Source organism: Nesterenkonia sandarakina (assembly GCF_014138825.1).
Taxonomy (GTDB): Bacteria; Actinomycetota; Actinomycetes; order Actinomycetales; family Micrococcaceae; genus Nesterenkonia; species Nesterenkonia sandarakina.
On the sequence record NZ_JACJIH010000001.1, the window covers coordinates 2281095 to 2338419 of the forward strand.

Here is a 57325-nt window from a genome sequence, read left to right on the forward strand (position 1 = left end):
CGGGAGGCGTGCGAGGTGGCGGACCCAGGCCGGGCGACTCCACGCAGGGCGCCCCCACCGAGCGTGCCGCCCGGGCGGATGGCTCCGAGCATCAGGTGACGGTCCCGCTCGGGGCCCTGGGTGACCCGGTGCACGGAGGACTCCGCGATGCGCTGGCCGAGACCCGTTACGACGACGGGCGGAGCTTTCCGCAGTTCGGCGACTTCCCGCCGGGACAGGCCGCGCCGTTGCCGGCCCCCGAGCTGCCCAACACCCGGATGAAGCCCCGCGGCTGAGACGCGGACCTGGCCCCTGGAACTCTCATGGGTCCCGGCAGCTCGGCCGCCGAGTGATCCGTGCCCAGCCGAGGAAAGGCCCTTCCGCCCGGAGGAGCCCTGCCCTAGCCTGGCCTTCCGGGAGGGAATCGCCTGTCGGAGACACGTGGAGGCATGGCCATGAAGTGTCCAGGGAAAGTATTCGTCGTGACCGGAGGAGGCGCCGGCATAGGCCGTGCCGTCGTGCTTGAGCTGCTCGCCCGCGGTGCCCGGGTGGCCGCCGTCGACCTCAATCCGGAGTCGCTGCAGGAGACCGTCGAGCTGGCGCAGGCGGGGGAGCGGCTGAGCACCCACACCCTGAACATCATCGACCGCGACGCGGTCGCAGAGCTGCCCGGGCTCATGGCTGCGGCCCACGGCCCGGTGGACGGACTGATCAACGTCGCCGGGATCATCCAGCCCTTCGTCTCCGTGGAAGATCTGGATCTGGAGGTCGTGGAACGGGTCATGGACGTGAACTTCTGGGGCACCCTGCACACGGTCAAGGCCTTCCTGCCGGGACTCAGGGCCCGGCCCGAGGCCTCGGTGGTCAATGTGATCAGCATGGGCGCCCTGCTCCCGGTGCCGGGACAGTCGGCCTATGGTGCCTCCAAGGCTGCGGTGCGGATGCTCACCGAGGGGCTCTACGCCGAGCTGCAGGGCACCGCAGTGCGGGTCACCGAGGTCTTCCCCGGTGCGGTGCGCACTGAGATCAGCGCCCACTCCGGGGTGGATCTCAGCGGCATCTCAGCGGCTGAGGCCAAGGTCACGAGCCCTCAGGAGGCGGCACGGATCCTGGTGGACGCGGTGGAGAAGAAGCGCTTCCGTGTGATGATCGGCAACGACGCCCTGCTCTTCGACCTGCTCGCGCGGATCGCCCCGCGCCGGGGGATCGCGATGATCGCCAAGAAGATGCAGGGCCTGCTCGTCCAGCGCACGGCGGCGGCCGGAGTGTGACGCACTCGAACGAGGCGGCCTCCCCGAAGGCCACCTCGTCTGGCCTCTTCGCCGTTGTGAAAGACTTGAGCGCGCTCTGGCGGCGAGCGCGCCGAGGAGCAGCGAGCAGGAGGCACAGTGAGCGAGAACCCACAGCGGGGACGGTTGAGCGCGCGGCTGCTGGCCCACGGCACCGAGCCTGACCCCCGGTTCACCCTGGCCAATGAACGGACCTTTCTGGCCTGGATCCGCACCGCCCTGGCCTTCCTGGCCGGGGGTGTCGCTGTGGAGGCCTTCGCCGCCGAGGTGTTCGCGGACCCGTACCGCACCGTGGTCTCCGTGCTGACGATCAGCGTGGGGCTGCTGATCAGCGTGGGCGCGGCGCTGCGCTGGCTCAATGTGGAGCGCAGCATGCGCCTGGGTCACCCGCTGCCGATGCCGCTGATCATCCCGCTGCTGAGCTTCGCCTCAGGGGTCGCCATGGCCGTGATCATCGTGCTGGTGGTGCTGGACTGATGTCCCCGGCCGCGCCGCTGCATGCAGATCCAGGTCTGCAGCCAGAACGCACGGTGCTCTCCTGGGGCCGCACCATGATGCTCTTCGCCGTGGTGGGCGCGGTCTTTCTGCGCTGGCTGCCGCACTACGGGTTCTGGACCCTGGGGCTGACGCTGAGCTGCGCCGTCGTCGCCGGCGCCATCTACCTGACCCAGCGGCGCCGGTATTCGCGGCAGTCCCGAGGGATCGCCGCAGAGCAGGTGGAGGCGGACGTGCCCGCGGTGCTGATCACGACCCTGGCCACCGTGGTGCTTGGCCTGCTGGGCATCCTCGCGGTGCTCGCCTGATCCACTGGTGAGCGCGGCCAGTCCGGGTCTGGACCTGAGCTGAACAGCAACTGGTCTCCGCGTTGGGCTCCGCGTGCTACGTTTCGCGCTCGATTACCAATGAGGAGGTCCGTGCCTTGTCGAAGAAAATGATGACCACTGGTTTCGCGCTGGCCGGAGTGCTGGCCCTGGCCGCCTGCAGCGATGCGCCTGCCGCCGACGACGGCGACGCGAACGCCCAAGAACAGAGCGCCGAAGCCGGCGCGGAGTCTCCGGAGGCCGGGGCCGAGCAGCCCGAGATGCCGGAGGCTGACACCTCGGACATCCCTGAGGTCGTGGCCGAGGTCAACGGCGAGGAGCTCAGCGGCGAGGACTTCACCGTGCTCTACGAGTCCCAGTTCCAGCAGATGGCGATGCAGTCGCAGATCTCCGGCGAGGAGCCGGACCAGGATCAGCTCAAGGAGCAGACCCTGGAGTCGATGATCGGCAACGAGCTGCTGCTCCAGGACGCCGAGGATGAGGGCTACGAAGCCTCCTCCGATGAGATCGAGGCGATCATCAGCGACGCCGCGGAGAACGTCGGCATGGAGTCCTCTGAAGAGTTCATCGAGGCCTATGAGGACCAGGGCATGGATGAGGAGCAGCTGAGGCAGGACGCCGAGAGTCAGGTGCTGATCAACCAGGTGCTCGATGACCTGGAGGTCCCCGAGCCCTCCGAGGAGGAGCTCCGGGAGCTCTACGACGAGGCCGTCGCCGCCCAGGAGGATGCACCCAGCCCCGAGGGTGCTGAGGGCGCCGAAGAGGACGAGATGCCCTCCTTCGAGGAGGCCCGCGATGATCTCGAGACGCAGGCCACCGATGAAGCCCGCAATGAGGCCGCAGTGGCCCATGTCGATGACCTGAGGTCCGATGCAGAGGTGACGACCAACCTGTGACCCCGGCGGGTCGGTGAGTCAGGCGGGCCGGTGACCCCGGCAGGTCTGTGGCCCCGGCGGGCCGGTGGCTCACCGCGAACTGCGGATCAGGAGCGGCTGTGCCGCAGCAGCCCGCAGGCCTGGGCGGCGGTGTCCTCGATGAGCTCCGGTGCCCGGTGCAGCAGGTCCTGCAGCGAGGCCGCTCCCGGGGCGATCGAGAACGCTGCGGTCAGCCCGGCGGCTCGGCACTGCTCCGCGCTGAGCTGGACCGCGCCGGCGATCACGAGCACCGCCGCCTCGCGGGGGGCATGCCGGCGCACCGCCTGGACCACCTTGCCGCCCAGGGACTGGGCATCCAGTGAACCCTCCCCGGTGATCACCAGATCCGCCTCGGCGAGGGTCTGCTCCAGGTCCAACGCCTCGGCGACCATCTGGGCGCCGGGCAGGATCTCTGCGCCCAGCAGCACCGCCATGGTCAGCGGCATTCCCCCGGCGGCGCCGAATCCAGGGGTCTCACACAGCTGCTGGGGATCATCACCGGCGTGGGCCCCCAGCGTCTCGGCCAGATGACGCAGACCCTCGTCCAGAAGCTGGACATCCTGCGTCGTCGCGCCCTTCTGCGGTCCGAACACCGCCGCGGCACCGCGCTCGCCGGTGAGCGGATTCTCCACGTCCACCGCGATCCGCCAGCTCACCTGGTGGGCTCTGGGATCCAGGCCGGTGAGATCCACGGCGCTGATCCTCCCCAGACCGGCACCGCCAGGGGGCACCGGTTCACCCGCGGCGTCGAGGAACTCTGCGCCCAGGGCGCGCAGCAGCCCGGTCCCGCCGTCGGTGCTGGCGGAGCCGCCGATGCAGAGCAGGATCTCGGTGCATTCTGGGTCCTTGAGCAGGGCGCGGGCGATCAGCCCCACCCCAAAGCTGTCCGCGCGCAGCGGCGCTGGGGCGACATCGGAGACCTGGGGCAGCCCATTGCCCTGCGCCGCCTCGATCACCCCGCTGCGCCCGTCCGCGGAGCGTCCGTACTGCGCGGTGACCGGCCGGCCCAGCGCGTCGCAGACCTCGACGGTCTCGGCGGGGCGGCCCCATGCGGCCAGCAGCGCCTCGAGCGTGCCTTCCCCGCCGTCGGCGAAGGGCAGCTCGATGATCCCCGCCGACGGATAGACCTGTCGGGCGCCGCGGGCCAGCGCCGCGGCGGCTTCGGCGGCACTGGCAGAGCCCTTGAAGGAGTCGGGGACGCAGACGATGCGCTCCACGGCATCCGCGGTGGTGCTCATCGGTCTGCGATCCGCCATCTTCTCCGGTCCTAGTCGAGGTAGGTGTTCGCGATGTACACGTCACAGCCGGCGTTGTGCGACACGGAGTTCGCGACACTTCCGAGCACCCGACGGGCCCCCCGCATGCGCTGGTTTCCGACGACGAGCATCGAGGCGCCGGTCTTCTCCGCGTAGTCGATGAGTGCCTCGGCGGGCTTGCCCTGGGCCGACCCGGCATGGATCTTCAGTCCTGGGGTGCGCAGCCCGCGGACCACCTGCTCGGCGATGTAGAGCGCGTTGTCCGAACCCGAGACCACCCACTGGTCTGATCCGCTGTTCACGTGTTCGATGCTGGCATCGGTGTGTGCGGAGACGATGTGCAGCGGGACACCGAGCTTCAGCGCCAGATCGCGAGCCTTCTTGGCGGCACGCTCAGCAGTGGGACTTCCGTCCACACCGACGACGATGGGTCCTGTCATGATGATCTCCTTCTATCGGATGTGATGTGAACCGCAGATCACCTTACTGGAGCATCGAGAGCTGGGACACTGCCGCGCAGTGCGGGCAGCACCAGCTGCTCATAGCGCTGCGTCATGGTCTCCAGCGTGGTGGCGGCGTCCTGGTCGTTGATCGCCTGGTTGAAGATCTCCACCTCCACCGGACCGGTGTAGCCGGCCTCCGCCACCCAGCGGCTGATGGTGGGGAAGTCCACGTAGCCGTCGCCCATCATGCCTCGGGACTTCAGCGCGTCGGCGGCCAGCGGCAGGTTGAAATCACAGACCTGGTAGCTGGCGATGCGCTGCTCGGCACCGGCGCGGGCGATCATCTCGCGCAGCTGCGGGTCCCACCAGACATGGAACGTGTCGACGACGACGCCGACCGTCTCGGCCGGGTGCGGGGCCGCCAGATCCAGGGCCTCGCCCAGGGTGGAGAGCACCGCGCGGTCCGCTGCGTACATCGGGTGCAGCGGCTCCAGGACCAGCCGGACCCCATGTTCGGCGGCGTAGGGGACCAGCTCGGCGAGGCCCTCGGCGACGCGTCCCCGGGCTCCAAGGATGTCCTTGTCCGCACTCATCTTCTGTGCGGCGCCGCCGCTGCCAGCGAGGAGGTGCGCGGCCGCCGGCAGTCCGCCGACGACCATGATCAGCTCGGCCGTCCCGATCATCGCCGCCTCGCGGATCGCGGCCCGGTTCGACTCCAGGGCGGCGCGGCGCCCCTGGTGGTCCGCCGGGGTGAGGAACCCGCCGCGGCACAGGGTCGTGGCGGTGAGTCCGGCTCCGGCGATGAGCGCCGCGGCCTTCTCGGCCCCGCCGGCCTGCTCCAGGAGGTGACGCCAGGGGCCGATGTGCTTGAGTCCCGAGGTGGCGACCGCCTCGACCGCCTCTTCCAGCGTGAGGTTCGGGGTCGTGCCGGTGTTCAGCGAGAGTTCGAAGCTCATGTGAGTCCTCCGGTCGTGAGCAGTGCGGTCATCCGCTGCGCCGCCAGCTGCGGGTCGCGCAGCAGCCCGGCCTGATCGGCGAGCACGAAGGTGTGCGCCAGGTGGGTCAGCGAGCGTCCGGAATGCAGCCCGCCCACCAGCTGGAATCCGCTCTGATGGCCGTTGAGCCAGGCCAGGAACGCGATCCCGGTCTTGTAGTACAAGGTGGGGGCGGCGAAGATGTGCTTGCCCAGCGCCCGGGTGGAGTCCATGATCTGACGGCCGCGCTCCGGGTCACCGGCGTCGTAGGCCTGCAGCGCTGCGGAGGCCGCCGGGTAGATCGCCGCGAAGATGCCCAGCAGCGCATCGGAATGGACGCCGTCCTCACCGTGGATCAGCTCCGGATAGTTGAAGTCATCTCCGGTATAGAGGCGCACGCCCTCGGGCAGATCCGCGCGCAGCTGTTTCTCATGCGCGGCGTCGAGCAGCGAGACCTTCACGCCGTCGACCTTCTCGGCGTTCTCCCGGATCAGCGTCAGGAAGGTGGCCGTCGCGGCCGGGACATCGGTGGAGCCCCAGTAGCCGGTGAGCGCGGGGTCGAACATGGTGCCCAGCCAGTGCAGGATCACCGGCTCCTTGGCCTGATCGAGCAGCTGCGAGTAGACCGTGAGGTAGTCCTCGGGGCCGCTGGCCACCTTCGCCAGGGCGCGAGAGGCCATCAGGATCACCTTCGCGCCGGAGTCCTCGACCACCGCGAGCTGTTCCTGATAGGCGGCGAGCACGGACTGCAGACCCGCCGGTCCCGGCTCGACCGAGTCGGGACCGAGCTGATCGGTGCCGGCGCCGCAGGCGATCAGGTCCCGCACCGAACGGCCGACCACCGCCGGATGCCGCTGGGTGCGCACCACCGTGGCGGCCTCGGCGGCCGAACGGCGGATCAGGTCCTTGGTCGAGGCCCAGTCCAGGCCCATGCCGCGCTGGGCGGTGTCCATGGCATCGGCGACGCCGAGCCCGTAGGACCACAGCTCATGCCGGTAGGCCAGAGTGGCCTCCCAGTCCAGCTGCGCGGGGGCGCCGGGGACGTTCTCCGCCGACATCACTGGCACCACGTGGGCCGCGGCGTAGACCTTCCGGGAGGTCAGCGGGGTGCTGGGCGGGGCGAAGTCAGCGGGACCGGACATCGTGTAGTCCAGCAGCTGACCCTCCGGGGAGGGCAGGCGCAGCGTGGGCAGGGCGCCCGTGGAGGCCCGTGCGGGGTCGGTCGTCGCGGGGTCAGAGATTCCAGGGCCGGGGGCTTGAGAGTCGGGGGTTTCAGAGTCGGTGACCGCTGCCGGGCTGTGGGTGCTCATAGGGTGATCTCCGGGATGTCGAGGGTGCGGCGTTCTGCGGCGGACTGCAGCCCGAGCTCGGCCAGCTGGACGCCGCGGGCGGCGGAGAGCAGACCGAAGCGGTGCTCGCGGCCGGCGACGGCGTCGGCCAGGAACTCCTCCCACTGCGCCTTGAAGCCGTTGTCCAGATCGCCGTTGGCCGGGACCTCGCTCCACTGGTCGCGGAAGGACTCGGTGACCGGCAGGTCCGGGTTCCAGACCGGCTTCGGGGTGTGGGCGCGCTGCTGGGCCACGCATTTGTTCAACCCGGCCACCGCGGAGCCGTGGGTGCCGTCGATCTGGAACTCCACCAGCTCGTCGCGGTAGACGCGCACGGCCCAGGAGGAGTTGATCTGGCCGATGACCTGATCACCCTCAGGCGTCTCGAGCTCGAAGATGCCGTAGGCGGCGTCGTCGGCGTCCGCGGTGTAGGCCTCGCCGTACTCGTCCCAGCGCTGCGGGATGTGTGTGGCGGTCTTGGAGGTGACGGTCTTGACTGTGCCGATGATGCCCTCGAGCACGTAGTTCCAGTGGCAGTACATATCGGTGGTCATCGACCCGCCGTCGGCCAGCCGGTAGTTCCAGGAAGGGCGCTGGGCGGGCTGGTGGTCACCCTCGAAGACCCAGTAGCCGAACTCCCCGCGCAGCGAGAGGATGCGGCCGAAGAAGCCCTCCTCCACCAGGCGGCGCAGCTTCACCAGACCCGGGAGGTAGAGCTTGTCGTGGACGACGCCGGCGGTGATGCCCGCGGCTTTGGCCTGGCGGGCCAGGTCCACGGCCTCTTCCAGGGTCTCGGCGGTCGGCTTCTCGGTGAAGACGTGCTTGCCGGCGCCGATGGCCTTGGAGAGCGTGGCATAGCGCAGCGAGGTCATCGAGGCGTCGAAGACGATGTCCACGGAGGGATCATTGATCACGGCGTCGAGGTCGGTGCTGCAGTGCTCCACGTCATGCTTGGCGGCGAGCTCCTTGATCTTCGCCTCGTTGCGTCCGATCAGGATGGGCTCCACGGTGATCTTGGATCCGTCAGCCAGGGTGATTCCACCCTGATCACGGATGGGCAGGATCGAACGCAGCAGGTGCTGACGGTATCCCATTCGGCCGGTGACGCCGTTCATGGCGATGCGCAGGACGCGTGGTTCAGACATGGGGGAACTCCTTGCAGGCGAGTGGGAATGCGCTTTCCAAACTATTCTCACCCAGTTAGTTGTGTCAAACGTCACAATTGATGATCGGTGTCCGCGTGCGGATGTGGCAGGATCATCTCGAGCAGTGGGGAGAGGAGCCGCGGGGTGAGCGGGGCGAAGCGCAGGGGTGCCAGGCGGCCTTCGATGATCGACGTCGCCAAGCACGCCGGTGTCTCCCACCAGAGCGTCTCCCGGGTGCTGAACGCCCCGGAGACCGTCCACCCGGACACTCGGGAGCGGATCGAGCGCTCCATGGCCACCCTGGGCTACCGGCGCAACAGCCAGGCCCGGGCGCTGAAGACCCAGAGCACCGGCCTGATCGGCGTGGTCAGCCAGGGTGACACCGACTTCGGTCCCACCCGGATGACCTGGGCGATCGAGAATGCCGCCCGGCAGCGCGGCTACGCCACCGCGCTCAGCGTGGTCCGGGACCAGCGTGCCGAGACCGTGGAGTCCACACTGGACTTCTTCCTCAGCCACGGCATCGAGGGGATCGTGGTGATCACCCCGGTCCCGGCCCTGGCCGAGGCGGCCAAGCAGCTCTCCGCCCGGGTGCCGCTGGTGCTGGTCACCTCCGGGCTCTGGCCGGCCGGAAACATGAACGTGGCCGGGATCGATCAGGAGCTCGGGGCGCGCCGGGCCACCCAGCACCTGATCGACCGCGGCCACCGAGCCATCGCGCACATCGCCGGACCGATGGACTGGTTCGATGCCCGCGGCCGGGTGGTCGGGTGGCGCCAGGCGCTCGCCGTCGCCGATCTCAGTGCGCCGCGGATGATCCGCGCCTCCGGCTGGACCGCCGAAGCCGGCTACGACGCCGCCCAGCAGCTCTTCACCGGGCAGCCGCTGCCGGACGCCATCTTCGCGTCGAACGATTTCATCGCCCTGGGCCTGATCCGGGCGCTCTCCGAGCGCGGGCTCTCGGTGCCCGGAGACATCTCGGTGGTCGGGTTCGACGATGTGGATGCCGCCGGGTACTTCTCCCCTCCGCTGACCACGGTGCGTCAGCCCTTCGAAGAAGCCGGCCGCGCCGCCCTGGAGCTGCTGCTCGACGTCAGCGATGGGCTGACCCACGTGCCGAACTTCATCTCCCCGGAGCTGGTCGAGCGCGGCTCCACCGACTTCCACGACTGAAAAGAAATTCTCTACAGGTCTTGACGCGGCTGACGATGTTAACGTTAACATTGCTGAGACGCAGATCACGTGACTCAAGTCACGATCTCGATCACGTTCACGGGCAGTTTTCGGTCACCGCCGGCCCGGAGTCAGTTTCAGTTCGAGGAAGAACGGTGTTCAATGTCTACTGCGGATGCAGTCGTCATCGGTGTTGACTACGGCACACTCTCCGGTCGGGCCCTGGTGGTCCGGGTCAGCGACGGAGCGGAGCTGGGCTCTGCCGTCCACGAATACGCCCACGGGGTCATGGACGAGGCGCTCACCGCCCACCGCGGAGAGCCGCTGCCCCCAGAGTGGGCGCTGCAGGTTCCTGGCGACTACGTCGAGGTGCTCAAGATCGCCGTGCCGGCGGCCCTGCGTGACGCCGGCGTCGACCCCGGCCAGGTCATCGGCATCGCCACCGACTTCACCGCCTGCACCATGGTGCCGACCACGACCGAGGGCACTCCGCTCAGCGAGCTGAAGGAGTACGCCGATCGACCCCATGCCTACGTCAAGCTCTGGAAGCACCACGCGGCCCAGGCTCAGGCCGACCGGATCAACGAGCTCGCCCATTCCCGCGCGGAATCCTGGATCGGACGCTACGGCGGGTTCATCTCCTCGGAGTGGGAGTTCGCCAAGGGACTCCAGGTCCTTGAGGAGGACCCGGAGATCTACGCCGTGATGGATCACTGGGTGGAGGCCGCCGACTGGATCGTCTGGCAGCTGACCGGAGAATACGTGCGCAACGCCTGCACTGCGGGCTATAAGGGGATCTACCAGGACGGCAGCTACCCGGCCCCGGACTTCCTGCGTGCGCTGAACCCCGGGTTCTCCGGGTTCGTCGCCGAGAAGCTCGATCATCGGATCGGTCAGCTGGGGGAGCGCGCCGGGGGCCTCAGCGCCGCGGCGGCCGTATGGACCGGGCTGCCCGAGGGCATCGCCGTGGCCGTGGGCAACGTCGACGCCCACGTCACCGCACCCGCCGCCGACGCGGTGGCCCCGGGACAGATGGTCGCGATCATGGGCACCTCCACCTGTCATGTGATGAACGGGGACCGGCTGGCGGAGGTGCCGGGCATGTGCGGCGCCGTCCACGGTGGGATCACTGCCGGGCTGTGGGGCTATGAGGCCGGACAGTCCGGAGTCGGGGACATCTTCGCCTGGTATGTGGAGCACCAGGTTCCGGGACGGGTCAGCACCGAGGCCGAGCGCCGCGGGCTCAGCGTCCATGAGCTGCTCACCGAGAAGGCCGCCGCCCAACCGGTCGGGGCGCACGGGCTGGTGGCCCTGGACTGGCACTCCGGGAACCGATCGGTGCTGGTGGACCACGAGCTCTCCGGCCTGCTGCTCGGGGTGACCCTGGCCACCAGGCCCGAGGACGTGTACCGCGCCCTGCTGGAGTCCACGGCCTTCGGCACGCGAACCATCATCGAGGCCTTCAACAGCTCCGGGGTCCCGGTGACCGAGCTGGTCGTCGCCGGCGGGCTGCTGCGCAATCCGTTCCTGATGCAGCTCTACGCCGATATCACCGGGCTGCCGATCTCCACCATCATCTCCACGCAGGGACCCGCGCTGGGCTCGGCCATCCACGCCGCGGTCGCCGCGGGGGCCTACCCGGACGCCTCCACCGCCGGGTCGGTCATGGGTGGACGCCGGAAGAACGCCTACACCCCGCAGCCTGAGGCGGTGGCGGCCTACGACGAGCTCTACGCGGAGTACCGGGGATTGCACGATCACTTCGGGCGCGGCGGAGACGACGTCATGCGCCGGCTCAAGGCCATCCGGCGTCGCGCCCATCAGCAGGAGGTCAGCGCATGAATGCCCTGCATCTGAACGATTTCTCGGCCTCCGCCCAGGAGGCCATCGCCGCGGCGCGGGAGACCGTGGCCGGGCTGCACGCGGAGCTCCCGCGCAATGACCTGGTGGCCTGGACCGCAGGCAACGTCTCGGCGCGGGTCGAGCTTGCTGATCACGATCAGGTCGGCCCCGACGGGCTCTCCGCGGTGTTCGTGATCAAGCCCTCCGGGGTCAGCTACGACGAGCTGAACGCGTCGAACATGGTGGTCTGCACCCTGGACGGGGTCAAGATCGACGACGACACCTCCATCGGGCTCTCCCCCTCCTCCGACACCGCCGCGCATGCCTACGTCTACCGGCACATGTCCCACGTCGGTGGCGTGGTTCACACCCATTCCTCCTATGCGACCTCCTGGGCGGCCCGGGGCGAATCGATCCCCTGCGTGCTGACCATGATGGCCGACGAGTTCGGCGGAGACATCCCCATCGGGCCCTTCGCGCTGATCGGGGATGACTCCATCGGCCGCAGGATCGTGCAGACCCTGCAGGCATCCCGTTCCAAGGCGGTGCTGATGGACCGGCACGGGCCCTTCACCATCGGGGCCGACGCCAAAGAGGCGGTGAAGGCCGCGGTGCTCTGCGAGGAGGTCGCGCGCACAGTGCACTTCGCCCGCGCCTACGGGAATCCCGAGCGGATCGCGCAGCACCAGATCGACGCGCTCTACGCGCGGTATCAGAACGTCTATGGTCAGAAGGACAACACATGAGCGCCAGCGGCATGAGCCCAGCAGTTGAGACTCCCAGCACCTCCGACTCGGCGCCGTCGGCCTCCTCGTTCGCTGCTCCCTTCGCGGGCAAGACCCTCTGGTTCCTCACCGGATCCCAGGGGCTCTATGGTCCAGAGACCCTGGATCAGGTCGCCGAGCAGTCCCGGCAGGTCAGCGACGCGCTGGACGCCGCCGGTGAGGTCCCGGTGCAGATCCTGTGGAAGCCGGTGCTCACCGAACGTGACGCGATCAAGCAGGCCGCGCTGGCCGCGAACGCCGATGAGAACTGCCTCGGGGTGATCGTGTGGATGCATACCTTCTCTCCGGCGAAGATGTGGATCGCCGGGCTCGAGGCGCTGGCGAAGCCGCTGCTGCACTTCCACACCCAGGCGAACATGGCGCTGCCCTGGGCAGAGATCGACATGGACTTCATGAACCTGAACCAGGCCGCCCACGGGGACCGGGAGTTCGGCTACATCGCCACCCGCACCGGAGTCCGACGGAAGACCGTGGTCGGACACAGCAGCGACCCTCGGGTGCAGGGGGAGGTGGGCGCCTGGGCGCGCGCCGCTGCCGGGTGGAACGCGTTGGCGAACATGCGGGTGTGCCGGTTCGGGGACAATATGCGCAACGTCGCGGTCACCGAGGGGGACAAGACCGAGGCCGAGATCCGGCTGGGCACCTCGATCAACACCTGGGCGGTCAACGACCTGGTGGAACGGGTCGAGGCGGTCACCGAGGATCAGGTCCAGGCGCTGCTGGCCGAATACGACGCGCACTACGAGGTCACCGCCGAACTGAGGGAAGGTGGCGCCCGCAGGGAGTCCCTGGCCTACGCGGCCCGGCAGGAGGCTGGGATGCGCTCCTTCCTTGAAGAGGGCGGGTTCTCCGCCTTCACCACGAACTTCGAGGACCTGGGTGGACTGCGCCAGCTCCCCGGCCTGGCGGTGCAGCGGCTGATGGAATCCGGCTACGGCTTCGGCGCGGAGGGCGACTGGAAGACCGCCCTGTTGGTCCGCGCCGCGAAGGTCATGGGCCACGGTCTGCCCGGTGGTGCCTCGCTGATGGAGGACTACACCTACGAGATGACCCCGGGGAAGGAGAAGATCCTCGGTGCGCACATGTTGGAGATCTGCCCCTCGCTGACCACCTCCACTCCGCGGATCGAGATCCACCCGCTGGGCATCGGGGACCGGGAGGACCCGGTCCGGATGGTCTTCGACACCGATCCCGGCGAGGGCGTCGTCGTCGCCATGTCTGATCTGCGCGAACGCTTCCGGCTCACCGCGAACCTGGTGGACCTGGTGGCCCCGGACGAGCCGCTGCCGAACCTTCCGGTGGCCCGCGCGGTGTGGGAGCCGCGCCCTGACTTCGCGACCTCGGCTGCGTGCTGGCTCACCGCCGGGGCCGCGCACCACACCGTGCTCTCCACCGCTGCGGGCCTGCAGGCATTCGAGGACCTCGCCGAGATCGCCGGCATGGAGCTGGCGGTCATCGATGCGGGCACCACGGCCCGCGGCTTCGCGAAGGAGCTGCGCTTCAACGCGGCCTATCACCGACTTGCGCAGGGCCTCTGAGCCGGCGCGCACAAGACCCACTCATTCGCACCACGTGCCTGCCGCACCGGCAGACATCACTTCTCAGGAGGAAAGCATCATGCACAACCGATCAATGAAGATGTTGGGCGTCTCGGCGGTCCTGGTTCTGGGCCTCACCGCATGCTCCGGCGGAGGCGCTGGCAGCGACGGCGGCGATGACGCCGGCGGCGGCGACGCCGCACCGGAGGACATGACCGTCGGCGTCGCGATGCCGACTCAGACCTACGAGCGCTGGGTCAACGACGGCGCCTCCGTGGAGGAAGGCCTGGAGGAGCTCGGCTACACCGCTGACCTGCAGTTCGCCAATGACGACATCCCCACCCAGCAGCAGCAGATCGACCAGATGATCACCCAGGAGGTCGACGCGCTGATCATCGCCTCGATCGACGGCTCCTCGCTGACCAGTCAGCTCGACGCCGCCGACGCGGCCGACATCCCGGTGATCTCCTACGACCGGCTGCTGACCAACAGTGAGAACGTCGACTTCTACGTCACCTTCGACAACTTCGCGGTGGGCCAGAACCAGGCCAACGCGCTGCTCTACGGTCTGGGCGTGCTCGATGAGGACTTCGAGCCCGCCGAGGACGCCCCGGAGGAGACGCTGAACGTGGAGCTCTTCGCCGGGTCACTCGATGACAACAACGCCCGGTTCTTCTGGGACGGTGCCATGGATGTGCTCGAGCCCTATATCGAGGACGAGACCATCGCGGTGCCCTCGGGTCAGACCACCATCGAGCAGGCCGCCACCCAGCGTTGGGAGCAGGAGACCGCTCAGGAACGCATGGAGAACCTGCTCACCAGCACCTACAGCGGCGGCGAAGAGCTCCACGGCGTCCTGGCACCGGCGGATCCGCTCTCCCGCGGCATCATCCAGGCGCTGCGCAGCGACGGTTTGGGCGACACCATCGAAGACGGACTGCCGATCGTGACCGGTCAGGACGCCGAGATCGCCTCGGTCTCGCTGATCGCCGACGGGGTGCAGCACTCCACCATCTTCAAGGACACCCGACTGCTCGCCGAGCAGGCCGTCAACGCTGCAGACACCTTCCTCAGCGGGGAGGAGCCCGAGGCCAACGACACCGAGAGCTACGACAACGGCTCCGCGGTCATCCCCTCCTACCTGCTGCCGGTGGAGATGATCCTGCAGGACAACTACGAGGAGATCCTGGTGGACTCCGAGTACTACACCGAGGAACAGGTCGAGTCCGGCCAGCTCTGATCTCATCCGATTATCTGAGCTGAGCATCGCTCACCGGCTCCAGGGCGGGCCCGGGTCTGCACCCGGGCCCGCCCTGAGGCAGAGGTCCTAAGGAGGGCCCATGAACGAGAACATCCTCGAGATGCGCTCCATCACCAAGAAGTTTCCTGGGGTGGTGGCGCTGGACGACGTGAACCTTCAGGTGCGTCGGGGGGAGATCCACGCGGTCTGCGGCGAGAACGGGGCCGGGAAGTCCACGCTGATGAAGGTGCTCTCCGGGCTCTACCCGGCGGGCACCTACGAGGGCGAGATCCACTTCGAGGGCGAGCAGGTGAGCTTCTCCTCGATCAACGACTCCGAGGCCCTGGGCATCGTGATCATCCACCAGGAGCTGGCCCTGGTGCCGCACCTCTCGGTGGCGGAGAACATCTTTCTGGGCAACGAGAAGGCCACGGCAGGGATCATCAACTGGCACGAGGTCAACTCCGAGGCGGTGCGGCTGATGGAGAAGGTCGGCCTGGCCGAGAACCCGGTCACCCCGGTGGGTCACCTCGGAGTGGGCAAGCAGCAACTCGTGGAGATCGCCAAGGCGCTGAGCAAGAACGTGAGGCTGCTGATCCTCGACGAGCCCACGGCCGCGCTGAACGACGACGACTCCGCTCACCTGCTCGGGCTGATCCGGGATCTGCGCGATGAGGGCGTCACCTGCATCATCATCTCGCACAAGCTCGGCGAGATCGCGGCCGTGGCCGACTCCACCACGGTGATCCGAGACGGCGGCACGGTGGAGACCATCGACATGGCCGAGGCCACCCGCAACGGGGAGGACCTCACCCGTCGGATCATCCGGGGCATGGTCGGCCGGGACATGGAGAACATGTACCCGGAGCGCGATGTGACCTTAGGCGAGGAGGTGTTCCGGGTTGAGGACTGGCACGTCACCCACCCCACCCAGCGGGATCGCAAGGTCGTCGAAGGGGCTTCGCTGAACGTGCGCGCCGGGGAGGTGGTCGGCATCGCGGGACTCATGGGTGCCGGCAGGACCGAGCTGGCGATGAGCGTGTTCGGGAAGTCCTACGGACGCGACATCAGCGGCACGGTGTACATGCACAAGAAGCCCGTGAAGATCGAGACCGTGGCCGATGCCATCAAGGCGGGCATCGCCTATGTCAGCGAGGATCGCAAGCGCTACGGGCTGAACCTGATCGACGACATCCGGCGCAACGTCACCGCCGCCGCCCTGAAGCGGGTCGGCCCGCGCGGCTGGATCAACGGCAACGAGGAGATCGCGGTGGCTGAGCGCTACCGCAGCTCGATGAACATCAAGGCACCGACGGTCCTCTCCGTCATGGGCAAGCTCTCCGGAGGCAACCAGCAGAAGGTGGTGCTGAGCAAGTGGCTCTACACCGAGCCCGAGCTGCTCATCCTGGATGAGCCCACCCGCGGCATCGACGTCGGCGCGAAGTACGAGATCTATTCAATCATCAACAAGCTGGCTGCCTCGGGGAAGGCGATCATCGTCATCTCCTCCGAGCTGCCCGAGGTGCTCGGCATGTGCGACCGCGTCTACGCGCTCTCCGCCGGGCGGATCACCGGGCAGCTTCCCGTGGAAGAGGCCACCCAGGAGCGCCTCATGGAGCTTATGACTATGGAGAGGGACTGAGGCATGACCGGTACATCAAATCTCTTGGAGCTCATGACGCGGAATCTGCGTCAGAGCGGCATCTATATCGCCTTCGTGTTCATCGTGCTGCTCTTCACGGTGCTCACCGGCGGCACGCTGCTCAGCCCCGGAAACATCACCAACCTGGTGCTGCAGTACTCCTACATCCTGATCCTCGCCATCGGCATGGTGATGATCATCGTCGCCGGTCACATCGACCTCTCGGTGGGCTCCGTGGTGGCACTGACCGGTGCGGTGGCCGCCGTCGTGGTGATCCGGGAAGGGATGCCCTGGTGGGTCGGGATCATCGCCGCGCTCATCACCGGTGTCCTGGTGGGCATCTGGCAGGGCTTCTGGGTGGCGATCGTGGGGATCCCGGCGTTCATCGTCACCCTGGCCGGGATGCTGATCTTCCGCGGACTGGCCATGCAGGTGCTGGACAACGTCTCTCTCTCCCCGTTCCCCAACGAGTACCGGCAGATCGCCGGCGGCTTCCTCAACGGACTGCTCGGCGGCCCCGGCTATGACGTCTTCACCCTGCTGATCTTCGCCCTGGCCGCGGCCGGCTTCGGCGTCCAGCAGTGGCGGGTGCGGATGCGCAAGCTTGAGTACAAGCAGCCGGTGGAGGCGCTGTGGCTCTTCGCGATCCGGGTGCTCGCAGTGGCGGCCGTGATCATGGCCTTCGGCTGGCAGCTGGCCAACGCCCGCGGCATGCCCATCGTGCTGATCCTGCTCGCCGCGCTGGTGCTGATCTACGGATTCGTCACCCAGCGCACCGTCTTCGGGCGGCACATCTACGCCATGGGCGGCAACCTCGACGCCGCGAAGCTCTCCGGGGTGAAGACCAAGCGGGTGAACTTCCTGCTCTTCGTCAACATGGGTGTGCTGGCGGCCATCGCCGGGATCGTCTATTCGGCACGGTCGAACTCCGCCCAGCCGGCGGCGGGCAACATGTTCGAGCTCGACGCCATCGCGGCCGCCTTCATCGGCGGCGCGGCGGTCACCGGCGGTGTGGGCAAGGTCCAGGGCGCGATCATCGGCGGCCTGATCATGGCGGTGATGTCCAACGGCATGCAGATCCTGGGCATCGACCAGTCCACCCAGAACGTGGTGCGCGGCGTGGTCCTGGTGCTCGCCGTGGCCTTCGACGTCTGGAGCAAGAAACGGTCCTCCGTGAGCGCCTGATGCTGCGGGTCAGCTCCACGTGACGACATCGAGTGTGCGAACCGTGCGCGATCTTCAGCCCTTCTGGGCAGGAATTGCGCGCATATCGCACACTCGATGTCGTCTCGATGAAATGCCGCGCAAAGTGACGCCGCCTACTTCTGGAAGTATGAGGGAATGAGCATCGATTCCGAACAGCACACATCGGTCATCCGCAGCGCCTGGGCGCCCGTGGACGAGCGGCGGCTCGTCCTGGGCGAGGGCGCACGCTTCCTGGAGACCGGCGTCAGCCCGGTCCCAGAGAAGGAACGGCCGGGCACCGCCGCGCACCCCTTCGTGCTGGTCGACATCCTGGACGGTCGGATGTACTCCACCTCGGCCGAGCCCGGTTCCGGGCTGACCCTGCAGGGCAGCCTGACCGAGCCGCTCGGCGCGGTGGCCCCGGTGCGTCAGCACAGCTCCGCCCCGGAGGGTCAGTGGGTGGCCGCGCGGGGTGAGGGCCTGGCGCTGCTGGAGCGCTCCGCCAGCGGCGAGCTGCAGGTGCTGGAATCCCTGGGGGAGCCGGCTGCCGGGCGCTCCGCGGTGCCGCTGCGGATGAACGACGCCGTGGCCGACCCGCACGGCCGGTTCTGGGCCGGAGCCATGGCCTATGACGGCGACGCCGGGCAGGGCTTCCTGCTGCGCCTGGACCCCGACGGGTCTATCCACGTCGTGCTCGAGGACCTGGCCATCCCCAACGGCCCGGCGTTCAGCGCCGATGGCGCCACCATGTACCTCTCCGACACCCCCACCGGATGGATCCGGCGCTACCGGGTGGACATCGCCACCGGTGCGCTCGACGCCGGGGAGGACTTCATCCACATCAGCGAGGGCGGCCCCGACGGGATGACCGTCGACGCCGAGGACTGCCTGTGGTCCGCGGTCTGGGGAGCCTCCTGCCTGCACCGCTACTCACCCGCCGGGGAGCTCCTCGAGCGCATCGAGGTGCCGGTGCGCCAGCCCACCTCCATCGCGCTCAGCGCCGCACCGCCCTACCGGGTGATGGTCACCTCCGCCACCCAGCACCTCGATGAGCCCACCGACCACGACGGTCGGGTGATCACCGCCGAGGTCAGCGTCGCGGGGCGCCCCGCGGTGAGCTACCGTCCCGGACCCGAGCAGGAGCCTCAGTCCAACTGGGCCGGGAACCTCACCTACTCCAGCACCCGGCTGGAGCGCCCGCGCTCGATCGATGAGCTGGCCCAGCTGGTCGCCGAGTCAGACCAGGTCAAGGCGTTGGGCAGCCGACACAGCTTCAGCTCCGTGGCCGACACCACCGGCACCCTGATCACGCTGACCGAGATGCCGCGGGTCTTCGTCCTCGACACCGAGGCGCGCACCGTCACCTTCGACGCGGCCACCCGCTACGGGGACCTTGCGGCGTCGCTGCAGGCCGAGGGCTGGGCGCTGCCGAACATGGCCTCGCTGCCGCACATCACCGTGGCAGGGTCAGTGGCCACCGGCACCCATGGCTCCGGCGACCGCAACCCGCCGCTGGCCTCCTCGGTGCGCAGCCTGGAGATGGTCCTCGCCGACGGCAGCCTGCGCACCTTCCGTCGCGGCGAGGCAGACTTCGACGGCGCGGTGGTCAGCCTGGGTGCCCTCGGGATCGTCACCACGCTGACCCTCGAGGTGATACCCAGCTTCCAGGTCCGCCAGGACATCTACGAAGGCGTCAGCTGGGAGGGCGTGCTGGAGAACTTCGAGGAGCTCACCGGTGCGGCCTACAGCGTCAGTCTCTTCACCCGCTGGGCTGATGAGCACTTCGGGCTGGTCTGGATGAAGTCCACCGAGGAGCCCCCAGCCGAGGTGCTCGGTGTGAGCGCTCGCCGGAAGGACATCGGCCTCGCCGGAGGCCCGCCCGAGTTCGCCACCGAACAAGGCGGACGGTGGGGCAGCTGGGACCAGCGCCTGCCGCACTTCCGGCTGGACTTCACCCCCAGCAATGGCGACGAGCTGCAGAGCGAGTATCTGCTTCCCCGCGAGAACGCGGTGGAGGGTCTGCGCCGGATGCGTGCGCTCGCCGCGGAGATCGAGCCGCTGCTGCTGATCAGCGAGATCCGCACCATGGCCGCCGACGAGCAGTGGCTCAGCGGGGCCTCCGGGCGGGAGACCGTCGGGTTCCACTTCACCTGGCTCCAGCGAGAGGTGGAGGTCGCCGCGCTGCTGCCCCGGCTCGAGGAGCAGCTGCTCCCGCTCGGGGCCCGGCCGCACTGGGGCAAGCGGTTCGCCACCACCGAGATCGCCAGCCACTACCCCCGGCTGGGTGACTTCACCCGCTTGGCGAAGGAGCTGGATCCGAAGGGCACGTTCCGCAACGCGTTCTTAGAAGAGATGCTCTTCGGATCGGAGCCGCGCGACTAGCGGTGGCTCGCCGCTGAACAGGGGCGACCAATTTAGTTGCGCGGTGATGTGTTTTGCGCCACAGGGCGTAAGGTTGACGCGGATCACATTCCTGCTGCTGCCGAGGAGTCCGATTGACCGAGTCCACCGAAGTTCACCAGCCCGCCCCGAGGTCCGCCGAACGCCCGCTGCGGGTGGCCATCATCGGCCACGCGTTCATGGGTGTCGCCCACACCCACGCCTGGCGGACCGCGCCGCGGTTCTTCCCCATGGCGGGTCCACCTGAGCTCGCCCTGCTCGTGGGTCGGGACGAGGCCCGCACCCGGGCCGCCGCGGACCGCCTGGAGATCGCAGAGATCGAGACCGACTGGCGACGCGCCGTGGAGCGCGAGGACATCGACGTCGTCGACATCTGCACTCCGGGCAACACCCACGCCGAGATCGCCCTGGCGGCCCTGGCCGCAGGCAAGCACGTGCTGTGTGAGAAGCCGCTGGCGAACTCTGTGGCCGAGGCCGAGGCGATGACTGCGGCCGCAGAACGGGCCGCGGCCCACGGAGTCCGGACCTTCTGCGGCTTCAGCTACCGCCGCACCCCCGCGCTGGCGCTGGCGAAGCGCTTCGTGGAGGAGGGCCGGCTCGGTGAGATCCGGCACGTGCGCGCCCAGTACCTGCAGGACTGGCTCAGCGACGCCGACACCCCGTTGAACTGGCGGCTGGAGAAGGACAAGGCCGGAAGCGGGGCGCTCGGAGACATCGGCGCGCATTCCGTGGACGCCGCCCAGTGGGTCTCCGGACAGCTCATCGAGGGTGTCTCGGCGATGCTGCACACCTTCGTGGAGACCCGACCGCTGGCCGGCACCGCGGAGGGCCTCGGTGGCAGTGCCGAAGCCGGCGCCCGTCGCGGTCCGGTGACGGTCGACGACGCCGCGGCCTTCACCGCCCGGTTCGACGGCGGCGCGATCGGCGTCTTCGAGGCCACCCGGTTCGCCCAGGGTCGACGTAACGCCAACCGGCTGGAGATCAACGGCAGCTCAGGCTCGATCGCCTTCGACTTCGAGTCGATGAACACCCTTGAGTACTTCGACGCCCGCGACGACCAGGCAGCCCAGGGCTTCCGCACCATCCAGGTCACCGACGCGGTGCATCCATATACCGATCGTTGGTGGCCGGTGGGCCACGGCCTGGGCTACGGGGACCTCTTCGTGCACCAGGTGGCCGACGTCGTCGCCGCACTTCAGGCGGACACCGCTGCGCGCCCCGATTTCGCCGAGGCGCTGAAGGTCCAGCGCGTGCTCCACGCCGTGGAAACCAGCGCGCGCAACGCCAGCCGATACACCTCGGTAGACCGACCCGACTCACAAGACTGAGAGAGACCATGACCAAGAGCGCCCTCATCGTCCGCGGCGGCTGGGACGGGCACCAGCCCGTGGAGGCCACCGAGTTCTTCCTGCCGTTCCTGGAGGCCAACGGCTACCAGGTGGCGATCCACGAATCCCCGGAGATCTACGCCGACGCCGCCACCATGGGCTCGGCCGACCTGATCGTGCAGTGCATGACCATGTCCACCATCGAGAAGGACCAGCTCGAGGGCCTGCGCGCCGCCGTCGCCGCCGGCACCGGACTGGCCGGATGGCACGGCGGCATCGCCGACTCCTACCGGGCCAGCGACGGATACCTGCAGCTGATCGGCGGCCAGTTCGCCCACCACCCGGCGGTGCACCCGGATGAGCGCACCGGCGAGCAGTCCGACTACTACACCCCGCATCGGATCGACATCGCCCCTGAGGCCGCCGATCACCCGATCACCGCCGGCATCGAGAGCTTCGACCTGGTCACCGAGCAGTACTGGGTGCTCCACGACCAGCTCATCGACATCCTCGCCACCACCACGCTGCCCAAGCGCGACTTCGACGACTGGGAGCGCCCGCATGTGAACCCGGCGATCTGGACCCGGCGCTGGGGCCAGGGCCGGGTCTTCGTGTCCACACCGGGGCACCGGGTCGAGGTGCTTCAGAACCCGAACGTGCGCACCATGATCGAGCGCGGCATGCTCTGGGCCAGCCGATGAGCGCCGCCACAGAATCCCAGGATCGGTCACAGGACGGATCCCAGCGCAGGCTCAACGTCGGGCTCATCGGGGCCGGAAACATCAGCGGACAGTATCTGCAGACGCTGAACCGGCTCGAAGACCTGAACCTGGTCGGTGTCGCCGACCTCGACCTGGACCGGGCACGCCAGGTGGCCGAAGCCGGCGGGGCCCAGGGCATGAGTGTGGATGAGCTCCTGGCCTCCCCGGAGGTCGAAGCCGTGATCAACCTGACCATCCCGCGGGCCCACGCCGAGACCTCCCTGGCCGCCATCGCCGCGGGCAAGGGGGTCTATGTGGAGAAGCCCTTCGCCGCGACCGTGGCGCAGGGGCAGCAGATGCTCGCCGCCGCCGAGACCGCCGGAGTGGTCATGGGCAGCGCACCGGACACGGTGCTCGGCACCGGAGTGCAGACCGCACGCGCTGCCGTGGACGCCGGGCAGATCGGCACCCCGATCAGCGCGGTGGCCACCATGGTCACCGCCGGCCACGAGAGCTGGCACCCCAACCCGGACTTCTACTACCAGCCCGGCGGCGGGCCGCTGCTGGACATGGGGCCCTACTACGTCACCAGCCTGATCACGCTGCTGGGACCGGTGACCTCGGTCATCGGCGCCTCCAGCGCGCTGCGCACCGAGCGGGAGATCGGATCCGGCCCCCGAGCCGGAGAGAAGCTGCCCGTGAGCACCCCGAGCCACATCACCGGGGCGCTGATCCATGAATCCGGTGCCATCTCCACCCTGGTGATGAGCTTCGACGGCACCGCCAGCCAGGCGCCGCCGATCGAGGTCCACGGCACGGAAGCCTCCATGGCGGTCCCGGACCCGAACCACTTCGCCGGTGAGGTCCTTCTCGCCCGCGACCGGAACGAATGGCAGCCGGTGCAGACCGCGGGCGGCTACGTCCAGGCGGGACGGGGCTACGGCCTGGCCGATCTGCTCTGGTCCGGCGCCTTTGACGGCGACCCCACCCTCGGCCGGGCGCAGGGAGCTCTGGGGCTGCATGTGCTCGAGGTGATGGCCGGGGTGCTCACCGCCGCGGAGACCGGAGCCTCGGTGACCATCAGCTCGCGGGCAGATCGACCCAGCGCGGTGCCGCTGGATCCGCGATGAGTCCCGCGGTTCGATCCCCGCGCGGTCCAATCCCGGCGCGGGCGGCCTAGGCTGAGGGCATGTCCCCGTCCAGTTCCCGCCCGACGATGCGCGATGTCGCCGAACGCGCCGGAGTCTCTCCCAAGACGGTCTCCAACGTGCTCACCGGCACCGCGCAGGTGCGCGAACCCACCCGGCAGCGCGTGGAGCGGGCGATGCGTGAGCTGGACTTCGTGCCCAACCTCAGCGCCCGCGGACTGCGCAACGGCCGCTCCGGGGTGATCGGGCTGGCGCTGCCAGACCTGCGTGCCGCCTTCTCCGCCAGCATGACCCATGCCGTGGTGGAGGCCGCCCATACGCGCGGCCTGGTGGTGCAGGTGGAGGAGACGGCGGCAGAGCCGGGCCGCGAGCATGACCTGGTCACCCGCGCCCGGACGCACCTGATCGACGGCATGGTGCTGAACCCGGTGCGGCTGCAGGACAGCGTGGTGGAGCACCTGGACCATCTGCCGCCGATCGTGCTGATCGGCGAGGTGGAGCAGCACCGCACGGATCGGGTGTTCATCAACTCCCGCGACGCGGCCCGCGACGCGGTCCGCCACCTGCTGGCCCGCGGCGCGCGCCGGATCGTCTCCCTGGGCGGCGCGGAGTCCGGGACGGGCCTGGACAAGGCCACCCAGGGGCAGCGACTGCGCGGCTACCTCTCCGGCCTCACCGAGGCCGGGCTCCCTGCACTCGCGCAGCTGCAGGTGGAGGTGCCGGAATGGACCATCGCCGGGGGAGCCGCCGGCATGCGGGAGATCCTGCAGCGCGGCGCCCCGTTCGACGCGGTCCTGGCCTTCACGGACTCCATCGCCCTGGGGGCCATGCATGAGCTGCGCAGCTGGGGTGCGCGGCTGCCCGAAGACGTGCTGGTCTGCGGCTTCGACGACGTCGAACACGCCCGATTTGCGGGAACCCCGCTGACCACTATCGGCTTCGATCACGAGGACTACGCCCATGCGGCGCTGGACCTGCTGACCTCCCGGATGCGGGACCGCACGCTGCCGCCGCGAGCGGTGGAGATGCCCTACGAGCTTCTCGCCCGAGCCAGCACCACCGGCCCTCCAGCAGGGTTCTCCGGAAGAAACTCCGAAAACTAGTGTGACCCGCACCACATCTGTGTAGGATGGGTGCAGTCTTTACATCGATGTAAAAGACGCAGGCTCCGGATGGCGGAGCTTGACTCCGCGTACGTCCGTAAGTGGTGACTCATGATCGACACGCGCATCAATCGCCGAAGCGTCCTTGCCGGTGGCCTGGCGACGGCAGGTCTGGCGGCCCTCGCGGGCTGCACCCCGGCTCAGGGTTCACAGACCACGACCCTGCAGTTCTGGCACCTGCTCAGCGGCGGTGACGGCATCACGATGCAGGGCATGATCGACCGCATCAATGCGGCACACGGTGGCTTTCACGTGCGGCCCACCGTGCTGGCCTGGGGTGCCCCGTATTACACCAAGCTGGCGATGGCCGGTGCGGGTGGGCGGGCACCGGATCTCGCAGTCATGCACTCCTCCCGGGTCTCCGGGTATGTCCCCGGCGGACTTCTCGACCCCTGGGACCTGAATCAGCTGACTGAACTCGGGGTCTCGGAGTCCACTTTCACGGATCCCGTCTGGAACTCCAGCGTGGTGGACGGGGAGGTCTACAGCGTCGCACTGGACGCGCACCCCTTCATCACGCTGTACAACACCGAGATCTGTGAGGAAGCCGGAGTGTTGAACTCCGACGGGCAGCTCATGCGGCCCGACAATCCGGAGGACTTCCTCGAGATGGGTCGGGAGATCGCCGGCGTCACCGGCACCTACGGACTCTCCTACGGGTTCATCGGGGACGGGAACCAGATGTGGCGGCTCTTCTACACGCTCTACTGTCAGCACGGGCAGCAGATGACTTTCCCCCAGGGAGGATCTGTCGAGGTGGACGGCGACGCGTTCGTCGCCGTGCTGGAGTTCATGCACCGACTTGTCGATGGTGAGGTCGCCTCTCAACGTGGGACCATCGACGCCGCCGTCGCTGAATTCGCCGCGCAGCGGACGGGGATGCATTTCACCGGTGTCTGGGAACTTCCCCCGATGCAGGAGGCTGGGGTCCCGCTGGGTGCGACCATGATTCCTCCGATCTTCGGCGACGAGGCGGTCTATGCGGACTCGCACTCGTTCGTCCTGCCGCACCAGGCCAACCCTGATCAACAGATGCGCCGCGACACGTACACCGTGGTCGCAGAGCTGTTGAAGAACTCGATCACCTGGGCTGGTGCCGGGCATATACCCGCCTACCTTCCCGTCACCGAGAACGAGGACTACGCCGAGCTCACTCCGCAGGCGGAGTACGCCGAGGCGGCGGACTATCTGGTCTATGACCCGGTGGCCTGGTTCACCGGTTCCGGGTCCAACTTCGTTCAGCAGTTCGGTCAGATCGTCGGCAGTGCGATCACATCCGGCAGCGGGTACGACCAGGCGCTGGAGGAGTTCCGTCGATACGTCGACAATCTTCTCGCCCAGCCCAATCCCGCCAATCCACAGGGAGGACGGTCATGACCGACGTGATGGCAGTTCGCAGCGCTGCGGGTCCCGAGCCCGGGGCGGCTCCAGGAGAGGATTCCAAGGGGCGCCGCACCTCACCCACTCGAGGGCAGGCGAGCCGACGTGGGCAGCTGGTCGCCTGGGCCTTCCTGGGCCCGTTCATGGTGGCCTTCCTGCTCTTCGTGATCTGGCCGCTGATCCACGGAATCTACCTTTCTCTGACCGACCAGTCGCTCACCGGAGCGGGTGGCAGCTTCATCGGACTCGGGAACTATTCCGAGGCGCTCTCCGATCCGGTCATGTGGACGTCCATAGGGAACACCGTCTGGTTCACGCTCATCACCACGGTGCCCCTGGTGCTGCTCGCACTGATCATGGCGCTGCTGGTCAACACCGGGCTCCCCGGGCAGTGGCTCTGGCGGCTGTCCTTCTTCATGCCATTCCTGCTCGCCTCCACGGTGATCTCGCAGATCTGGGTCTGGATCTTCAATCCACAGATCGGCGCGGCCAACGAGATCCTCTCTGCAGTCGGCCTCGAGCCGATCGCCTGGCTGCAGACCGCCAACGTCGACCTGATCTCGATCGCCATCGCCACCATCTGGTGGACCGTGGGCTTCAATTTCCTGCTCTACCTCGCGGCGCTGCAGAACATCCCGACCCTGCAGTATGAGGCTGCGGCCGTCGACGGAGCCGGACCCTGGCGTCAGCTGTTCTCGATCACCATCCCTCAGCTGGGACCGGTCACCGGAGTCATCCTGGTGCTGCAGATGCTGGCCTCGCTCAAGCTCTTCGACCAGGCCTATCAGATGATGGAGGGTGGCTCCTCGGAGACCTCCCGTCCCATCGTCCAGTACATCTTTGAGGCGGGCTTCGTCGGATACCGATTCGGCTACGCCTCCGCCATCTCGTACATCTTCTTCGTGCTGATCCTCATCGTCGGCATCTTCCAGATGGTCGTGCTTCGGAATCGAAAGGGAAGCTCATGAGTTCCACAGCCACCGCCACGAGGACCGACGACCCGCAGGTCGACGTCGCGCCGGTTGATGTCACCAAGGTCAGACGCACCAATCGGATGCCGGGGGAGAAGCCGCTGGGCCCGGCGCGGATCTTGGCCTTCCTCGCCCTGGCATTGATGGCGCTGCTCTGGCTGCTGCCGATGCTCTGGGCCATCGTGACCTCCTTCAAGACAGAGACCGACGCCGCATCCGGGGGTCTCGAGCTCATCGGCCCCAACGGGATCACCACCCAGGCCTACGAAGCGATCCTCGCCGAGGGCAACGTCTACGTCTGGGCGCTCAACAGCCTCTGGACATCCGCGGTGATCACGCTCATCACGGTCTCGATCTCGGCGCTGGCGGCCTACGCCTTCTCCCGGCTCGACTTCAAGGGCAGCCGCTGGATCTTCCTGGCGGTCATCGCCTCGATCATCGTGCCCCCGCAGGCGCTGATCATCCCGCTCTACTACCAGATGCTGACCTTCAACATGGTCGACACCTACTGGGGGCTGATCCTCCCGCAGGTCGTGATGGCGCCGATCATCTTCATCCTGAAGAAGTTCTTCGACGCCGTCCCCGTGGAGCTCGAAGACGCGGCCCGCGTCGACGGCGCAGGCCGGCTGCGGGTGTTCTTCTCCGTGGTGCTTCCGCTCTCGCGCCCGATCCTCGGAGCGGTGTCGATATTCGTGTTCATCCAGGCATGGAACAACTTCCTGTGGCCCTTCCTGATCATCAACGACACCACCCTGATGACCCTGCCGGTCGGGCTGCAGACCGTGCTCAGCGCCTACGGCGTGCAGTACTCCCAGGTCATGGCGCAGGCAGTGCTCGCCGCACTGCCCCTGGTCATCGTCTTCCTCTTCTACCAGCGCCAGATCGTCAAGGGGGTCGCGACCACCGGCTTCGGCGGCCAGTGACCGATCATCCCGACAGAACACGCAGCCCTGCACGCAAGACGTCACACAGCAGCACACACCCCGATCACAAGGAGCACCATGTCTCACGCCCGCATCATCGTCGACCGTGACTTCACCATCGCCGATGTCTCCCCGCGACTCTTCGGCTCCTTCGTGGAGCATATGGGCCGCTGCGTCTATACGGGGATCTATGAGCCCGGCCACCCGGAGGCCGATGACCAGGGGTTCCGCAAGGACGTGATGGCCCTGGCCAAGGAGCTCGGCGCCACCGTGGTGCGCTACCCCGGGGGAAACTTCGTCTCGGGCTATAACTGGGAGGACGGGGTCGGCCCGCGTGAGGACCGCCCGGTGCGCATCGACGGCGCCTGGCACACCATCGAGACCAACGCCTTCGGGCTGCATGAGTTCGTGGAATGGGCCAGGCGCGCGGACATGGAGGTGATGGAGGCGATCAACCTCGGCACCCGGGGCGTGGACGAGGCGCGGGCGCTGGTGGAGTACGCCAACCACCCCTCCGGCACCTACTGGTCCGACCTGCGCCGCGAGCATGCCGCCGCCGCGGGCACGAGCGGGGAGCCCTTCGGGATCAAGCTCTGGTGCCTGGGCAACGAGCTCGACGGCCCGTGGCAGATCGGGCACAAGACCGCGGAGGAGTACGGCCGCCTCGCCCAGGAGGCCGCGAAGGCGATGAAGCTGGTGGACCCTAACATCGAACTCGTCGCCGTGGGCTCCTCGGGCAAGCAGATGCCCACCTTCGGCACCTGGGAGCAGACCGTGCTCACCCACACCTACGACGAGGTCGACTACATCTCGATGCACGCCTACTACCAGGAGCACGACGGCGACGCCGCCTCGTTCCTGGCCGAGGCGGTGAACATGGACGGCTTCATCGACGGAGTGGTCGCGACCATCGACGCGGTCAAGGCGGCGGGCAAGCACACCAAACAGATCGACATCTCCTTCGACGAATGGAACGTCTGGTACCAGCAGGGCCTGGAGACCGAGGACCAGCCGGACCAGGTGGCCAAGGAGTGGAAGAGCCACCCGCGGCTGATCGAAGACCGATACTCGGTCACGGATGCCGTCGTCGTCGGCACCCTGATGCACTCGCTGCTGCGCCACGGCGACCGGGTGCGGATCGCCAACCAGGCGCAGCTGGTCAACGTGATCGCCCCGATCCGGTCGGAGGAGAACGGACCTGCCTGGCGGCAGACCATCTTCTGGCCCTTCGCGCGGATCGCGGAGCTAGCGACCGGAGAGATCCTGCGGCTGGTGGTCGATGCCGACCAGCAGCCCACCGCCCGGCACGGCGACGTCGACGTGATCGACGCGGCCGCCACCTACGACGCCGAGACCGGGGTGCTGAGCCTGTTCATCGCAAACCGCGGGCTCGAGGAGGCCGCCGACGTGACCCTGGACCTGCGCGGCTTCACCGCCAGCGAGGTGCTGCGCGCGGAGGTGCTGACCATCCCCGAGGGCGGCGACCGGCACACTGCCAATGACCTGCAGAGCCAGGAAGCGGTGGGGCTGGTGCCGCTGGAGGGCGTCCGGCTCGGGGACTCCGGGCAGAGCAGCGCCGTGACCATGAGCCTGCCGGCACTGTCCTGGGCGGTCGTGCAGGTGAAGGTGGCCTGACCGAAAAGGTGGGTTTATCGCGGGTTCAGTGGCATCGTGAGAGCTGGGGGCGGGACCGGATGCGCCGCATCGGGTCCCGCCCCCACTTCTCGAAGCGACCGGTCTAGGAGCATCACATGGTTCAGCGTCAACTGCCCAAGCCGCGCGACATCGCGCCGCTGATGAAGTTCAAGAAGTTCGACTTCAACGCCTCCCGTCGCCGGCTCGATGCGGCGCTGACCATCGAGGACCTGCACAAGATCGCGAAGCGGCGCACCCCGAAGGCGGCGTTCGATTACACCGACGGCGCCGCGGAGGGCGAGTTCTCACTGACCCGTGCCCGGGAGGCGTTCCAGGACATCGAGTTCAACCCCTCGATCCTGCGTGATGTCTCCGAAGTGGACACCTCGTGTGAGATCTTCGGCGGGCGCTCCGCGCTGCCCTTCGGGATCGCCCCGACCGGGTTCACCCGGCTGATGCAGACCGAGGGCGAGATCGCCGGGGCGACCGCAGCCGGGGCTGCGGGGATCCCGTTCACCCTCTCCACGCTGGGCACCACCTCCATCGAGGCGGTGAAGGAGGCGAACCCGCACGGGCGCAACTGGTTCCAGCTCTATGTGATGAAGGACCGTGAGATCTCCTATGCGCTCACCGAGCGCGCCGGGAAGGCCGGGTTCGACACCTTGTTCTTCACCGTGGACACCCCGGTGGCTGGGGCACGGCTGCGGGATAAGCGCAATGGGTTCTCGATCCCGCCGCAGCTGAGCCTGGGCACCGTGCTCAACGCGATCCCACGGCCCTGGTGGTGGTATGACTTCCTGACCACCCCGCCGCTGGAGTTCGCCTCGCTCTCCTCCACCGGCGGCACCGTGGGGGAGCTGCTGGACAAGGCGATGGACCCCTCGATCAGCTTTGAGGACCTGAAGATCATCCGGGAGCTGTTCCCCGGCAAGCTGGTGGTCAAAGGAGTGCAGAACGTCGAAGACGCGAAGAAGCTTGCCAGCCTCGGGGTGGACGGGATCGTGCTCTCCAACCACGGCGGCCGGCAGCTGGACCGCGCCCCGGTGCCGTTCCATCTGCTGCCCGAGGTGGTCCGCGAGGTGGGCGAGGACCTCGAGGTGACCATCGACACCGGGATCATGAACGGCGCGGACATCGTGGCCTCGATCGCCCTGGGCGCGAAGTTCACCCTGATCGGGCGGGCGTATCTCTACGGTCTGATGGCTGGCGGCCGGGCCGGGGTGGACCGGACCATCGAGATCCTCGCCGATCAGGTCCAGCGCACCATGAAGCTGCTGGAGGTCCCGAACCTCGCCGAGCTTGGGCCCAAGCACGTGACCCAGCTGGAACGGCTCGTCCCCCGCGCCCGCTGAGGCCCCACCCCTCCTGGCTGGTTGAGTTATCCGGCGGTGACGTTCCGACCGGATAACTCAACCAGCCAGGAAAAGGGAGAGGTCAGCGCTGGGACGCGCGGTACCCGGCCGAGCGCGCGGCGGACTCGGTGGCGAAGCAGTACTCCGGATTGGTCCGGTCGTAGTACTGCCCGCTGGGCATGTGGTAGATCCGCGAGCTGGCGTTGCCCTTGATTGGATAGTCCTTCGGGCAGTTCCAGGAGGACGATGTGTGCTTGACACTCGTCGGTCGCTTCGCCGGAGCTGCCTTCTGCACCGTCGCGGTCGAGGCCGAGGTGCGGGTCAGCGTGGTGTGCCCGGACTTCCTGCCGGTCACCACCACGGAGATCCGCTTGCCCGTGTGCGCGCTGGCCACCTTATAGGTCCGGCTGGTCGCGCCCTTGATCGAGGTGCCGTTGGCGCGCCACTGATAGGAGAACGAGGTCGAGGACGTCCAGGTCCCGACGCTGGCCGAGAGGGTCTTCCCCGCGGTCGCCGAGCCGGTGATCTTCGGGGTGGAGGACCGCGCCACCTTCAGCGTGGCCTTCGAGGTGCGGGTGACCGTGCTGTAGCCGGAGCGCTTCCCCGTCACCTGCACGGTGATCCGTTTGCCCTGCTGTGCGGTGCTCGGGGTGAAGGTGCTGCGCGTGGCACCGCTGATCGCCTTGCCGTCGGCGTACCACCGGTAGCTGCGAGCGGTCCCGCTGGTCCAGGTGCCCGGCTTCGCGGTGAGCTTCGTGCCCACCGCGGCCGCTCCGGAGATCGTCGGGGTGGGCGCGCGAAGCGTCTTCAGTGCAGTCCTGCTCATTTCCGGCACCACAGGCGTTGCAGCGGGCGCGGCCGCGGACACCGTCGACGACGCCGGGGCCCCGCTCAGCGGGAGATCCGCCGGCGCGGAGGCACTGAGTGCAGAGTGGCTGAGTGCAGAGTGGCTGAGCGGCGCCGTCGTCAGCTCTGGCGGCGGCGCTGAAGCCCCGATCAGAGTGGCGGCCAATACGGTGGTGGTCAGGACCGAGGTGAAGGTCCGCCAATGCTGGGAGGCTCCCATGGCATTCGTCTCCAGTGTGAGGCGTCCGCTGCGCGGGACGGGGCGGTAGCAGGATCCACTCCTGAACAGAGTGATCATATAGTCAGACAAGCGAATCTCCACCGGTCACAGCGTGCCAACTTTTCCTGGCTGGTTGAGTTCTCCGGTGGGCACGTCGGAACCGGAGAACTCAACCAGCCAGGAGGGGTGGGGTGGACGGGGCTCGGGGTGAGGTGTCGTGGGGCTTCACGACCCTGCCAGGAGCCGGGTTTCATGCGACCATGGAAAAGGTCTGTTTCTCCATACATCTCGAGAGTGAGGCGGGAGCACCGCATGGTGAATGCACCCCTGCACATCATCACCCTGGTCAAATGGGTCCCGGACGCCCAGCTGGAGCGCCGGTACAACGCCGAGGCGCGCATCGACCGCTCCGAAGGCGTGCTCAGCGAACTCGACGAATACCCCCTGGAAGCCGCGCTGCAGCTGCGCGAGGCGGCGCAGGACCGAGAAGTCCGGGTCACCGCGCTGACCATGGGCCCCGCCGGCTCCAGCACGGCGGTGAAGAAGGCCCTGCAGATCGGGGCCGACGACGGCTACCAGCTCACCGACGACGCCCTGATCGGCGCCGATATCTGGGCCACCTCGGTGGCGCTGAAGGCCGCGGTCGAGGCCGTTGCAGGGGCCGCCGAATTCGAGTCCGGCGAACCGGAGTACCTGGTGCTCACCGGTATGGCCTCTGAAGAGGGCGAGTCCGGCGCGGTCCCCGCCCAGCTCGCCGAGCGTCTCGGCGCCCACGTGGTCACCTACGCCACCGGGCTCGAGCTGGAGCCGGAACGCCTGATCGTCACCCGTTCCGGAGGCACCGAGTCGCAGAAGGTCGCGGTGCGCATGCCCGCCGTCGTCTCGGTCACCGATCAGGCCAACGACCCGCGCTACCCCAACTTCAAGGCCATCATGGCCGCGAAGAAGAAGCCGCTGACCCGGTTCAGCCTTGCCGACCTCGGGCTGCGCGCCGAAGAGGTCACCGCGAAGGTCCGGGTGCTGAGCACCCAGGCCCGCCCCGCGCGCACCGCGGGAGAGATCATCACCGATGAAGGGGACGCCGGTCTGAAGATCGTCGAGTTCCTGGCGAAGGAGCGTCTGCTGTGAGCAATGTCCTGGTCTTCTTCGATGTCCTCGGCGAGACGCTGAGCTCCACCCAGCGCGAGCTGATCGCGCAGGCCCAGTCACTGGGAGAGGTCCACATCGCCATCGGCGCCTACCAGGGTGACCCCACCCCGGCGCTGGCGATCAGCGGCGTCGGCGAGGTCTACCTGGCCGAGGCCAGCCTGCCCGCCCCCGAGGTTGCCGTGGTGGACCTGCTAGAGACCGCGGTGGCCGAATGCGGAGCCGAGGTCATCCTGGGCTCCTCCACGGCGGACGTCACCGACGCCCTGGCCCGGCTGGCGGTCCGGCTGGACACCGGGATCATCTGCAGCATCGCAGCGCTGACCGGGGAGCTGGTCGCCACGAAATCTGAGCTGGCCGGCTCCTACACGACGGTCTCGCAGCTCGCTCCGGACCTGACTCGCCCGCTGATCGCGACGTTCAGGCCCAACAGCCTGGACCCGCAGCGGGTGGACGCGCTGCTCGACGCCGGAACCCAGCCCGACGGCACCGTGCTGCCGGTGCGTCCTTCCCAGGGCGGTGTGGAGGTCCTCCACCGCGAGGCGCTGAAGGTCTCGGCCCGTCCCGCCCTGGCGGAGGCGCGCGTCGTCGTCGCCGGGGGCCGCGGCGTCGACGGGGACTTCACGCCGCTGGAGGAGCTCGCCGACGAACTCGGCGCCGGACTGGGCGCCTCCCGCGCGGCCACCGACGCCGGCTGGATCGAACACGCCGCTCAGGTGGGCCAGACCGGGGTGACGGTCTCCCCGCAGCTCTACATCTCCGCGGGGATCTCCGGGGCGGTCCAGCAGCGTTCCGGCATGCAGACCGCCGGCACCATCGTGGCGATCAACAAGGACGAAGACGCCCCGGTCTTCGAGATCGCCGACTTCGGCGTCGTGGGGGACCTGCACGAGGTCATCCCGCAGATGACCGAGGAGCTGCGACGGCGCAAGGGATGACCCCGCGCGTCTGAACCGCTCCACCCCCGGGCTCGCCCCCCGCATCGGCCCCCGGCACCGGGCGTCGACACCCGCACCGGGCTCGCTCATCAGGACCGGGTACCCGCACCAGCCCCGGCTCGCCCACCACGCTCGGAGAAGATCCATGTCCCACCTCGCCTCAGACCGCTTCGGGCTTGGCCCCGCCCTGATGTTCTGCCCGGCAAGCCGTCCCGAGCTCTTCGGCAAGGCCGCCGAGGCCGCCGACGCGGTGATCATCGACCTCGAGGACGCCGTGGTCTCCGGGGCCAAGGAGATCGCCCGGGACAACGCGGTGCAGGCGTTGAACGCGGGGGAGGAGTCCCTTGATCCCGCGCGCACCCTGGTGCGGGTCAACGCCCCGGGCTCTGGGGAGCTCGAGGATGACCTGCGTGCCCTCGCCGGCACCGAGATCCGCTACGTGGTGGTCTCCAAGGCCGAGCGCACCGAGGTCCTGGACCGGGTGGCGGCCGCGCTGCCCGGCGTCGGCCTGATCCCGCAGATCGAGACGCCGGTCGGGGTGCTCAATGACCTCGCGCTGGCCCAGCACCGGGCGACCGTGGCGCTGTTGTGGGGCACCGAGGACCTGATCGCCGGCATCGGCGGCACCACCTCGCGCACCAGCGACGGTTCGCAGCGGGAGATCATCCGCTTCACCCGCAACCGGCTGCTGCTCACCGCCGGCGCCGTGGGGGTGCCGATCATCGACGCGGTCTTCACCCGGGTCCCGGATCTGCAGCGCCTGGCGGTGGAGACCGAGGACGCCTGCGCCTCCGGCTTCATCGGCAAGGCCTGCATCCACCCGAAGCAGATCGCCCCGATCCGGCAGGCCTATACCCCCACGGCCACGGATCTGGAATGGGCCAAGGGGGTCATCGCCGCCTTCGAGAACACAGCGGGACTGGCTCCCGGCGCCGGACATCGCGCCGACCCGGAGCTCTCCGGGGCCTTCAGCTTCCGCGGTGAGATGATTGACATGCCGGTGATCATCCAGGTCCAGCGGATCCTGACCCGCTTCGAGTCCATCGGCAGGGTCGTCTGAGCCGCGCCTGGCGCGCCGCAGCACAGCCCCCCCCCACCGCCTGAACCCCCCCCCCGCACGAACCGCGACCACCTGAACCCCCACCGCCTGAAAGGTCACCCGCCTACGATGTTTGCCGGTTTCTACGACGAGATCCACGAGGAGTTCCGCGAGGTGGTGTGCGAGTTCGTCGCCCGCGAGGTCACCCCGCACTACCCGGGGTGGGAATCTGCGCACATGATCGAGCGCTCGATGTGGCTCGCGGCAGCAGAGAACGGCCTGCTCGGGCTCGCGGTTCAGGAGGAGCACGGCGGCATGGGGCTCGGGGACTACCGGTTCCGGATGATCCTGGACGAGGAGCTCGCCCGCGCCGGCGCGCTCGCGGTCTCCCTCGCGCTGCATCTGCACGATGACTGGGTGCTCCCGGCGCTGCTGAAGTTCGGCACCCCGGAGCAGCAGACTGCCTGGCTTCCGCGGTTCATGGACGGCTCCTTCGTCTCCTCGGTGGCGTTCACCGAGCCCGGCGCCGGGTCAGACCTGCGCGCCGTGCGCACCAAAGCGGTGAAGAACGACGACGGCGGCTGGACCCTCGACGGGCAGAAGACCTTCATCGGCAACGGCATCTCCGGCGACGGGGCCCTGGTGCTGGCGCGCACCGACGGCTCCGATGTCCGTCAGCGCGGCGCCGAGGACTCCTTCAGCCTGTTCCTGGTCGAGAAGCAGGACAACCCGGGATACCAGCCGGGACGCCAGCTGGAGAAGATGGGGTTCACGGCCTCTGACACCGCCGAGCTGTTCTTCGCCGGGGTGCAGATCCCTGCCGCCAACCTGATCGGCGAGGCGGGCCGGGGCTTGGAATACGCCAAGGCGATCCTGCCGCAGGGCCGGCTCGGCATCGCCACCTCAGCCGCGGCGATCACCGCCGAGGTGCTGCGCCAGACGCGCGACTATGTCGCCCAGCGGGAGACCTTCGGGCAGCTGGTGAGCGAGCACCAGAACACCCGGTTCCAGCTCGCGGAGCTGCAGGTGGGACTTGAGGCGACCGAGCGCTACGTCGCGGCTGCCGTGGCGGGGTTCAACGCCGGTGAGCTGGACCTGGTCGGCGCCTCGAAGGCGAAGCTCTGGGCCAGCGAGCAGGCCAAGTCCTCGGTGGACGCCTGCCTGCAGCTGCACGGCGGCTACGGCTATATCCTGGACTATCCGGTGGCCCAGGCCTACCTCGCGGTGCGTCTGCTCACCATCTTCGGCGGCACCAGCGAGATCCTGAAGGAGACCATCGCCGCGGAGCTGCGGTGATCCCCTCCACCAGCCTCAGCCCAGGGTCCGGGTCATGAACACGCTGTTGGGATCCGGGCGGTAGCTGCCGAAGGGCGGGCATTCGGTGAACCCGTGCCGGAGGTAGAGCCGACGCGCGGCCGCGAAGTAGTCCTCCACCCCGGTCTCCAGGCTCAGCCGGGTGCAGCCACGGGCACTGGCCACGCTGATCAGGTGCTCCAGCATGGCGCTGGCCACACCCTGACCGCGCGCCGCCTTCGAGGTGCGCATGGCCTTGATCTCCACGTGCCGGGGCTCCAGCTCCTTGAGCGCGGCGCAGCCGGCCAGCGCCTCCTCGGGTTCGGACCAGGCGCTGAAGAACGTCATCCCGGGTCCGCCGAGCCCCTGCAGGTCCAGGGCGTGGATGCTCTCCGGCGGGGAGGTCTCGTGCATGTCCCGCAGATGCTCGGTGATCAGCTCCCGCACGGCAGGATGATCCAGGGTCCCCTCGGTGATGCGCATGCTCGATATTCTGCCACCGGTGGCCTCACGGACTAGTCTGACGTTCGTTCCATGCGCAGGTCGGCGTCTGGGGCCTGGAGCACAGCAGCAGAACGGAATCGAATGAGCACAGCAGCGCCCACCACCGCACAACGCCGCCGGGGCTCCACCCTGATCTATCTCTTCGGCGCCCTGGGCGGGCTGAACTGGGGTTATGACACCGGGGTGATCTCCGCGGCGCTGGTGTACCTGCGCCGTGACTTCGAGCTCAGCAGCTGGGCGGAGGGCGCCATCGTCACCGGCCTGATGATCGGCGCCGCGATCGGCGCCTGCCTGGGTGGACGGCTCTCCGATCGCTACGGCCGCCGGGCGGTGCTGTTGGTCACCGCGGCCCTGTTCCTGATCGCCCCACTGGGCATGGCCTTCGCCCCGAACCCCGAGGTGCTCTTCGCCGCCCGGCTGGTGGTCGGGCTGGGCACCGGCCTGGCCGCCGTCGTGCTCCCGGTGTATCTCTCCGAGATCGCCCCGGCGCGGATCCGTGGCCGGGTCACCGCCTCCTACGTGTTGGCCATCGTGATCGGGCAGTTCCTCGGGTTCGTGGTCGGGGTGGCGTTCGCCCCGGTGGAGTCCTGGCGCTGGATGCTGGGGCTCTCGGTGATCCCCTCGGTGCTCTTCGCGCTGGGCCTGACCGTGGTGCGCGAGACTCCGCGCTGGCTGGTCCACCGCGGCCGGGAGGCCGAGGCGGAGCAGATGCTGCTGCGCGACCGGACCCCCGAGGAGGCCCGCCGGGAGCTCGGCGAGATCCATGAGGTCCATGAGGCGGAGCAGCGCGACGGCGTCTCGGGCCTGCGCGCGCTGCGGCGTCCCTGGGTGCTCTCGATCCTTGGGGTGGGCTTCGGGCTGGGCGTCTATCAGCAGGTGATGGGCATCAACGCGGTGCTCTACTACGCGCCGACCACGCTGCAGAACGTCGGCTTCTCCGACGAGGGTGCGATCGGTTCAAACCTGATCATCGGGGCGCTGAACATCGTCGCGGTCTGGATCGCGATCAGCTACACCGACCGTTGGGGACGGCGTCCGATGTTGCTGGTCGGGGCGCTGGGCACCTCGCTGGCGCTGGCGGTGCTCGCCGCGGTGAACCTGCTCATGCCCGCCCCGGACGGGCTCGGCGCACTGGGCATCGCCACCCTGGCCTGCCTGGCGGTGTTCATCTTCATGTTCCAGGTCAGCTGGGGCGCTCTGGTCTGGGTGGTGCTCGGTGAGATCTTCCCGCTGGGTGTCCGCGCGGCCGCGATGGGGGTGGTCACCACCGCGCATTGGCTGGCCAACGGGCTGGTCTCGCTGCTGTTCCCCACGGCGCTGGCGGCCTTCGGGGTGGGTTGGATCTTCGCTGGGTTCTCCCTGATCTGCTTCACCGCCTTCGTCTTCACCTTCAAGAAGGTCCCGGAGACCAAGGAGCGCACACTGGAGCAGATCGAGACCGCGTTCCGCCGGGCGGGATGATCACGCCTGCCGCCCGGTGCTGACCGAGCGTCAGACGGCAGCCCCTTGACATACTGCGTGGTCTACATCACATAATGGCGCTCGGACAGCTGTCCGAAACTTGCGCCCAGTCGTGGTGCCCGCCGTCCTGACTCCGCCGCTGCGCGGGAGGAGCGACATCTATGCCCATGAGCTTCAGCCATCAGACGCTGGGCCAGCAGGTCCATTTCGGCGTCGGGAACCTCACCAGAGACGTCCGGAGTGAGGTGACGCGTCACCAGGCCCAGCAGATTCTGCTGATCGCCTCCGGCAGCGCCGTCGCTGCCGCGGATGAGCTGCATGCCACGCTGCGGATCGCGCACCGGATCGACGGCGCACGCCAGCATGTTCCCGTGGAGGACGTGGAGTCCGCCTGCGACGCCGCGACCCAGGTCCAGGCCGACCTGATCCTCTGCGTGGGCGGAGGCTCCGCCATCGGGCTGGGCAAAGCCGTTGCCCTGAAGACCCGCGCTCCGATCATCGCGGTGCCCACGACCTACGCCGGGTCCGAGGCGACGAACGTCTGGGGCGTCACCGAGGCCGGCGCCAAGGCCACCGGCACCGACGACGTCGTGCTGCCTGCCGGGGTGGTCTACGACGCCGAGCTGGTCCGTGATCTCCCTGATGAGCTGGCCAGCGCCTCCGGCATGAACGCGCTGGCGCACTGCATCGATTCGCTCTGGGGCCCGCGGGCCGATCCGCTCAACGCTCTGCTCGCCGGTGAGGCCATGGGTGCCCTGCGTCGCGGAATGAGCCCGCTCGCCGCGGGGCCAGGTAGACCAGGAAACCCAGGTGGATCAGGGAACTCAGGTGGATCAGCGGGCCCAGGGACCTCAGGGGCCGCCGATTCCCCCGGCGCCGAGCTGCAGGCCCGTCAACAGCTGCAGTACGGGGCCTACCTCGCCGCCACGGCCTTCGCCTCGGCCGGCTCCGGGCTGCACCACAAGATCTGCCACATGCTGGGTGGATCCTTCGGGCTGCCCCATGCCCAGACCCACGCCGTGCTGCTGCCCCATGTGCTCGCCTTCAACCTGCCTCAGGCGCCTGCGGCCGGGGAGCGCATTGCGCAGGCCCTCGACGCCGCAGACGCGCTGACCGGCCTGGAGCGGCTGCGCACCCAGATCGGTGCCCCGCGTGCGCTGCGGGACCACGGGCTCAAGGAGGCCGACCTGGACCGTGCCGCGGGCCTGATCCTGGAGGTCGTCCCGGCGAGCAATCCCCGGAAGATGACCAGCACCGATGCGGCCGAGCTGATCCGGGCGGCATTCTCCGGAGCGGATGCCTCCGCGTTGGAGCGTCCCGTCCGGCACCTGGAAGGCAGCAGGTCACCCTAGTCCCCAGAACGCAGCAGTCACTTCCACAGAAGGGCACCACCATGACGTATCTGCTCGGCTCCCACCATGTGACGCTCTCCGTCGGCAAGGCCCGGGAGGACGTCGACTTCCACACCAAGGTCCTGGGGATGCGCTTCATCAAGAAGACCGTGCTCTACGACGGCTCGATCCCGATCTATCACCTGTATTACTCCAACGCCCACGGCGATCCCTCCGCGGTGGTCACCACCTTCCCTTGGGCCCAGCAGGGACGGTTCGGCACGCGCGGCACCAATCAGGCCCGCGAGGTGATGCTCGCGGTGCCGGCGGACTCACTGGACTTCTGGGCGCAGCGCCTGAGCTCCATGCAGATCGATCACGGGCAGTCCGAGCTCTTCGGTGAACGGCGGCTGGAGTTCAACCACCCCTGCGGTCTGGAATACGTGCTGGTGGGGGTGCACGGTGACCGACGAGTCGGGCATCCCGGACACGGGGTGCCCCCGGAGCACGCGGTGCACGGGATCTACGGCATGGGCATCCACGTCTATGACCAGGACCGGATGGTGGACTTCGCCAAGGACGTGTTCTTCCTCGGCGGGGAGATCTCCGAGGCCGGCGACGTCGCCCGGTTCAAGGTCGGCTCCGATGACTTCGGCAACTGGGTCCAGCTCCGCGGCAACCGCACCGATGACCAGGGGACCTGGCGATTCGCCGCCGGCACCTACCACCACTTCGCCTGGAACTTCGACACCCTGGAGAACCAGGAGGCCTCCAAGTTCCAGATCGAGGGCGCCGGCTACACCGACATCTCGGAGCTGAAGGACCGCACCTACTTCAAGTCCCACTACGTGCGCACCCCCGGAGGGGCACTCTTCGAGCTGGCGGTCACCCATGCCGACGGCGGCTGGGACTGCGATGAGTCCCCCGAGGAGCTGGGCCGGAAGTTCATGCTGCCGCCGCAGTTCGAGCACGAGCGCGAGCACATCATGTCCCAGCTCGAGCCGCTGCGCGTGGACGACTGATCCGCCGTGCTGACCCATCACCAGATGGACCTCGTGCACCACGGCGCCAAGCCCGAGCAGGCGCGGCTGGTGGTGTACGGGGTCCATGGTCGCACCCAGAGCCCGCAGTTCTTCATCGACCTCGCGCAGCGTATCGGCGTGGAGGGCATCTGCTGGTGGCTGCCCAGCGCCGCGGGGCACTCCTGGTATCCGGGGAAGTTCATGGAACCGTTCGAGTCAAACCAGCCTCAGCTTGGCCAGGCGCTTGCGGTGGTCGAGGATCAGCTCTGGAAGCTGCTTGCCACCCGCGAGGACGACGGCGCCCCGGTGGTCGTCTTCGGGTTCTCCCAGGGAGCCTGCCTGCTCGCCGAGTACCTGCTCACGGTCCAGCCGGCGGTGGACGGGGCGCTGCTGCACACCGGTGGGTACCTGGGTCCGCGACCACGCAGCTTCGATGCGGCCTCCAAGCCCGGGCTCAGCGGGCGCGCCATCGAGCTCTTCTGCGCCGATGAGGACCCCTGGGTGCCGCTGCACCGGGTGAAGGACACCGCCGCGGCGTTCGAGGGACTCGCCGCGGTCACCACGCTGAGCGTCTACCGCGACGAGGAGCACCACATCACCGAGGACGCCGTGGCCCGGATCCGCGAATACCTCAGGCGTCACGCCCGGGGCTGAACGGGCTGATCCAGCCCGGGACTCCTGCTGCCGGAGAAGAGCTCTCGACTCAGGCGAGTGGGGGCTCAGCGCAGCTCGTGGGCCAGACGCTGGATCGCCGCCGGGCCGACCAGATCCCCGGAGAGCATCGGAAGGGTGTCCACCGCCACTCCGGGGAGCAGCTCGGAGAGTGAGTCCAGATGGCGCTGCTCCTGCTCCCGCCGCTGGGCCAGGTATTCCCCGGCGTCGCGGGGGGTGAGCCGGTTGACCACCAGGCCGCCGACGTCGACCCCTGACTCGCGCAGCTGCGCGCAGAGCTCCACGGATTCCAGCACCGGGAGTCGTTCGGGGGTCAGCACGACCACGAAGCTGCAGGTCTTGGGGTTGCTGAGCACCTCGCGCAGCATCTCGAACCGTGCCTTGCGGCGGGTCAGCACCTGCCGGATCCGCTGATCCCGGTTGCTCGGAGCGTTCGACGCCGGGTCATCGTCGCCGTCGAGCACCCGCACCGCCGCACCGAAGCGTTCTGCCTTGCTGCGCCGGGTCAGCAGTCCAGACATCCAGGTGGACATGATCTCCGGCAGGGCCATGAGCCGGGCCGTATGACCCGAGGGGGCGGTGTCGAAGACGATCAGATCATGTGCGTCGAGCCCGTATTCGATCAGCACGGCGATGCGTTCCAAGATGGCCGACTCATGGGTGCCGGGGGAGTGCGCGGAGAGCTTCAGATGCGCGGCGACCTGCGGGTGGAGGTGTTCCGGCATGAAGTCGCGCAGCGTGGCGCCGACCTCCGCCAGGTGCTCGTCGATGGTGCGCTGCGGGTCGATCTCCACCCCGCGCAGCACCCCGCCGGTGGTGTCGTTGCGGTAGAGCTCCACCGGCTCATCACCTACGCGCTGGTCCCACAGGTGGCCCAGATTATGCGCCGGGTCGGTAGAGACCAGCAGCACGCGTCGCCCGGAGGCGGCCTGGTGCAGCGCCGCTGCAGAGGCGGTGGCCGTCTTGCCGACCCCGCCCTTGCCGCCGAGGAAGAGCACGCGACGTCGTTGAATCAGCTCCAGCAGCATGTACCGAGTCCTTTCAGCAACAGCTGAGTCCATCCATCGGGGAGTGTTCCAACCCTTGGCGGGTGTGCCATTCATGCATCCGGTCCAGCATCTCGGGCAGCAGCTCCAGGGTCATCCCCGAGGCGGGGTTCGGCAGGCCCAGCGCCTCGGAGAGCACCAGCATCATGAACAGGTCCTCTTCATCGCGCTTGGCGCGGGCGAAGACCCGCCGGTACGGGGCGACGTAGAACTCGTGGAGCCCGGCGTTGAACCGCTTCCACAGGCTGGCCGGCTCCTCGGCTCGGGGTTGATGGCCAGCTGCATGTGCCACGGCCCTTCCCCTTCCTCCGAGAGATCCTGCTCACTGGTGTGAGGCACCTCATGCTACGCCAGAGCAGCGCCCCAGGGTCGGATGACTGGTGCCGCAGGCAGCGGGGAAACCCTTGACGAGCGAGTGCCGGCGGGCGACACTTGCCCAACGGACACTCGTCCGCTGAATGAAAGGTGATCATGGACATCGGTCTGCTGCTGTTGCGCCTGGTGCTGGCGCTGATCCTCTTCACCCACGCCAGCCAGAAGCTCGCCGGATGGTTCGGGGGCAACGGGCTGCGCCGTCAGGGGGAGATCTTCGCCTCCCTGGGGCTGCGACCGGGCCGCGGAATGGTGCTCGCTGCGGGACTCTCCGAGCTGCTCGCCGGCACACTGCTGCTCCTGGGTCTGCTCACACCGATCGGGGCGCTGCTCGCGGCCGGGACCATGATGGTGGCGGGTATCACCATGCAGCTGAACTCCGGGGCATTCTGGAACATCGCCGGGGGCGGGGAGTATCCCTATGTGCTCGCGGCCGCCGCCGCCGTGCTGGGCTTCACCGGGGCGGGGGCCTATGCCGTGGATGCGCAGATCTCCGGTGAGCTCTGGAGCACGCTGATCCAGGCGCCGGCCACCTGGGTGGGGATCCTGATCCTCGTTGCGGCTGGGATCGCCGCAGTGCCCTTCGCGCTGCTGGTTCGCCGCGCCGGGGTCACCGGCTGAGGACCGCCGCGACTCGCAGCGCAGGAGAAGGGGGCTGCGCTCGCGGGGGCTGTGCTCCCCTCGCAGCGCAGCTCCCGTACATCGGGCGCACCACGAGTGCCGGGATCAAGTCCAGGCACTCGGCCCGCTCACGCCTCGGGGCCGCGCCCCTGGGCGGTATGGGTCTTCTCGGTGCGGTACTCGGTGTAGGTGTACGGGTTGTCCAGGATCTTGGTCTCCGGAACCTCCGGGCTCATCCCGGCCTCCCACTCTGCCTGTCCCAGCTCCGCGGCGATGTGTTCCACGGTCGCCTCCACGGTGCGCCGCACCTTGGCCAGGTCCACATCCACCAGCTTGTGCGCATGCTTCACGATCCGCCCGTTGACCATCACGGTGTGCACGTCCCCGCGCTGGGCCTGGAACACCACGTGGCCGTGCGGGTTCAGGATCGGGAACATCGCCGGGGAGTCATCGTTCTTGATCAGCACGATGTCGGCCTTCTTGCCGACCTCCAGGGAGCCGATGGAGTCTTCCATCCCGAGTGCCTCTGCGCCGCCATGGGTGGCCCAGCCGACCACCTGGTCGGCGCGCAGGCCCAGGTTGGTGCAGGTCTCCCCGGTGGCGTGGTGCTCGAAATGCTCGCGCGCCCGGTCGGAGCTGAGCGTGGAACGCATGGCGGCGAACGGATCTGCGCTCCACCAGACCGAGGTGTCCACCGAGAGGGAGACCGGGATCCCGTGCTTGCGCAGCTGCCAGGAGGAGGGGTAGCCCTGCCCGCAGCTGGATTCAGACTCCGCCGAGACCGAGGCGGCGCCCCCGGTGGCGGCGATGCGCTGGTAGGAGTCCTGGTTCAGGGTGGCCGCGTGGACATAGACCGTCTTCTCATCCATGAATCCGTGTTCGTGCATGAGCCGGATGCCGTCGTCGTTGGTCGCACCCCAGACGCCGGCGTGGGTGGTGACGCCCACGCCCAGCTCCCGGGCGACCTCGAAGGCCTTCTTCTCCGGGAACTCCGGGTCACCGGTGACGTCGAAGGCCATCTGGAATCCGAGCATGTCATCGCCGAGCTGGCCTCCGGAGCGGGGGATCCGACGTTCCACGAAGTCGCGGAACTCGGGTGAGGCGGACCATTCCCAGGGCCCGGCGTGGATGTTGCCATAGGCGAAGACGAAGCGCCCGGCGACCTCTTGGAGTGCGTCCACCGCGGCATCGGCGTGGTCCACGGTGGAGAGCCCGTGGGACCAGTCCACCGAGGTGGTGACCCCGGAGTCGATGGCCTCCACGGCGGAGAGCAGATTCCCGGCATAGATGTCCTCGGGTCGGAACTTCTTGCCGTGCTCCAAGTAGTTCCAGACGAAGTACTGGGTGAGCGTCCAGTCGGCGCCGTAGCCGCGCATGGCGGTCTGCCACATGTGCCGGTGGGTGTCGATGAAGCCGGGGGTGATCATCCCGCCTTCGGCGTCGATCACCCGGGCATGTTCGGGTGCCTCGAGGTCCGGGCCGATGGCCGCGATGGTGTCACCCAGCACCAGGACGTCGCCCCGGGTCAAGACGCTGTGCTGCTTGTCCATGGTCAGCACGATCCCGTTCTTGAACAGGACGGGCGCGCCGGTGCCGTTGGATGCGGCTTCAGAACTCATATCAGCCTCCGTTGAAGTTCTCTGTGATGGTGCTCACGATAGCGGCCGTTCGCACAGTGGACAAGGGTCCGTTTACCTCGCGAAGTCGGTCTCAGGGATCCAGTCTAGGGACTCTGGTCCAGGTGATCCCGGGGTTGACGGCCGCATGCAGCCGGTGTGAAACTGATCACGATACATGCGGACGAGTGTCCGTATGACGACACGTCCGGGCGTGGCGGGACCTGTGTGGGACTCGCAGAAGGAGGACTCCGAGATGAGCCAGCACCATCAAGACCAGACCAGCGCCGGAGGTGCGCAGCCCGAACAGACCGGCGGCGGGCTGCCGCTGGAGGGCATCCTGATCGCGGACTTCTCCCGGGTGCTCGCCGGCCCCTACGCCACCATGCTGCTGGGAGACCTCGGAGCCGAGGTGATCAAGGTCGAGAACGCCGGGGGAGACGATACTCGCACCTGGGTCCCGCCCCGCCGTCCGGACGGGGTCTCCACCTACTACGCGGCGATCAACCGGAACAAGAAGTCGATCGTGCTGGACTTCAAGGACGCCGAGGACCTGGCCGCCGCCCAGGCGCTCGCGCAGCGCGCCGACGTGGTGATCGAGAACTTCAAGCCCGGCGGACTCAAGAAGTTCGGACTCGACTACGACGCCGTCGCGCAGTCCAACCCGCAGGTCATCTACTCCTCGATCACCGGCTTCGGCACCGAGGGGGAGGGCGCGAAGTACCCCGGCTATGACCTGATCGTCCAGGCGATGTCGGGGCTGATGAGCCTCACCGGCTCCCCGGACGGCCCGCCCTACCGCGCCGGGATCAGCGTGTTCGACGTGATGGCCGGGCTGCATTCGACCATCGGCATCCTCGCCGCGCTGCGCCAGCGCGATCGCACCGGCGACGGCACCCATATCGAGGCGTCCCTGATGGCCTCGGCCATGTCCGGCCTGGTGAACCAGACCCACGCCTATGTGGGCGGGGGCACCACCCCGATGCGGATGGGCAACGCCCACCCCTCGCTCTACCCCTATGAGGCCATGCCCACCGCCGACGACGACGTGATCATCGCCGCCGGGAACAACACTCAGTTCAGCAGGCTCTGCACGGTGCTGGGAATCCCGGAGATCGCCCAGGATGAGCGCTTCGCCGAGGTCGGAGACCGCACCGACCGCCGTGACGAGCTGCGCCCGATCCTGGAGGCGGAGCTGGCCAAGCACACCGCCCAGGAGCTCTTCGAGAAGCTCAACGAGGTCGGGGTGCCCTGCGGGCCGATCAACACCATCAAACAGGGGGTGGAATACGCCGAGGCGCTGGGGTTGAAGCCGGTGGTCCAGGTGGGCAGCGGGGAGTCCGCAGTGCCCGGGGTCCGGCATCCGCTGAGCTTCAACACCATGACTCCGCGCTATGAGCTGGCCCCGCCGCAGCTGGGCGAGCACACCGAGGAGATCAAGGCCTGGCTGAAGCAGCCGGCTCCCACGCGAAGCGGGCAGCACCCCGCCGAGAGGACCCACTGATGAGCACCGCAGCGCACGAGGGACAGACGCCGAGCTACCCCACCTCGCTGGGGACCTCCACCACCGAGGAGATCAGCCTGATGGGCCAGTCCCTCTCCGAGGACCTGATGGGTAAGGTCGGGTTCGCCGAGCTGGCCTTCTGGATGACCGCCACTCGCCGGCCCACCCCCGGTGAGCTGCGCACCTTCGAGGCGGTGCTGGTCGCACTGGCCGATCATGGCTTCACCCCCACCGCGATCGCGGCCCGGCTGACCTACCTCTCTGCCCCGGAGTCCATCCAGGGCGCCATCGCCGCCGGCCTGCTCGGCGGGGGCTCTCGCTTCCTCGGGGTCACCGAGGACACCGGGAGGTTCCTGCACCAGGTGCTTCAGGCCGACGACGGCGAGCGCAGCAGCGAGGCGGACTACGACGCCCTGGCGCGGGAGGCGATCACCCGGGCGCGGGCCGCGAAGCAGATCGTTCCCGGTCTGGGCCATCCGGTGCACAAGCAAGGGGACCCGCGGACCCCGCGGCTGATCCAGATCGCCGAGGAGGGCGGCACCCGCGGGGAGCATCTGCGCCTGTTCGAGGCCATGGGCCGGGTCAGTGAAGAGGTGCTGGGCAAGAAGCTGCCGCTCAACGGCGCCGGGGTCTGCGGAGCAGCCCTGGCCGACCTGGGCCTCCCGGTGGACTTCCTGCGCGGCTTCGCCCTGCTCGCCCGCACCGCCGGGCTGCTGGGACAGATCGCGGAGGAGCGGCGGAACCCGATCGCCAATGACATCTATATGCACGTGGACCGGAATGCGAGGTTCGTCCCGCTGAGCAGCGAGGACGCCGGTGAGTCGAAGGAGATCTGAGCATGGCAGAGCTGACCGCGGTGCTCGCGAGCACCCATCACCCGTTCTACTACAAGGCCACCACGTCCCCGGAGGATCAGCGACCGCCCTTCGCCGATGACTGGCAGCGCAAGGTCGAGGCCTACCGCGAGACGCTCACCGCCGCGGAGCCTGACATCCTGGTGATGGTCGGGGCGGATCACTTCCACCAGCTCTGGCTGGACAACTATCCGCAGTTCCTGATCGGCAAGCAGGAGAGCTACGACGCGACCTTCTACAACGAGGAGCGCGAGTTCGGGATCCCGAAGTACACCCTTGCCGGGGACATCGAGCTCTCCCGCTATATGCACGAAGAGCTGCTGGGCAAGGACTTCGACTTCTCGGTCAGTCACGAGCTGAAGATCGATCACTCCATCATCTGCCCGATCATCACGGTCCGCCCCGAGGCGGATCTGCCGATCGTGCCGATCTACACGAACATCTTCGTTCCCCCGCTGCCCTCCCCGCGTCGCTTCTACCAGGTGGGGCGGGCCATCCGGGAGATCATCGACAGCTTCCCCAGCGAGAAGAAGGTCGCCGCCATCGGCACCGGGCACCTCTCGCTGGAGCTCGGCGGACCCCGCCAGTTCGGCGAGCACGGACCCGACCCGCTCTTCGACGCAGATGCGATCGAATGGCTCTCCACCGGCAATATCGACGCGATCCTGGCCAACGTCACCCACGAGTCCATGGCCGGAGCCGGCAACGCCACCCACGGCTTCATGGACCTGCTGCTGATGATGGGCATCGCCGGCCCCGGAGTCCACGCCGACTACGTCGATCACCTGGATCTCTTCCACACCCGGGAGATGTACATGACCTGGTACCCGAACAAGACTCGCGGTCAGCTCGATGCGGCCGCCCGGGCCGCGGAGACCGCGGAGGCCAGCACCGGCCCGATCTACGCCTCCGATCCGGCCTGGGATCAGTTCCGCGTGAGTCAGGAGCAGGCATGAGCAAGTACTACGTCAACAAGTTTCTCTTCACCATCGATCGTGACCCCGAATGGGTGGCCAGCTATCGCGAGGATCCGCGGGCCACCGTCCTCCGCTGGGAGAAGGAGGTCGGGCGCTGGCTGAATCCGGTGGAGCAGACCAGCTGGCTGGAGTTCACTCAAGAAGAGCGCGAAGCGCTGGCCACCCACGACTACGTATGGCTCTTCGAGCACGGCGCCCACTTCTTCCTGAACCTGACCCTGTTCATCGCACTCTTCGACGAGGAGTACGCCGCAGCCAAGGGCCCGCTGGCGTTCCAGACCGAGATGGCGCAGAAGCTGGGCCACTGGACCGGCCGGGACTACCCCTCGGTCGCCATGTGAGTGAGCCGCTCCAGCCCTGTCCCCGACGGCGGGGGCTGCGGGCCGGACGGGCTGGCTGGACGGGCTGGCTGGGCTACTCCTCCGGGGAGGCCAGCAGCGGAATGCGTCCGACGTCGGCGGCGTCGCGCTCGCGGACCTGACTGGGCAGTGACTGCCAGCGGGTCCAATCCTCGGTGACCGCCGCAGCGGCCTCGCGCAGCGGAGGAAGGTGCTTGTTCAGCAGCGTTTCCACGCTGGTCTCGGCGGCATGGACCGTGGTGTTCATCGAGGCCAGCACTCGGCCATGGGCATCACGGACCGGCACGGCGATGGAACGGATGCCACGGGCAAGCTCCTCATCGGCGAGTGCGTAGCCCTGCTGCTTCACCCGGTCCAGCTCTTCGAGGAAGGACTTCTGGTCCCACTGCACGACCGGGATCACCGAGGAGCGCGAAGCCTCGGAAAGCCGCTGCAGGATCTCCCGACGCTCCATGTCTGCCAAGAGCACCTTGCCCTGGGAGGTCGGCGGAGCCGGGAAGCGGGTCCCGATGTCCACTCGCAGCCCGATCAGCTTCGGCACCGCAACCCGGGCGACATAGACGATGTCCGGGCCGTCCAGCTGGGACATCGAGGCGGACTCGTGGGTGCGCGTGACCAGCGCCTCCAGATGAGGCCTCGCCACGTCCCACAGGCCCAGGGAGCTCACGTAGGCCATCCCGAGCTCCATCACTCGCGGGGTCAGGGCGAAGGCGCCGTTCTCTGCGCGCACGTACTCCAGCTCCTGCAGGGTCATCAGGATCCGGCGTGCGGTGGGACGCGCCAGATCCGTGGCCTTCGCCACCTGGCTCAGGGTGAGGCTGGGGTACTCGGGGGTGAAGGCCTTGATGACCGACAACCCGCGCGAGATCGCTTCGATGAACTCGGGACTGCGTTCCGGTGACATCTGGTTCCTTTCTTCAGGAGGACGCGGTGTGGATGCGATCGGCGCGGGCCTCGCGCAGTCTGGTCCAGGTCCGCACGAGCTGACTGAATTCCTTGACCTGGACCAGGACATGGTCACGGGCGGTGTTCTCCGCGGTCTCACCGTCTCCGGTGCTGATCGCGTTCACGATGGCGAGGTGCTCGGCGAGGGAGCGACGCATACGGTCGGGGGCGCGCAGCTGCAGTCGCCGGTAGGGCTGCAGCACGCGTCGCAGATGGTGTGCCTGCTGCTGCAGATACCCGTTGCCGCAGGAGTCGTAGATGATGCCGTGGAACAAGGCGTTGGCGTAGTAGTAGCCATCGGCGTCACCGAGTGCCTCGAAGCGCTCACATTCCTTCAGCGCCTTGCCCAGTTCTGCCAAGGGCTCGCGCTCGATCCGACTCGAAGCCAGCCGTGCGGCCATGCCTTCAAGCTCAGCCATCAGTTCGAAGCGCTCCGCCAGCTCCGGCAGGCTCAGCTCGGTGACATAGGTGCCCTGCTTGGGGCGGATGCGCACCAGTCCGGAACGTTCCAGCCCCTGCAGCGCCTCCCGCACCGGGGTGCGCGAGCAGCCGAACTCCTCCTGCAGCTTGGCAGGGTCCAGACGCTGCCCGGGACCGTAGTGTCCGTCGACGATGGCGTTCTCCAGCGCATCACGCACCCGTTGGGATTCCGGGACTCGGACCATGACACCTCCTCTGATGAGCATATCGCCAGCCACAGAGTGTGGCGTGGATCACGTTAATCCCCTATAGTCGCTGTTATATACATCACGGCTACTGATATACACGTAGGGAGGGATCATGGCAACCACGCAGGGATGGCTGCTTGCAGATCTGCTGCGCAGCCTGGGCGGGCACAAGCCTCGGCCGAGCGTGCAGACCCCGGGATCCGAAGGCCTGGCTCAGCTCACCGCGGGCTGTGCGGTGCTGATGGGGGACCTGGGAGAAGCGTCCATGCGGGCCGTGGCCGATCGGGCGCTCGCCACCTACCGGGAGCTCGATGCCGCCGCGCGGGCGGAGTTCTTCGCCCATATGCTGCACTCCTATGCCGTGAACCCTGAGGCGCTGCGCCACGCCTATGCCCGGTGGGACGCCGGGGAGGGACAGGCCGAACTGGCCGACCTCTTCGACGCCAGCGAGCCGCGCCGCCAGGCGCTGCTGCGGCGACTCAACCACGCCCCCGAGGGCACTCTGCACCTGGTCAACATGCGCGCCGACCTGCGCCGGGCGCTCCGGGACCACCCAGAGCTGGCTCCGCTGGACCGGGATTTCCGGCACCTGCTGCAGTCCTGGTTCAACCGCGGCTTCCTGCGGATGGAACAGCTCGGCTGGGACTCCTCGCGGGAGATGAAGAATCATCTGCTGCGCTACGAGAAGGTCCACCCGATGCGCGACCTCAATGATCTCAAGCGCCGGCTGCGGCCGAAGGACCGCACCTGTTATGCCTTCTTCCACCCCGCCACCGGGGAGCTCCCGCTGATCTTCGTGGAGGTCGCCCTGGTGAGGGGGATCCCCGGCAGCGTGGCACCGCTGCTGGCCCCCACCGAAGAGCTCGCTCCGGCCAAGGCAGATACGGCCGTGCTGTACTCGATCAACAATTCGCTGGAAGGGCTGGCCGGCATTTCCTTCGGCAGCCTGCTCATCAAGCAGGTCATCGACCAGGTCTCCGCCGAGCTGCCGCATCTTCAGCACTTCGTGACGCTCTCCCCGATCCCAGGGTTCCGCAGCTGGCTGCGTGAACAGGCCCGGACGGCGAAATCCGCCGAACTCGCGGCGCTGCACATGGACCTCCAGGAGCTGAACAGCCCTGTCGAGCTCCACAGCCCTGCGGATCCCAACCGCACAGTCGATCCCAGCGGCGCAGCGAAGTTCTCCGCGGCAGCCGGAGCTCAGGCGCCCGGCGCGAAGCGGCTTCCCGAGCGGCTCACCGCGGCGCTGGCGCACTACGTCGCGGTGGAACGCCGCACGGACGGTCAGCCAGTGGATCCGGTGGCCCGCTTCCACCTGGGCAACGGGGCCACCGCCTGGCAGCTTCACACCGCGGCCAGCAGTGCGGACTACATGTGGGAGCAGTCCTACGGGGCGATGATCAACTACCGCTACGACCCCGCCCTGGTGGAGCAGCGCCATGAGGACTACGTCCGGCACGGGGACATCGCGGTGGGGGAGAAGGTCTGGGGCCTGCTTCCCTCCGGTGCGGGCAGCCGCACCGGCACAGCCCGTGCCGAATCCGGCACAGCCAGCACTGACGCACCTACCGGCCCCGGGACAGCACCCGGCACAGCCAGCACCACCACCGACTCTTCCAGAACAGACAGCAGCAGCGAGAAGGGAACCACACCAGTGGACCACCAGATTGACGGCATCTATCAAGGCTTCCTCCGGCAGGCCCAGACCCATCCGGAGAAGCCGCTGTTCCACCTCCCGGAGGGACGCACGCTCACCTACTCCCAGGTGCTCCAGACCTCCCGGCGCATCGCCACGAAGCTGATCGGCGACGGCGTCGTACCCGGTGACCGGGTCGCTGCGCAGGTGGAGAAGTCCCCGGAGGCCATCGCGCTCTACCTGGCCACCCTCCAGGTGGGCGGGGTGTACCTGCCGCTGAACACCGCCTACACCGGGGCCGAGATGGACTACTTCATGTCCGACGCCGCGCCTCGGGTGCTGGTCTGCGACCCGAGCCAGACCGCGGCCCACGTGCAGCGCGGCAAGGACGGGATCGTCGTGGAGACCCTGGGCGCGGGCGGAGAGAGCACGCTGCTCGCCGCGGAGCAGGAGCACACCGAGGTCGCGCAGCTGCGCGCATCAGATCCCGGCGCGATCCTCTACACCTCCGGGACCACCGGCCGCTCCAAGGGTGCGGTGCTGACCCAGGGGAACCTCGCGGCGAACTGCGCCTCACTGATCCAGTCCTGGGAGTACACCGAAGCAGACGTGCTGATCCACGCGCTGCCGATCTTCCACATCCACGGCCTCTTCGTGGCGGTCAACATGACCCTGGTCTCCGGCGCCTCCATGATCTGGCTGCCCAAGTTCGATCCGGACGCCGTGCTCGAGTCCATGCCCCGCGCCACCGTGCTGATGGGGGTGCCCACGTTCTACACCCGGCTGCTGAGTTCGCAGCAGCTCAGCGCCGAGGCCTGCGCCGGGATGCGGCTCTTCGTCTCCGGCTCCGCTCCGCTGCTGGCAAGTGATCACGAGGCCTTCGAGGCCCGCACCGGGCACGCCATCCTGGAACGCTACGGGATGACCGAGACCGGGATGAACACCTCCAACCCCTACCGCGACGGGCCGCGCCGACCCGGCACCGTGGGACACCCGCTGCCCGGGGTCCAGGTGCGGATCGTGGACCGAGAGAGCCAGGCAAGCCTGCCCCAGGGTGAGGTCGGGATCATCGAGGTGCGCGGCGACAACGTCTTCGCCGGCTACTGGAACATGCCGGAGAAGACCGCCGAGGAGTTCCGCGAGGACGGCTTCTTCATCACCGGAGACCTCGGCGTGATCGACGAGCAGGGCTACCTGAGCATCGTGGGCCGCGACAAGGATCTGGTGATCTCCGGGGGATTCAACATCTACCCCAAAGAGGTCGAGGGACTCATCGACGAGCACCCCGGTGTCTTCGAATCCGCCGTGATCGGGGTGCCGCACCCGGATCTGGGCGAGGGTCTGGTGGCCGTGGTGGTCCCGACCGGCGACGACGCCCCCGAGGAGACCGCGATCCTGCAGGCGCTCGCCGGTGAGCTGGCCCGCTTCAAGCAGCCCCGCGCCGTCCGCTTCGTGGACGCGCTGCCGCGCAACGTGATGGGCAAGGTCCAGAAGGCGCAGCTGCGCAAGCAGTACACAGAGCTCTTCAGCAGCTGAATGCTCCCTCAAGAAACCTCAACCGCAAGTCAGGAGTAGACGATGGTTCTCTATGGAGTTGCAGCGCTGGCGCTGTGCATGCTCGTGGGAATGCTGATCGGTGATGTCCTCGGCGTCGCAGTAGGTGTGGACGCCAATGTCGGCGGGGTGGGCTTCGCCATGATCCTGCTCGTGGTGGCCACGGACCGGCTGCGCAAGCGCGGGCTGTTCCCGAAGCCCACCGAGCAGGGGGTGCTGTTCTGGTCCGCGCTGTACATCCCGATCGTGATCGCCATGGCGTCCACGCAGAATGTCGCCGAAGCGATCGGCGGCGGACCCATGGCCGCGATCGCCGGTCTCGGGGCGCTGGCCGCAGGCGCGGCGCTGGTGCCGGTGATCGCGCGGATCGGCGGACAGTCTGAACCGCTGCCGGCGATGACCGAAGAAGAGAAGCAGGAGGCCTGAGATGGACATCATCGCTGATGTGCTTGAACGCAACGGCCTGCTCTTCGCCTTCGTGGTGGTCGGTGGCCTGATGATGATCTCGGGCTGGCTCTCCAAGACGCTGACCCGAGGACGCCTGCAGGGCTCCGCCATCGCCATCATGCTCGGACTGGTGCTGGCCTATTTCGGCGGCATCCAGACCGGTGGAGAATCCGGCCTCGCTGATATCGCCATCTTCAGCGGTCTCGGCCTGATGGGCGGCGCGATGCTGCGCGACTTCGCCATCGTCGCCACCGCCTACGGCGTGGACCTTCAGGAGATCAAGAAGGCAGGCGCCGCGGGCGTGGTCGCGCTCATCGCGGGCATCGTCGTCTCCTTCATCGTCGGCGCCGCGGTGGCTGCCGCCTTCGGCTACACCGACCCCGAGTCCATGGCCACCATCGGCGCCGGCGCCGCGACCTACATCGTGGGACCGGTCACCGGCACCGCGATCGGGACCAGCTCCGAGGTGATCGCCCTCTCGGTGGCCGCCGGACTGATCAAGGCGGTGGTGGTGATGGTCTGCACCCCGCTGATCGCCCCGCTCATCGGCCTGAACAACCCGAAGTCGGCCATGGCCTACGGCGGGCTGATGGGCACCACCTCGGGGGTGGCCGGAGGACTCGCCGCCACGGACAAGCGCCTGGTGCCCTACGGCGCGATGACCGCGACCTTCTATACCGGCCTGGGCTGCCTGCTGGGCCCTTCGGTCTTCTACTTCGCCCTGGTCGGGATCTTCGGCTGAGCTGAGGAACCCTCCAGCACCACGACGACGGCGGCGGCTGTCCACCTGCACCCAGGTGGGCGGCCGTCGTCGTCGTGCTGGGGGGCGAGGCCCTGCGCCCACTGATCCCGCTCACTGCCCTGGGGGTTCCCAGACGGCGGGTGCTGTGATGGACTGCTGGAGAACCAGGACGGGTCTCGGTGCGCCGGGCTCACCTGCACGCCGAGGAGACGGGAGAGACCGATGCGGGCAGCGCTGTTCGTGCTGGTCTTCGCCGTGACAGTGATCGGTGCCTCGCTGGCCGGGTCGCAGAACCTGGCCTTCGTGCTCCTCATGGGCGCAGCCGTGGCCGCCCTCGCGTCCACGGTGATGACCGCCAGCGGTCGCCAGGCGCTGCGCCGGACCCGCGGCAACCTGACCCAGGGCTGGTCGCGACGTCCCGGCTGAATCCCCCGCTGGTCCGGGTGTGACCCCCAGCCGGCACAGGATGTCTTCCGGGCTCGGCGGAGGCTACTTATACCCGTCCACCATGGCGGCTGCGATGTCCATGTAGGCCCGGCGGGTCTCCTCCTCGAGCATGTCCAGGTGGATCCGGTCCCCGTCCACCACGGCCCGGTCGAAGGGCACCACCACGAGCTTCCCGCAGTATCCGCGCAGGCTCTCCTGGATGGCCTGCTTGTCCACCCGGTCAGAGACCCGCTCCTTATCGGTGATCACCACGATGGACTCCCGGGCCAGCCGCTCGTAGCCGTGGTTGGCCAGCCAGTTCAGCGTCTGCAGCGCGCGCTGGGCTCCGGAGACCGCGAACCCGGCGGCGATCACGATGTTGTCCGCCGTGTGCAGGATCCCCTTCATGGCGTTGTGCGTGACCCCGGTGCCGCAGTCGGTGACGATCACGGAGTAGTACTTGGCGAACTCCGCATGGATCCGGCGCCACTCCTCGGCAGTGAGGCTGTCCGAGAGGGCTGGATCCTGTTCTCCGGCGAGCACATGCAGCCGCCCGGCCTGCTGCAGGTAGCCCTGCAGCGCGGTCAGCGAGTCCACGCCGTCGAGCTTCTTGAGCAGATCGGTGATGCTCGGCGGCTGGTGCGCCTGGATCGCCCGCTCGCCCAGGGCGCGCTCCACCAGATCCCCGGAATCCGGATTCGCGTCGATGGCGCAGGGAATGTCTCCGCGGTGGTGGGCCAGGGTCATGCCGACACCCACCGTGGTGGAGGTCTTCCCGATCCCACCCTTGAGTGAGAGCACGGCGGTGTTGTGGCTGCCCTGCAGCGGCCGAGCGATCCGCTCGATCAGCTCCCGCTCTCGCAGCTCCTTCTGACTGGGACCGATGTTGATCGCGCCGCCGGTGGCGTCATAGAGGAAGCGCCGGAACCCGCCCTGAGGCTTCTCCGCGGCCACCGCGACGAAGGGCCGTCCGGCCTCTGCGATGCGACGGCGCTCCGCCCGTGTCTGCTGTGCCGCGGGATCCAGACTTGTGGGGTTGGCCGGGACCGAGCCGGTGGCTCGAGCCGGGTCTGCCGGACCTGCCGGACCGGTCTGGGCGCCGGGCTGCGGCTTTGCGGAGGGCCCAGGTTGCGCGACGGGCGCGGCCTGCGCTGGAGGCGTGGCCTGCGTTGGAGGCTCGGGCTGCGCTGGGGGTTTCCCGGGGGCCTCGGCGAGGGGCGCTGCCGGGGCCCGGCCGTTGCCCGGCTGTGCGTGTGCGGCGACCTCACCCTCCGGGGACATCGAGAACCAGCTCTGCTCGCCGCGGACATGGTCGATTCCATGGACCACCGCAGGCGTGCCGGTCTGCTGAGCATGTTGGTGGGCCTGCGCGTAGACCTCCCGGTAGGGGTTCTCCCCCTCGGTCACGGTGTGGGGCTCCCCGTTGATCCGGATCTGCCGGGGGGAGAGCACCTCAGCGGTGATGTCCGAGCGAGGCTCAGCCGCCGCGGTCTCATCGCTGCTCGCGGTGCTGCCGTCGTTGCTGGCGCGGCTTGGCTGCTCAGCTGGCGTCTGTGTCATGGGGGCCCTCCCTGAAGATCGTCTGAATAGTGGCCGGTGGGCGTCCACCGTGGATGAAGAGTCCGCGCCCCGGAGGCTGTCTGCGCGGCCGGACCGAGTTGATCAGTGCACCTTCGGACTTGTCCCCGTCCATCAGGAAGGTGGCACCGCCCGCCTCGCGCACTGCGGTGGAGAAGGGGTCGAACAGGCCGCGCCCGGCGCCGCGGACCCTCCGTGCGACCAGCGCGTGCAGCCCGATCTCCGCGCCCATGGCGAGGTGCTCGGTGAACTCGCGCAGCGGGGAACCGCCGCCCGCAGTGAGCACGTCGTAGTCGTCGACGATAAGGACCACCCGGGGGCCGTCGAAGCCCTCGCCTCGCGCCGCGGCCAGCGGGTCCTCCGGGATCCGGCTGCGCAGCTCCTTGGTCACCGCCTGGGTCAGCTTCTCGGCCAGCACCGTGGAGGTCGCGTAGCCGCCGAGGTAGGCATCTGGGACCACACCCTGCAGTGAGCGGCGCGGGTCGAAGACCGCGAAGACGATCTCATCCGAGCTGTGCTGCTCGGTCAGGCTCAGCATCAGGTGGCGCAGCAGGGAGCTCTTGCCGCTGAGCTCATCTCCCATCACGAAGAGGTGACGCTCCTGACCGGTCAGATCCAGCAGCTTGATGCTCATGTCACGCTCCACCATGCCCAGCGGGACCTGACCCGGTTTTCTCGGGGCGTCGATGCTCAGAGGCTCGAGATCCTCGGAGCTCAGCATCTGTGGCAGCATCCGGACCCGCCGCGGAGTCTGCTGCGGCACCATCTGCTGCACGCTGGCCGTGGCCTGCTGCAGCCCATGATGCAGCGCGCCGAGCTCGGCCTCGCCGTCTAACCGGGGGAGCGCGATCTGCCCGATCAGGGTGTCGTGGTTCAGGCCGCGACCGGGCCGATCCGCGGGGACCTTCTCCGCGACCTTGCGACCATGGGCGGATTCGGCCACCTCACCCAGG

At 68.3% G+C, this 57325-nt stretch carries 53 protein-coding genes (2 of these 53 only partly in view); 39 read left to right on the top strand and 14 right to left on the bottom strand.

Features of this window, described 5'->3' with window-relative positions; translation table 11 throughout:
• The 5 genes from HNR24_RS10335 to HNR24_RS10355 form a co-directional block, all read left to right on the top strand.
• On the top strand, positions 1–275 hold the final stretch of the coding sequence (locus HNR24_RS10335; RefSeq protein ID WP_182495710.1) for a pirin family protein. It extends 949 nt beyond the left edge of the window; the window shows 275 of its 1224 coding nt (coding positions 950–1224); the start codon falls outside the window, past its left edge; its stop codon occupies positions 273–275.
• A gap of 186 nt (positions 276–461) precedes the next feature.
• Positions 462–1250: an SDR family NAD(P)-dependent oxidoreductase gene (locus HNR24_RS10340; protein WP_310735429.1), complete on the top strand. Its 789-nt coding sequence runs from the start codon at positions 462–464 to the stop codon at positions 1248–1250.
• Between the two features lie 117 nt (positions 1251–1367).
• A complete protein-coding gene (locus tag HNR24_RS10345; RefSeq protein WP_058887873.1) occupies positions 1368–1745 on the top strand; it encodes a YidH family protein in 378 nt (125 codons plus the stop codon).
• Complete coding sequence (locus HNR24_RS10350) at positions 1745–2071, top strand: DUF202 domain-containing protein (RefSeq protein ID WP_058887872.1); 327 nt, start codon at positions 1745–1747, stop codon at positions 2069–2071. The genes HNR24_RS10345 and HNR24_RS10350 overlap by 1 nt, the downstream gene beginning before the upstream one ends.
• A gap of 116 nt (positions 2072–2187) precedes the next feature.
• Positions 2188–2985 (top strand): SurA N-terminal domain-containing protein, encoded by a 798-nt coding sequence (locus tag HNR24_RS10355; RefSeq protein ID WP_157075353.1) that lies wholly within the window; start codon positions 2188–2190, stop codon positions 2983–2985.
• 86 nt (positions 2986–3071) lie between these two features.
• Here HNR24_RS10355 and HNR24_RS10360 read toward each other — a convergent pair whose 3' ends face one another.
• The 5 genes from HNR24_RS10360 to HNR24_RS10380 form a co-directional block, all read right to left on the bottom strand.
• Positions 3072–4241: a glycerate kinase gene (locus HNR24_RS10360; RefSeq protein WP_182495712.1), complete on the bottom strand. Its 1170-nt coding sequence runs from the start codon at positions 4239–4241 to the stop codon at positions 3072–3074.
• Between the two features lie 29 nt (positions 4242–4270).
• Positions 4271–4699: a universal stress protein gene (locus tag HNR24_RS10365; protein ID WP_058887869.1), complete on the bottom strand. Its 429-nt coding sequence runs from the start codon at positions 4697–4699 to the stop codon at positions 4271–4273.
• Positions 4700–4737: 38 nt separating this feature from the next.
• A complete protein-coding gene (locus tag HNR24_RS10370; protein WP_058887868.1) occupies positions 4738–5658 on the bottom strand; it encodes a sugar phosphate isomerase/epimerase family protein in 921 nt (306 codons plus the stop codon).
• Positions 5655–6869 carry a dihydrodipicolinate synthase family protein gene (locus HNR24_RS10375; protein ID WP_058888146.1) on the bottom strand — a complete coding sequence of 405 codons (1215 nt, stop codon included), beginning with the start codon at positions 6867–6869 and terminating at the stop codon, positions 5655–5657. Before HNR24_RS10375 ends, HNR24_RS10370 begins: the two co-directional genes overlap by 4 nt.
• Positions 6870–6982: 113 nt before the next feature.
• Positions 6983–8149 (bottom strand): Gfo/Idh/MocA family protein, encoded by a 1167-nt coding sequence (locus tag HNR24_RS10380; protein ID WP_058887867.1) that lies wholly within the window; start codon positions 8147–8149, stop codon positions 6983–6985.
• Positions 8150–8293: 144 nt separating this feature from the next.
• Here HNR24_RS10380 and HNR24_RS10385 point away from each other — a divergent pair, with 144 nt between their 5' ends.
• From HNR24_RS10385 to HNR24_RS10465, 17 genes are all read left to right on the top strand, one after another.
• On the top strand, positions 8294–9322 hold the full coding sequence (locus HNR24_RS10385; protein WP_182495713.1) for a LacI family DNA-binding transcriptional regulator: 1029 nt from the start codon (positions 8294–8296) through the stop codon (positions 9320–9322).
• Between the two features lie 162 nt (positions 9323–9484).
• A complete protein-coding gene (araB, locus tag HNR24_RS10390; RefSeq protein WP_182495714.1) occupies positions 9485–11164 on the top strand; it encodes a ribulokinase in 1680 nt (559 codons plus the stop codon).
• Positions 11161–11910, top strand: coding sequence for an L-ribulose-5-phosphate 4-epimerase (locus HNR24_RS10395; RefSeq protein WP_182495715.1), 750 nt, complete (start codon positions 11161–11163; stop codon positions 11908–11910). The genes araB and HNR24_RS10395 overlap by 4 nt, the downstream gene beginning before the upstream one ends.
• Positions 11911–11921: 11 nt before the next feature.
• A complete protein-coding gene (araA, locus tag HNR24_RS10400; RefSeq protein WP_058888145.1) occupies positions 11922–13487 on the top strand; it encodes an L-arabinose isomerase in 1566 nt (521 codons plus the stop codon).
• A 79-nt stretch (positions 13488–13566) separates the two neighbouring features.
• The gene (gene chvE / locus HNR24_RS10405) at positions 13567–14727 is read left to right on the top strand and encodes a multiple monosaccharide ABC transporter substrate-binding protein (RefSeq protein WP_058887863.1); all 1161 of its coding nucleotides are present in this window, start codon (positions 13567–13569) and stop codon (positions 14725–14727) included.
• A 100-nt stretch (positions 14728–14827) separates the two neighbouring features.
• Complete coding sequence (mmsA, locus tag HNR24_RS10410; protein ID WP_182495716.1) at positions 14828–16369, top strand: multiple monosaccharide ABC transporter ATP-binding protein; 1542 nt, start codon at positions 14828–14830, stop codon at positions 16367–16369.
• A gap of 3 nt (positions 16370–16372) precedes the next feature.
• The gene (mmsB, locus tag HNR24_RS10415) at positions 16373–17554 is read left to right on the top strand and encodes a multiple monosaccharide ABC transporter permease (protein WP_179441297.1); all 1182 of its coding nucleotides are present in this window, start codon (positions 16373–16375) and stop codon (positions 17552–17554) included.
• 156 nt (positions 17555–17710) lie between these two features.
• Positions 17711–19936, top strand: a complete 2226-nt coding sequence (locus tag HNR24_RS14310) for an SMP-30/gluconolactonase/LRE family protein (protein ID WP_182495717.1) — start codon at positions 17711–17713, stop codon at positions 19934–19936.
• Between the two features lie 113 nt (positions 19937–20049).
• Positions 20050–21282, top strand: a complete 1233-nt coding sequence (locus tag HNR24_RS10425) for a Gfo/Idh/MocA family protein (protein WP_259392437.1) — start codon at positions 20050–20052, stop codon at positions 21280–21282.
• An 8-nt stretch (positions 21283–21290) separates the two neighbouring features.
• Positions 21291–21983 carry a ThuA domain-containing protein gene (locus HNR24_RS10430; protein WP_182495718.1) on the top strand — a complete coding sequence of 231 codons (693 nt, stop codon included), beginning with the start codon at positions 21291–21293 and terminating at the stop codon, positions 21981–21983.
• Positions 21980–23113 (top strand): Gfo/Idh/MocA family protein, encoded by a 1134-nt coding sequence (locus HNR24_RS10435; RefSeq protein ID WP_182495719.1) that lies wholly within the window; start codon positions 21980–21982, stop codon positions 23111–23113. The genes HNR24_RS10430 and HNR24_RS10435 overlap by 4 nt, the downstream gene beginning before the upstream one ends.
• 59 nt (positions 23114–23172) lie before the next feature.
• Positions 23173–24234 (top strand): LacI family DNA-binding transcriptional regulator, encoded by a 1062-nt coding sequence (locus HNR24_RS10440; RefSeq protein WP_182495720.1) that lies wholly within the window; start codon positions 23173–23175, stop codon positions 24232–24234.
• 111 nt (positions 24235–24345) lie between these two features.
• Positions 24346–25671, top strand: coding sequence for an extracellular solute-binding protein (locus HNR24_RS10445; RefSeq protein WP_058887857.1), 1326 nt, complete (start codon positions 24346–24348; stop codon positions 25669–25671).
• A complete protein-coding gene (locus tag HNR24_RS10450) occupies positions 25668–26642 on the top strand; it encodes a carbohydrate ABC transporter permease (RefSeq protein ID WP_232301698.1) in 975 nt (324 codons plus the stop codon). The genes HNR24_RS10445 and HNR24_RS10450 overlap by 4 nt, the downstream gene beginning before the upstream one ends.
• Positions 26639–27568 (top strand): carbohydrate ABC transporter permease, encoded by a 930-nt coding sequence (locus tag HNR24_RS10455; RefSeq protein ID WP_058887856.1) that lies wholly within the window; start codon positions 26639–26641, stop codon positions 27566–27568. Before HNR24_RS10450 ends, HNR24_RS10455 begins: the two co-directional genes overlap by 4 nt.
• A 78-nt stretch (positions 27569–27646) precedes the next feature.
• Entirely contained in the window at positions 27647–29203 is a 1557-nt protein-coding gene (gene arfA, locus HNR24_RS10460) for an arabinosylfuranosidase ArfA (protein WP_058887855.1), read from the top strand.
• 116 nt (positions 29204–29319) lie between these two features.
• Positions 29320–30555, top strand: coding sequence for an alpha-hydroxy acid oxidase (locus tag HNR24_RS10465; RefSeq protein ID WP_058887854.1), 1236 nt, complete (start codon positions 29320–29322; stop codon positions 30553–30555).
• An 82-nt stretch (positions 30556–30637) separates the two neighbouring features.
• On the opposite strand, the gene HNR24_RS10470 is transcribed toward HNR24_RS10465, so the two are convergent.
• Positions 30638–31381 carry a sunset domain-containing protein gene (locus HNR24_RS10470; RefSeq protein ID WP_182495721.1) on the bottom strand — a complete coding sequence of 248 codons (744 nt, stop codon included), beginning with the start codon at positions 31379–31381 and terminating at the stop codon, positions 30638–30640.
• Between the two features lie 552 nt (positions 31382–31933).
• On the opposite strand from HNR24_RS10470, the gene HNR24_RS10475 reads away from it, so the two are divergent.
• From HNR24_RS10475 to HNR24_RS10490, 4 genes are all read left to right on the top strand, one after another.
• On the top strand, positions 31934–32749 hold the full coding sequence (locus HNR24_RS10475) for an electron transfer flavoprotein subunit beta/FixA family protein (RefSeq protein ID WP_259392438.1): 816 nt from the start codon (positions 31934–31936) through the stop codon (positions 32747–32749).
• Entirely contained in the window at positions 32746–33705 is a 960-nt protein-coding gene (locus HNR24_RS10480; protein ID WP_182495722.1) for an electron transfer flavoprotein subunit alpha/FixB family protein, read from the top strand. The genes HNR24_RS10475 and HNR24_RS10480 overlap by 4 nt, the downstream gene beginning before the upstream one ends.
• A 145-nt stretch (positions 33706–33850) precedes the next feature.
• Positions 33851–34765, top strand: a complete 915-nt coding sequence (locus HNR24_RS10485) for an HpcH/HpaI aldolase/citrate lyase family protein (protein WP_182495723.1) — start codon at positions 33851–33853, stop codon at positions 34763–34765.
• A gap of 108 nt (positions 34766–34873) precedes the next feature.
• Positions 34874–36040 carry an acyl-CoA dehydrogenase family protein gene (locus HNR24_RS10490; protein ID WP_182495724.1) on the top strand — a complete coding sequence of 389 codons (1167 nt, stop codon included), beginning with the start codon at positions 34874–34876 and terminating at the stop codon, positions 36038–36040.
• 15 nt (positions 36041–36055) lie between these two features.
• Here the strand turns inward: HNR24_RS10490 and HNR24_RS10495 are convergent, their stop codons facing one another.
• A complete protein-coding gene (locus tag HNR24_RS10495) occupies positions 36056–36520 on the bottom strand; it encodes a GNAT family N-acetyltransferase (RefSeq protein ID WP_058887848.1) in 465 nt (154 codons plus the stop codon).
• A gap of 102 nt (positions 36521–36622) precedes the next feature.
• Here HNR24_RS10495 and HNR24_RS10500 point away from each other — a divergent pair, with 102 nt between their 5' ends.
• The 4 genes from HNR24_RS10500 (at position 36623) to HNR24_RS10515 (ending at position 41009) form a co-directional block, all read left to right on the top strand.
• Positions 36623–38002 (top strand): sugar porter family MFS transporter, encoded by a 1380-nt coding sequence (locus HNR24_RS10500; protein WP_058887847.1) that lies wholly within the window; start codon positions 36623–36625, stop codon positions 38000–38002.
• Positions 38003–38169: 167 nt separating this feature from the next.
• Positions 38170–39354, top strand: a complete 1185-nt coding sequence (locus HNR24_RS10505; RefSeq protein WP_058888140.1) for a maleylacetate reductase — start codon at positions 38170–38172, stop codon at positions 39352–39354.
• Positions 39355–39395: 41 nt separating this feature from the next.
• Positions 39396–40355 (top strand): VOC family protein, encoded by a 960-nt coding sequence (locus HNR24_RS10510; RefSeq protein ID WP_182495725.1) that lies wholly within the window; start codon positions 39396–39398, stop codon positions 40353–40355.
• A 6-nt stretch (positions 40356–40361) separates the two neighbouring features.
• Positions 40362–41009: an alpha/beta hydrolase gene (locus HNR24_RS10515; RefSeq protein WP_058887845.1), complete on the top strand. Its 648-nt coding sequence runs from the start codon at positions 40362–40364 to the stop codon at positions 41007–41009.
• A gap of 65 nt (positions 41010–41074) precedes the next feature.
• Here the strand turns inward: HNR24_RS10515 and HNR24_RS10520 are convergent, their stop codons facing one another.
• Both HNR24_RS10520 and HNR24_RS10525 read right to left on the bottom strand, forming a co-directional pair.
• Positions 41075–42055, bottom strand: coding sequence for an ArsA family ATPase (locus tag HNR24_RS10520; protein WP_058887844.1), 981 nt, complete (start codon positions 42053–42055; stop codon positions 41075–41077).
• A gap of 13 nt (positions 42056–42068) precedes the next feature.
• Positions 42069–42365, bottom strand: a complete 297-nt coding sequence (locus tag HNR24_RS10525; protein WP_375139276.1) for a cory-CC-star protein — start codon at positions 42363–42365, stop codon at positions 42069–42071.
• A 179-nt stretch (positions 42366–42544) separates the two neighbouring features.
• On the opposite strand from HNR24_RS10525, the gene HNR24_RS10530 reads away from it, so the two are divergent.
• Positions 42545–43066, top strand: coding sequence for a DoxX family membrane protein (locus tag HNR24_RS10530; RefSeq protein WP_182495726.1), 522 nt, complete (start codon positions 42545–42547; stop codon positions 43064–43066).
• A 128-nt stretch (positions 43067–43194) separates the two neighbouring features.
• Here the strand turns inward: HNR24_RS10530 and HNR24_RS10535 are convergent, their stop codons facing one another.
• Positions 43195–44685, bottom strand: a complete 1491-nt coding sequence (locus tag HNR24_RS10535; protein ID WP_058887842.1) for an amidohydrolase family protein — start codon at positions 44683–44685, stop codon at positions 43195–43197.
• Between the two features lie 253 nt (positions 44686–44938).
• Between HNR24_RS10535 and HNR24_RS10540 the strand changes: the two genes are divergently transcribed.
• From HNR24_RS10540 to HNR24_RS10555, 4 genes are read left to right on the top strand one after another with little or no spacing between them, the layout of a single operon-like run.
• Positions 44939–46186, top strand: coding sequence for a CaiB/BaiF CoA transferase family protein (locus HNR24_RS10540; RefSeq protein WP_083504704.1), 1248 nt, complete (start codon positions 44939–44941; stop codon positions 46184–46186).
• Positions 46186–47022, top strand: a complete 837-nt coding sequence (locus HNR24_RS10545) for a citryl-CoA lyase (protein ID WP_058887841.1) — start codon at positions 46186–46188, stop codon at positions 47020–47022. Before HNR24_RS10540 ends, HNR24_RS10545 begins: the two co-directional genes overlap by 1 nt.
• A gap of 2 nt (positions 47023–47024) precedes the next feature.
• Positions 47025–47996: a DODA-type extradiol aromatic ring-opening family dioxygenase gene (locus tag HNR24_RS10550; protein ID WP_083504641.1), complete on the top strand. Its 972-nt coding sequence runs from the start codon at positions 47025–47027 to the stop codon at positions 47994–47996.
• Positions 47993–48358 (top strand): hypothetical protein, encoded by a 366-nt coding sequence (locus HNR24_RS10555; RefSeq protein WP_058887840.1) that lies wholly within the window; start codon positions 47993–47995, stop codon positions 48356–48358. Before HNR24_RS10550 ends, HNR24_RS10555 begins: the two co-directional genes overlap by 4 nt.
• Before the next feature lie 73 nt (positions 48359–48431).
• Here the strand turns inward: HNR24_RS10555 and HNR24_RS10560 are convergent, their stop codons facing one another.
• Both HNR24_RS10560 and HNR24_RS10565 read right to left on the bottom strand, forming a co-directional pair.
• Positions 48432–49280, bottom strand: a complete 849-nt coding sequence (locus HNR24_RS10560) for an IclR family transcriptional regulator domain-containing protein (protein ID WP_058887839.1) — start codon at positions 49278–49280, stop codon at positions 48432–48434.
• A 13-nt stretch (positions 49281–49293) separates the two neighbouring features.
• Positions 49294–49986: a GntR family transcriptional regulator gene (locus HNR24_RS10565; protein ID WP_058887838.1), complete on the bottom strand. Its 693-nt coding sequence runs from the start codon at positions 49984–49986 to the stop codon at positions 49294–49296.
• Between the two features lie 115 nt (positions 49987–50101).
• Here HNR24_RS10565 and HNR24_RS10570 point away from each other — a divergent pair, with 115 nt between their 5' ends.
• From HNR24_RS10570 to HNR24_RS10585, 4 genes are all read left to right on the top strand, one after another.
• Positions 50102–53161 (top strand): AMP-binding protein, encoded by a 3060-nt coding sequence (locus HNR24_RS10570; protein WP_182495727.1) that lies wholly within the window; start codon positions 50102–50104, stop codon positions 53159–53161.
• Between the two features lie 42 nt (positions 53162–53203).
• Positions 53204–53605, top strand: a complete 402-nt coding sequence (gene madL, locus HNR24_RS10575) for a malonate transporter subunit MadL (protein WP_083504639.1) — start codon at positions 53204–53206, stop codon at positions 53603–53605.
• A gap of 1 nt (position 53606) precedes the next feature.
• Entirely contained in the window at positions 53607–54368 is a 762-nt protein-coding gene (madM, locus tag HNR24_RS10580; protein WP_058887837.1) for a malonate transporter subunit MadM, read from the top strand.
• Positions 54369–54590: 222 nt separating this feature from the next.
• Positions 54591–54794, top strand: coding sequence for a hypothetical protein (locus HNR24_RS10585; protein WP_058887836.1), 204 nt, complete (start codon positions 54591–54593; stop codon positions 54792–54794).
• A gap of 63 nt (positions 54795–54857) precedes the next feature.
• Here HNR24_RS10585 and HNR24_RS13825 read toward each other — a convergent pair whose 3' ends face one another.
• A complete protein-coding gene (locus HNR24_RS13825; protein WP_220477206.1) occupies positions 54858–56354 on the bottom strand; it encodes a MinD/ParA family ATP-binding protein in 1497 nt (498 codons plus the stop codon).
• Positions 56335–57325, bottom strand: partial view of a type VII secretion protein EccCa gene (eccCa, locus tag HNR24_RS10595; RefSeq protein WP_232301695.1) — the 3' portion only. Its footprint extends 3086 nt past the window's final position; only the last 991 of its 4077 coding nucleotides appear in the window; its start codon lies off the right edge, out of view; it ends in the stop codon at positions 56335–56337. Before eccCa ends, HNR24_RS13825 begins: the two co-directional genes overlap by 20 nt.

Coding starts and splice junctions, on each gene's coding strand:
- HNR24_RS10475 (WP_259392438.1), top strand. CDS start 31,934: ATGGTGAATGCACCCCTGCACATCATCACCCTGGTCAAATGGGTCCCG.
- HNR24_RS10500 (WP_058887847.1), top strand. CDS start 36,623: ATGAGCACAGCAGCGCCCACCACCGCACAACGCCGCCGGGGCTCCACC.
- mmsA (WP_182495716.1), top strand. CDS start 14,828: ATGAACGAGAACATCCTCGAGATGCGCTCCATCACCAAGAAGTTTCCT.
- chvE (WP_058887863.1), top strand. CDS start 13,567: ATGCACAACCGATCAATGAAGATGTTGGGCGTCTCGGCGGTCCTGGTT.
- HNR24_RS10445 (WP_058887857.1), top strand. CDS start 24,346: ATGATCGACACGCGCATCAATCGCCGAAGCGTCCTTGCCGGTGGCCTG.
- HNR24_RS10545 (WP_058887841.1), top strand. CDS start 46,186: ATGAGCACCGCAGCGCACGAGGGACAGACGCCGAGCTACCCCACCTCG.
- HNR24_RS10520 (WP_058887844.1), bottom strand. CDS start 42,055: ATGCTGCTGGAGCTGATTCAACGACGTCGCGTGCTCTTCCTCGGCGGC.
- HNR24_RS10535 (WP_058887842.1), bottom strand. CDS start 44,685: ATGAGTTCTGAAGCCGCATCCAACGGCACCGGCGCGCCCGTCCTGTTC.
- HNR24_RS10505 (WP_058888140.1), top strand. CDS start 38,170: ATGAGCTTCAGCCATCAGACGCTGGGCCAGCAGGTCCATTTCGGCGTC.
- HNR24_RS14310 (WP_182495717.1), top strand. CDS start 17,711: ATGAGCATCGATTCCGAACAGCACACATCGGTCATCCGCAGCGCCTGG.
- HNR24_RS10435 (WP_182495719.1), top strand. CDS start 21,980: ATGAGCGCCGCCACAGAATCCCAGGATCGGTCACAGGACGGATCCCAG.
- HNR24_RS10470 (WP_182495721.1), bottom strand. CDS start 31,381: ATGAGCAGGACTGCACTGAAGACGCTTCGCGCGCCCACCCCGACGATC.
- HNR24_RS10360 (WP_182495712.1), bottom strand. CDS start 4,241: ATGAGCACCACCGCGGATGCCGTGGAGCGCATCGTCTGCGTCCCCGAC.
- HNR24_RS10570 (WP_182495727.1), top strand. CDS start 50,102: ATGGCAACCACGCAGGGATGGCTGCTTGCAGATCTGCTGCGCAGCCTG.
- HNR24_RS10380 (WP_058887867.1), bottom strand. CDS start 8,149: ATGTCTGAACCACGCGTCCTGCGCATCGCCATGAACGGCGTCACCGGC.
- arfA (WP_058887855.1), top strand. CDS start 27,647: ATGTCTCACGCCCGCATCATCGTCGACCGTGACTTCACCATCGCCGAT.
- araB (WP_182495714.1), top strand. CDS start 9,485: ATGTCTACTGCGGATGCAGTCGTCATCGGTGTTGACTACGGCACACTC.
- HNR24_RS10510 (WP_182495725.1), top strand. CDS start 39,396: ATGACGTATCTGCTCGGCTCCCACCATGTGACGCTCTCCGTCGGCAAG.
- HNR24_RS10440 (WP_182495720.1), top strand. CDS start 23,173: ATGTCCCCGTCCAGTTCCCGCCCGACGATGCGCGATGTCGCCGAACGC.
- HNR24_RS13825 (WP_220477206.1), bottom strand. CDS start 56,354: ATGACACAGACGCCAGCTGAGCAGCCAAGCCGCGCCAGCAACGACGGC.
- HNR24_RS10490 (WP_182495724.1), top strand. CDS start 34,874: ATGTTTGCCGGTTTCTACGACGAGATCCACGAGGAGTTCCGCGAGGTG.
- madL (WP_083504639.1), top strand. CDS start 53,204: ATGGTTCTCTATGGAGTTGCAGCGCTGGCGCTGTGCATGCTCGTGGGA.
- HNR24_RS10560 (WP_058887839.1), bottom strand. CDS start 49,280: ATGTCACCGGAACGCAGTCCCGAGTTCATCGAAGCGATCTCGCGCGGG.
- madM (WP_058887837.1), top strand. CDS start 53,607: ATGGACATCATCGCTGATGTGCTTGAACGCAACGGCCTGCTCTTCGCC.
- HNR24_RS10450 (WP_232301698.1), top strand. CDS start 25,668: ATGACCGACGTGATGGCAGTTCGCAGCGCTGCGGGTCCCGAGCCCGGG.
- HNR24_RS10555 (WP_058887840.1), top strand. CDS start 47,993: ATGAGCAAGTACTACGTCAACAAGTTTCTCTTCACCATCGATCGTGAC.
- araA (WP_058888145.1), top strand. CDS start 11,922: ATGAGCCCAGCAGTTGAGACTCCCAGCACCTCCGACTCGGCGCCGTCG.
- HNR24_RS10585 (WP_058887836.1), top strand. CDS start 54,591: ATGCGGGCAGCGCTGTTCGTGCTGGTCTTCGCCGTGACAGTGATCGGT.
- HNR24_RS10455 (WP_058887856.1), top strand. CDS start 26,639: ATGAGTTCCACAGCCACCGCCACGAGGACCGACGACCCGCAGGTCGAC.
- HNR24_RS10540 (WP_083504704.1), top strand. CDS start 44,939: ATGAGCCAGCACCATCAAGACCAGACCAGCGCCGGAGGTGCGCAGCCC.
- HNR24_RS10550 (WP_083504641.1), top strand. CDS start 47,025: ATGGCAGAGCTGACCGCGGTGCTCGCGAGCACCCATCACCCGTTCTAC.
- HNR24_RS10465 (WP_058887854.1), top strand. CDS start 29,320: ATGGTTCAGCGTCAACTGCCCAAGCCGCGCGACATCGCGCCGCTGATG.
- HNR24_RS10350 (WP_058887872.1), top strand. CDS start 1,745: ATGTCCCCGGCCGCGCCGCTGCATGCAGATCCAGGTCTGCAGCCAGAA.
- HNR24_RS10365 (WP_058887869.1), bottom strand. CDS start 4,699: ATGACAGGACCCATCGTCGTCGGTGTGGACGGAAGTCCCACTGCTGAG.
- HNR24_RS10370 (WP_058887868.1), bottom strand. CDS start 5,658: ATGAGCTTCGAACTCTCGCTGAACACCGGCACGACCCCGAACCTCACG.
- mmsB (WP_179441297.1), top strand. CDS start 16,373: ATGACCGGTACATCAAATCTCTTGGAGCTCATGACGCGGAATCTGCGT.
- HNR24_RS10530 (WP_182495726.1), top strand. CDS start 42,545: ATGGACATCGGTCTGCTGCTGTTGCGCCTGGTGCTGGCGCTGATCCTC.
- HNR24_RS10485 (WP_182495723.1), top strand. CDS start 33,851: ATGTCCCACCTCGCCTCAGACCGCTTCGGGCTTGGCCCCGCCCTGATG.
- HNR24_RS10495 (WP_058887848.1), bottom strand. CDS start 36,520: ATGCGCATCACCGAGGGGACCCTGGATCATCCTGCCGTGCGGGAGCTG.
- HNR24_RS10395 (WP_182495715.1), top strand. CDS start 11,161: ATGAATGCCCTGCATCTGAACGATTTCTCGGCCTCCGCCCAGGAGGCC.
- HNR24_RS10565 (WP_058887838.1), bottom strand. CDS start 49,986: ATGGTCCGAGTCCCGGAATCCCAACGGGTGCGTGATGCGCTGGAGAAC.
- HNR24_RS10430 (WP_182495718.1), top strand. CDS start 21,291: ATGACCAAGAGCGCCCTCATCGTCCGCGGCGGCTGGGACGGGCACCAG.